Below are 56,228 nucleotides of genomic sequence, written 5' to 3'. Positions count from 1 at the left end.
ATTTCCGGAATCTGCGGCAGGCTTATGTGCTGCCTGAAATATGAGCAGAACAGCTATTCTGAGATGTTGCGCCTCGTGCCGCCGGTGAATTCCATCGTCATGACGCCCCGAGGAAAAGGAACGGTTACTGAGCAGGACGTGCTCAAGGGCCTTGTAAAGGTGAAGCTGGATACCCCATCTCTTGAGGGAGATTGCCAGTACCACTACAGTGAAATTAAAGTGCTCAAGAGCGGCAAGGCATCTGCTGTTAAGCAGGAGAGCGAGCTGCTCGAACAGCTGGAGAAAGTATAGAGCGGGAAATTATTTTGTTGCAATTTCACGGTTTTATGGTACAATGATTAGGAAATCTACGAGATGGAGGTGTCCCTGAATGGCTTACGCAATTAGCGATGATTGCATTTCCTGCGGTGCATGCGCAGGCGAGTGCCCGGTTGGAGCTATTTCCGAAGGAGACGGCAAATTCGAGATCGATCCTGATAAGTGCACAGAGTGCGGTTCATGTGCTGCTGTGTGCCCGGTTGGCGCACCTAAACAGGCTTGATGCAATCAATACATGCAGGCGGAGCGCAGAGGCGCCCCGCCTTTTCTCTTTCTCGCGATAAATTTCATGGAAGGATCGGTAAAACATGAACGAAACCTCGGCTGTCTCTCTGCGTGAAGGCGAGCGGCTGGAACCGCTTTCAAAACACACATCGGTCATTGTTGGCAACGGCTGCGCCTTCAATACGGATACGATTCTGCTGGCGGACTTTTCTATGCCGAAAAAAGGGGAACGGTGTGCGGATTTCGGCACGGGATGCGGAACGATTCCGCTGCTTTGGTGCACCAGGTCAAATCCCGGGCAGGTGTGGGCGGCCGAGATTCAGCCGGGCGCATGTGAAATGGCCCGGCGCTCCGTTCGGTTCAACGGCTTTCAGGACATCATCCACGTTTCCGAGGGGGATTTCCGCACCCTGCGCTCCCGGGAAAATATCCCCGCAGGTTCGCTCGACCTCATTGCCTGCAACCCGCCCTACAAGGAAGCAGGGACAGGCTGCCTAAGTGCGACCGAAGAAGAACGAATTGCCCGGCACGAGACGGTGTGCAGATTTTCGGATATCGCCAAAGCCGCGTCGGAGCTTCTGCGCTGGGGCGGCAGATTCTGCTGTTGCATGCGTCCGGAGCGCCTGTGCGGAACGCTTCTTACTCTGCGCGAAGCGGGCCTGGAACCGAAGCGGATACGCTTCGTGCAGCAAAGAACAACATCGGCGCCGTTCCTGTTTTTGCTGCAGGCAAACCGAGGGGGAAAACCCGGCATGACCGTCGCGCCGACCTTGCTAATCGAGGAAAACGGCGGCTTTTCGGAAGAGATGCTTCGGATATACGGGGATTACAAGGAGGGAAGAACATGAGCGGAAAACTGGTTCTCGTCGGAACGCCCATCGGCAACCTGTCTGATTTTTCTCCACGTGCAATCGAGGCACTGTCGCAGGCAGATTTCATTGCAGCGGAGGATACGCGGGTGACCATGAAGCTCCTGAATCATTTCGGCATCAAGAAGCCACTTGTGAGTTATTATGAGCACAACAAAACGGAACGCGGTCCGGTTCTTTGCAAGCGGATGGAAAACGGCGAAACCTGCGCACTGGTCACAGACGCGGGTATGCCTGCCATTTCGGACCCCGGAGAGCTGCTCGTGAAGCAATGCGCGGAGCGCGGCATCCCCGTGACCGTGGTACCCGGGCCGAGCGCCGTGGTTACGGCGCTGGCGGTATCTGGCCTGCCGACCGGCCGGTTCACGTTTGAAGGCTTTTTGAGCGTAAATAAAAAGAACCGCCGTAAACATCTCGAAGAAATTCGAGACGAACGGCGGACGATGGTGTTTTATGAAGCGCCGCATAAGCTGGCGGCAACGCTTGCCGACCTGCTGGCGGTACTGGGGAACCGCCGCATTGCACTGGTGCGCGAGCTGACGAAAATCCATGAGGAGGTCATTCGCACAACGCTGGCGGAAGCGGCGGAACGGTATGCGGACGGCAGCGCCCGTGGCGAATTCGTGCTTGTGGTGGAAGGCGCAGAGAAGAAGGACGAGCCAAAGTCGGAAGAAGACGCCGTGGCGCTCGCACGCAGCTACCTTGCAGAAGGCCTGTCCGCCTCCGAGGCGGCAAAGCGTGCAGCTTCGGAAACCGGCAGGAAAAAAGGAGAAATTTACCGCGAACTTATCCGCAGCGCAGAATAGTTTTCAGGTGATGCCGAGCTTTTCCGCTGCGCTGCGAACGGCGTTCCATTCCTCCGTAAGCTCACGGAGTGCGGCTCTGCCGCGTTCGGTGATTCGGTAATATTTCCGCTGCGGGCCGCCGGATTCGCCATCCCCTATTCGGACAGCGGTGCTGCCATCCGCGTTGAGGCGCCGCAGAACGGCATAAACGGTGCTGCGGTCCATACCGGGAAAAACGCTGCCGATGACATTCAGAATCTCGTAACCGTACGATTCTTTTTTTGCCACCTCATGCAGAATGCATAGCTCGAGAATACCCTTTTTCATTTGCCCGCTCATGATTTTGCCCTCCGCAATAAGACGATTTTTTCAATCGCCCACCACACTGCCGCTGCTGCGAGGTTCGGTAGAATTGCCCACAGGAAGCATGACGCGATACGTGCGGTCATGCTGCTGGCAGTAGCCTCAGCGTCAGTAAAACTAAGAACACGTATAAAATTCAAAATTAATGTCAGAAGCGCCGTGTCGCAGAATAAAAACCAGTATGCCTTTGTGTGGCCGTTAATTGCGTAGATGAAGAGAAGAACGATGGAGGCCAAAAGAATCAGTACGCCGATTCTGGCAGCCCATGCCGCTGCAATCGGGTAGTACCAAGCAATTTCGATTGGCGGTACCGTTTTGTAGCAATAGTAGATTAGCCAGGCAAGGGAAACCGCAAGTGGCACAGCAAGAATAAGGTGTACCCGCGGAACCCATTTCATTTTCTTCACTGAGGAATATCCCCGGCGAAGCCATAAGGCGAGAACTCCCTCCAGAATCAGAGGCGTCAGCATCACAACCCAGAAATTTACAGGCCCATCCTGCGAAATGAGCTGAGACCTGGAGACGGTGAGATACCCTCTGAACGGCCACAGAACCACCACGAAAACAAGCACGGCAAGAATCGTGCAGACCACTGCCACTGTGTTTTTTCGGCCGCTGGGGTTTTCTGCACATTCGTCTTTGAGTTCCCGGGCTGCCTGCTCCGGCGGACCGAATTCTGCACAGAGTTCTTCTTCGCTCTTGCCTTCTGCAATGCCTGTGGCGAAGAATTCCTCATAGTCCGCAAGAATATCTCGGACTTGCTGTTCTCGGTATTTTTTTCGGAGAGCGGTTTCCAGTTGACTGAGGTAGGTTACTCTGTCCATATCATTCACTCCGTTTCTGCAGCGGATTCCCGCAAGGCCCGGTTCCTATCGGCACCGCGGCCATAGGAAAGACCGCATGCACTATTGATTATAAATCACTTATCGACAGTATAGTACACTAGTGTGTAATAGTCAATAGTAAAATGACAAATTTTCCAAAAAATATTAAACTATTATGGCTGAAGTTGTGAAAAATCGGCACAAAAAACGAGCCGGCGCTAAAAGCGGCCGGCTCGGGAAAATTCAGGGATTCAGTTATTCAAAAAGGCTGCAGCGTGTTCTTTTAGTTTTTCAAAAGTTTCGTCACTTAAATCATGTTCCATTTTGCAGGCATCTGCAGCGGCAGTTTTTTCGTCAACACCGAGTTTAACAAGAAATTTCGTCAGCAGCTTGTGACGGTCATAGATGCGCTCCGCAACCGCCAATCCGCGTTCTGTCAACGTAATATAGCCGTCGCTGTCCATATTGATATATCCGCTTTCCCGCAGATGCTTCATGGCAATGCTGATGCTCGGCTTCGAGAAACCCGTCTCATTCACAATGTCAATGGAACGGACAGCTCCGTTTCTCTCTTTCAGCATCAGAATTGCTTCCAGGTAATCTTCGGCTGATTTGTGAATTTGCATAACAGCTCCCTCCTGTGGCGGGCTTTCCAATAAGATTATCACAAAACGGAACAATAGGCAAGTTTGTGCGGACCAGCTGCCTGTATCGCTTTTTGCAGGCTCCGGTTTTCGAGTGCTTTCTGTCGGTTCACCATGGTAGGGAATTTCTTGGGGAAATTTGAGCGAGAACTTGACAAAAAGAGCAAAATATTAGTATATATAAATATTAGTATATATTTATTTTATAATGATAATTATGAAAACACAAGAAAAGGATCTCAACGTACCTACATAGAAAGGACTGTGAACCTAACCATGGGCAGTTACCAGATCATCACCGATTCAACGAGCGATCTGACACAGGAGCTTGTAGACGAGCTCGGGGTCGATGTCATTCCGATGGATTTCACACTCGGAACGGATGCTTATCGGGATTACCCCGACAATCGTGATATATCGCCCGAAGAATTCTATCGCCGCCTTTCCGCAGGAGAGGATGCGACAACGGCGCAGATTTCCATGGCGGCGTTTATGGACGCTTTCGAGACTTACCTCAAAGCCGGCAAAGATGTAATTTATTTCGGCTTTTCTTCCGGAATGAGCGGAACCTACAACAATTCCGTTCTTGCCGCCAAAGAGCTTTCAGAAAAATATCCCGAGAGAAAAATTTTGACAGTCGATACCCTCGGCGCGGCATTCGGTGAAGGTCTGCTGGTGTGGTACGCTGTGCAGAAGCAGCGCGCGGGTGTAACGATGGAGGAACTCAAGGAATGGGCAGAGCAGTTCCGCCAGCACCTCCATTACTGGTTTACCGTGGACGACTTGAACCACCTCAAACGCGGCGGAAGGATTTCCAGCACAGCCGCATTGATGGGAACGATGCTCGGCATTAAGCCTGTGCTTCATATCAATAGGGAAGGCCGCTTGGCTATGATTGATAAGGTCCGCGGGCGAAGGCAGGCACTCGATGATCTTTTAAAGCACATGGAGCTTGCTGTGGAAAACCCGCAGGATCAGATGATTTTCATTAGCCACAGCGCATATCCGGAAGGCGCGGAGTACATAAAACAGAAGATTGCCGAAAAATTCGGAGTAACCAAGTTCACCATTGCGCCGATCGGTCCGGTCATCGGAGCGCATACGGGCGCAGGAGCCGTCCTTCTGTTCTTCGCCGGAAAGGACCGTGAATACGGCCTTAGCGATTGATTTTTCTACAAAAAACGCCGGAGCACAGGTTTGCTGCGCTCCGGTTCTTTTTTCAGACACAAAAAAAGCCGGTGCCCAAAGCATCGGCTTTTTGTACAGAACGAACCTCTAAGTATGTTATTTCTTTTCGCCGAAAAGATTAAAACGGAAGAGTTTGGTTTCGTCTTCCGGATTTTCGCAGACAATGGAAGCTTCTGTGATTTTTCCGCCTTCAATCAGGTGTGTCAAGCCAACAAGCTGGCTCAGCTTACTCTTGAGGTTCAGCCTGTCTCCTTCATCGGTTACGAGAAATACTTTGCCTTTGCAGTCGTCAAGGACTTTCAGAAAAGCCGGGACGTCAACATTATGCAGTTCGACTGGCGTTGGAACCATAAATAACCCCTCCTAATAGATTCATTGAATCCAATATGAATCGACGGAGATTTCCGTCAGCCCTTATTATAGCATATCGCCTTGTATTATCCATTGGGAGAATCTACAAAGTTTTTGGCATTATTTTTTCTTTTTTTTTGAAAATTATGCTTTGAATGGTCTACGACACCAGAATCCCGTCGCTCAGGCGTACGATGCGCTGTGCGCATTGTGCAATGCGGTTGTCGTGCGTAATCAGAATGATTGTGCGCCCAGAACGTCCAAGGGAATAAAGAATCTGCATGATTTCGTTGCCGGATTTGGAATCGAGGTTTCCGGTCGGCTCATCGGCAAGAATAATTTGGGGCTGCGTGGCAATCGCCCTCGCAATGGCGACCCGTTGCTGCTGACCGCCGCTCATTTGGGCGGGCCGGTGATCCATGCGGTTTTCAAGGCCCACAAGGCGCAGAGCCTCTTTCGCCAGCTTGCGGCGTTCTGCGTGGCCCATACCGCGGTAGAGCAGCGGAAGCTCCACATTCTCAATGGCGGAGAGGCTTCCGATCAGGTTGAAACTCTGGAAGATGAAGCCGATTTCCCGGTTGCGGATGCGTGTCAGACTTTTTTCATCCAGCCCCGAAACATCTTCGCCTTTCAGGAAGTAGGAACCTGAGGTAGGCGTGTCCAGACAGCCAACAATGTTCATCAGCGTAGATTTTCCGGAGCCGGACCGCCCGACGATGGCGACAAATTCCCCTTTCTCCACACTCAGCGAAACATTATTCAGGGCAACAACCTGGGTTTGCCCCATCTGATACACTTTTGTAATGCCGCGCAGCTCAATCAGACTTGCCAAGACAGTTGACCTCCTTGGAAAAACAGTTTTCAATCCTTCGGATATCAGGTATAATGAGTAAAAAGCGAAAATGCGAAAATCCGGCGGTATCACGCCGCCAAAAGTGGAAGGGGATACGGAATTGCTTACAAAAGAATGGCAGCAATATAAAAGCGGAACGGACATCCGCGGCGTTGCCTGTGAAGGCGTGCCCGGGGAAACCGTAAATCTCACGGACGAAGCTGTGACGAAAATGACGAAGGGGTTTGCCCTTTGGCTGGCGGACCATGAGAAGAAGGATGTTTGCAATCTGACGGTAGCCGTGGGACATGACCCGCGCCTTTCGGCAGAACGTCTGCGCGCCGATGTCGTGAATGCGCTGACTTCATGCGGCGTGCATGTTCTGGATTGCGGCCTTTCCTCAACGCCTGCCATGTTCATGATTACACAGGACATGGAATGCGATGGGACGGTGCAGCTCACCGCAAGCCATCACCCGTGGAACAGAAACGGCCTGAAATTCTTCACCCGCGAGGGCGGCCTCGACGGAAAAGACATTGAGGCCATTCTGCTGCACGCGCAGAACGGTGACGAACCGCCGGCGGGCAAAGGCACCGTGGAACCGGTCAACTACATGAAGCAATACTGCGCACGCCTTCGCGACTTGATTCGCAAGAGCGTCAATGCAGAAGACTACGACCATCCGCTCAAGGGCTTCCATATTGTTGTGGATGCCGGAAACGGCGCTGGCGGCTTCTATGCCAACGATGTTCTCGCACCGCTCGGCGCGGATATTTCCGGAAGCCAGTTCTTGGAGCCGGACGGCCGCTTCCCGAATCATATTCCGAATCCGGAGAATGAGACAGCAATGAAGTCGGTCTGCGAGGCTGTGGTCAAAGCAAAAGCCGACCTCGGCGTGATTTTCGATACCGACGTGGACCGCGGCGGCGCCGTGGACACCAAGGGCGAAGAAATCAACCGCAACCGCCTCGTTGCCATCGCCTCCGCCATCGCCCTCGAAAACTGCCCGGGCGGAACGATTGTAACGGATTCCATCACTTCCTCGGGACTGAAGGAATACATTGAAAAGACGCTCGGCGGAAAGCACCACCGTTTTAAGCGCGGTTACCGCAACGTCATCAACGAAGCGCTCCGCCTCAATGCGGAGGGCGTTGAGTGCCCGCTTGCCATCGAAACTTCCGGCCATGCCGCTATGAGAGAAAACTATTTCCTCGATGACGGCGCCTATCTCGTAACGAAAATCATCATCAAAGCCGCACAGCTCCGCGCGCAGGGCAAGACGCTCGAAGATTTGCTAGCTCCGCTTCGCGAGCCGGTTGAAGCAATCGAGCTTCGCTTCCCAATCAAGAAAGAAGATTTCCGCGCGGCAGGCGAGGCGGTCATTTCCGAGCTTACGAAATATGCCGCGGCGCAGGACGGCTGGACAATCGCACCGGACAACTACGAGGGGATCCGCGTGTCGTTCGACAAAGCACACGGCGACGGATGGTTCTTGCTCCGCCTGAGTGTCCACGACCCAATCATGCCTCTGAACGTGGAAAGTGATACCGTCGGCGGCGTGAAAACGATTCTGAAAGAGCTTTCCGGTTTCCTGAACGGCTGCAGCGATAGCCTCGACCTAGCTCCGCTGGAAAAAGCCCTCTAAACCTTTGACGGTAGCCTTTAAGGCCTTCCCCAAGACGGGGAAGGCCTTTTTGCTTGAAGGTTTAGCCTTAGGCTTGCAGATAGACAAGATGGGCAACGCCTGGGATGCTTTCTCCCTGCTGCGAGGAAGTGGGGGACATCAGGGCGCCGGTGCCGACAAAGAGAACCTTGTGCAGCTGGCCGACGCTCATCTGCTGGAAGATTGGCGCGCATAGGATTGCGGCGCTGCAGCCGCAGCCGGAACCGCCCGCGTGAACGTCCTGCTTTTCGCGGTCGTAAATCATCAGACCGCAGTCGTTGTGCAGCGGGCGGATATCCTTGCCCTCACGCTCCATCAGGTCGTCAAGCAGCTTGCTTCCCACAAGACCGAGGTCGCCGGTCAGAATCAAATCATAGTCCTGCGGGTTCGTGCCGGTGTCATTGAAATAATCCAGCAGGGTGCTTGCCGCAGCCGGTGCCATGGCCGCGCCCATGTTGGTCATGTCTTTGATGTCGTAGTCCACGATGCGCCCGAAGGTGATTGCCTGCAGGCCGATTGGCTGACCGGGGTAGAGATTCCTCGAGCCGAGAATGACCGCGCCGGCTGCCGTAGCTGTCCACTGTGCGGTCGGAGTGCGCTGCCCGCCGTATTCAAGCGGAAAGCGGAACTGCCGCTCCGCGGAACAGAAGTGGGAGGAGGTAACCGCCGCGGCGCGGTTGGCTGCACCGGATTCTACGAAAAGCGAGGCGATTGCAAGTGTCTGTGCCATGGTGGAGCAGGCGCCGTATTGACCGAGAAATGGAATGTTTAGACTGCGCAGGCCGAAGGTGGAGGAGATACACTGGTTCAACAAGTCTCCGGCAAAGATGCAGTCGATGTCGCTGTTTTTCAGGCTCGCCTTATTCAGTGCTAGATGAACCGCTTCGTTCTGCAGGCGGCTTTCCGCTTTCTCCCAACTGGCTTCTCCGAGCGTGGTGTCGGTGTGGCATTGGTCGAAGTATTGACCGTATGGCCCTTCGCCTTCTTTTTTGCCGACAACTGCCGCATAACTGAGGATGGCAGGGTTCGTCTCAAGCTGAATGGTATATTTTCCGATTCGTTTGGGCATGCCTTTCCTCCTTCGTTAATACAGATTGAAAAACCACAGGATTAAGCCGTATAGGATAGCAGTCGCAGTGCCGTAGACAAGAACGGGTCCAGCAATCATGAACATCTTTGCACCGATGCCCAGCACAAACCCTTCACTTTTGAACTCCATGGCAGGGGAAACAATGGAGTTGGCAAAGCCCGTAATCGGCACAAGGGTGCCCGCGCCTCCATATTTCGCGATGTTGTCGTAGATGCGCAGAGCGGTCAACAGGGCGCTCAGTCCAATCAGCGTGATGGAAACGAATGCGCTGGCGGTTTCCTTGTCCAGATCGAGCGCCATGTAAAGCTCCAGAAGACACTGACCGAGCGTGCAGATGGCTCCCCCGAACAGAAATGCCAGAAGCGAATCTTTCACGTATGTTGACGGCGGGGAGGCCTTTTTGGCCATTGTTTGGTATTCCTTTTTTGTAACGGTCAAAAAACAACCCTTCCTTTCTGTGTAATATCAAAACTATTCTGCCAAACATGGCCGCATTTATGCCGAAAAATGATTTTGCCGCAGAAAGAAAAGCACAAAAAAGGAGCTTCCCTTTTTGGGAAGCTCCTCCGGAAAACCGGCGCTGTGCAACATCAAAGAGAACCAGCCCGGTTTCGGGATTATTCTGCAATGATGCGTTTCAGCTTTTGATTTCGTTCGATCAGAACCGCCAGCGGCAGACCGAGCCCATAGCAGATGACAAGTTCGCCGAGACCGACGGAACCTGCGTTTGTCCAGTACAGAACCCAGTTAAAATTTGTAAAGCATTCCGGGCTGATCTTGGCGCCGTTGAGAATGGTAATCTCAAGACCGACGATGAAAGCGTTGAAAAGAATGGGGGGGAGCGGCGCAAGCACCGGAACACCCCGTATTTTCACGTTGCGCACAAGCCGCGTCACCAAAGTCGCGAGCAGGGTCGCAAGCGTGCCGAAAATCAAGTCGTAAATTCCGTAGCCGCTCAGAATGTTTGAGAGCAGGCACCCAATCGTAAGGCCGGGCACAGCGGCAGTTGTGAAAATCGGAAGAATGGTGAGCGCTTCCGAAAAGCGGAACTGAACCGGTCCGTATGCCAGATCGAGAAGGGCAGCAAGCCAGGTAAGTACCGTGTAAGCCGCCGCAATTACGGCACCCTGTGCGATATGTAGGGTGCGTTTTGACTGTTGATCCATATTCAGATTCCTCCGTAGTTTTGTTTTAGGTCAGGATGTTGCGACTGACCATAGGCCGGCTCATTTTTCGAGCTTGCCTATAAAAGAAGGGAGCGGAAGGTTTCCGCTCCCTTCACAAGTATTTATTTTAGCAAAGCGTGTACCGAAAAACAACCACTATTCATCCTTTTCGGAAGCCTGCGGCGTTTCCGGCAGCGGCTCTTTCTCGATGATAATCTTGGCAATTCTGCGGTCTTCCATTTCTGCGACGGTCAGGGTGAGGTTTTTGATGGTGATGTGCGGATGCTCGTTCGGCTTCGGAATCCGCCCGAGCTGTTCCATCATCAGACCTGCAATGGTCTCATAATCGCCCTCCGGCAGCTCCACGCCCGTAAGGTCGGAGATTTCTTCCACCGATGAGGTGCCGTCCACACGATAGCGGTTGTCGCCTTCGCGGTAGATTTCATCCTCTTCGGTGTCGTATTCGTCCTCCATATTTCCGACAATGGATTCCAGCAGGTCTTCCATGGTTACGATGCCTTCGGTGCCGCCGTATTCGTCGACGACAACGGCAATCTGAAGCCTGCGCGCCGTCATTTCCGAAAACAGGTCGGCGCAGAATTTGCTTTCCGGCACAAAGTAGGCCGGGCGCATCAGGTCCGTCAGTTTTTCATTGGGGTCGATGTCGGTTCCGACGAACTTCAGTAGGTCTTTCACATAGATAATTCCGAGAATGGTGTCAAGGTCATCGTGATAGACCGGAATGCGTGAGTGGCCGGTCTTAATGGAAAGCTCCACAGCGTCCTGAATGGTAGCGGTGTCCTCCACTGCGTCGACCTCTGTGCGGTGGGTCATGATTTCATTGACCGTGCTGTCGCTGAAATCGAAGATGTTGGAAATCATGTCTTTCGCATCTTCGTCGAGAACGCCCTTTTCCTCGCCCGCGTCAACCATCATGAGGATTTCTTCTTCGGTGATGGTCTGCTCCGTGTCGCGCGGGTCAATGCCCAGCAGCTTCACGACGGCGTTTGTGGAAGCCGTGAGAAGCGAAACAATCGGGCGAAAGACCGCCGCGATACCGGTAAGTACACCGGCGAACCGGAAGGAAAGTGCCTCAGCACGCTTCATGGCGATTTTCTTCGGAACAAGTTCGCCGAAGACCAGAGAGAAATACGAGAGAATCAGCGTGATGAGGAAGGTTGAAATTCCGTCAATTGTCTGCTGCGGAAGCGGAAGAAAGCTCAGTGCTCCGGCAAGCATGTCGGAAAAGCTTTGTGCCGCTGCTGCAGAAGAAAGAAAGCCGGCCAGCGTCACACCAATTTGAATGGTAGAAAAGAAGCGGCTTGAGTTTGAGGTGAGCTTCAACAGCTTGCGCGCGTTTTTGTCTCCGCTTTCGGCCATCTTTTCAACCTTTGCATCGTTGAGCGTGATGACTGCGATTTCGCAGGCTGCAAAGAAGGCGTTGATGAGAATCAACAGTATCAACAGAAATACGGAACCCCAAGTTCCGGTTTCTGTCTGTTGAGTGGCGAGAAGAATCGGCCGAAGTTGCCCACCAGGTTCGGGAGGCATATGTTTTCCCCTTTCGGATTAAAATAATATTCACGCTTGTCGTGTGCGAACGCAGCGGATTTTTCACGTCCTAGTTTTATTCCGTATTCATATTTCGATACGTAATAAAATAATATATTAAATTAATTGTATGATTTCTGAAGCGTCCTGTCAAATGCTACATTTCCGGGGAAATTTGGGGAAAACGAAGGTGGGAACCAGCCCAGACGAAAGAATTAGGCTAAATTTGGAAAAATCAATGCCAAGCACTTTCTGTCTCACTTTTTAACCGCTTTTACTCCGCAGAATTTCATGGTTTTACCTTTACATGGTTCACAAAAAATGATAATATCTAAGTGTGCGCGTTATCGCGCCTCCCATGCTTAATCATCCCGATAAGGAGGAAATAGTTTAATGGATTCACGGAAAATGAAAACCATGGATGGTAACAACGCCGCCGCATACGTTGCGTATGCGTTTACCGATGTCGCCGCCATCTACCCCATCACGCCTTCATCCGTCATGGCGGATGAAACCGACAAAATGGCTGCTGCCAACCGCAAGAACCTGTTTGGCCGCCCGGTGAGGATTACCGAGATGCAGTCGGAAGGCGGCGCTGCAGGTGCTGTTCACGGCTCCCTCGCAGCCGGTGCTCTCACCACCACCTTCACCGCTTCTCAGGGCCTGCTCCTGATGATCCCGAATATGTACAAGATTGCCGGCGAATTCCTGCCCGCAGTCATGCACGTTTCTGCCCGTGCTCTTTCCACACAGGCACTCTGCATTTTCGGCGATCACTCCGACGTTTATGCATGCCGTCAGACCGGTTGGGCAATGATCTGCTCGAACAGCCCGCAGGAATGCATGGACCTCGGCGCAGTTGCTCACCTCTCTGCTATTAAGGGCAGAATGCCGGTTATGCACTTCTTTGACGGCTTCCGCACCTCTCACGAGATTCAGAAGATCCACATTTGGGACGACAAGGACCTTGCCGATATGCTCGACTGGAAGGCTGTCGACGACTTCCGCCGCAGAGCTATGAACCCGGAGCACCCGGTAACCAGAGGTACTTCTGAGAACGATGACCTGTTCTTCCAGGTAAGCGAAGCAAGCAACACGCATTACAATGAGTTCCCGGAAATCGTTGTTGACTACATGAACAAAGTCAACGCGAAGATCGGCACCGACTACAAGCCGTTCAACTACTACGGCGCACCGGATGCGGAAGAAGTCATCATTGCTATGGGCTCCGTCTGCGAATGCGCAGAAGAAGTTGTTGACTACCTGACCGCGAAGGGCGAAAAGGTCGGCCTCGTGAAGGTTCACCTGTATCGTCCGTTCGTTGCAAAATACCTGACGGATGTTCTTCCGAAGACCGTAAAGAAGATCAGCGTTCTTGACCGTACAAAGGAACGCGGCTCCCTCGGCGAACCGCTTTACCTCGACGTCGTCGCTGCTCTGAAAGATTCTGAGTTCGCTTCTGTTCCGGTTTACACTGGCCGCTATGGTCTCGGCTCCAAAGACACCAACCCGGGCCAGATCATCGCTGTGTACCGCAACATGGAATCCGCTACACCGAAGAAGCGCTTCACCATCGGCATCACCGATGACGTGACCAACCTGTCCCTCGAAGTTAAGGAAAATCCGGACACAACCGCTCCCGGAACACATTCCTGCAAATTCTGGGGCATTGGCTCAGACGGTACTGTCGGTGCGAACAAGAACTCCATTAAGATTATCGGCGACCACACCGATATGTATGCGCAGGGCTATTTCGCCTACGACTCCAAGAAGTCCGGAGGCCTGACGATTTCCCACCTGCGTTTCGGCAAAAAACCGATTAAGTCCACATATTACGTCACAAAGGCTGACTTCGTAGCCTGCCACAAGCCCTCCTATGTCTATGAATACGACATGGTTCAGGACCTGAAGCCCGGCGGAAGTTTCCTGCTCAACTGCGAATGGGACGAAAAGGAGCTGGACGAGCACCTGCCCGCAAAGATGAAGAAGTATATTGCTGAGAACAATATCAACTTCTACACCATCAACGGCGTAAAGCTCGGCAAAGAGATCGGCCTCGGCGGCCGCATTAACACCATTCTGCAGGCTGCGTTCTTCACCATTGCCAACATCATCCCGAAGGATGAGGCAATCAAATATATGAAGGATGCTGCTACGAAGTCCTACAGCAAAAAGGGCGAGAAGATTGTTCAGATGAACCACGAAGCCATTGAGCGCGGTGCTAACGAGTTCGTCAAGGTCAATGTTCCGGAGTCCTGGAAAAATGCTGTTGAAGAAGAGAAGAAGACGACGGTCGATTGCGGCGATCCGGATCTGACCGAGTACGTCAACAATGTTATGATTCCGGCAAACCATCACCAAGGCGACCAGCTGCCGGTATCCGCTGTTCTCAAGATGGCAGACGGTACGGTTCCGTCCGGTTCTGCTGCTTATGAGAAGCGCGGCATTGCAATTGATGTTCCGGAATGGATTCCGGAAAACTGCATCCAGTGCAACCAGTGCTCTTATGTCTGCCCGCACGCTGTTATCCGTCCGGCTGTTATGAATGCAGAAGAGGCGGCTAAGGCTCCTGCCGGCATGAAGATGAAAGACATGACACTGATGCCTGGACTGAAGTTCGCTGTTACCATTTCCACCATGGACTGCACCGGCTGCGGTTCTTGCGCAACCGTCTGCCCGGGCATGAAGGGTGCAAAGGCTCTCGTTATGAAGCCAATGGCTACACAGATGGAGAGCCAGAAAGGCTTCGATTACGGCATTACGCTGTCTGAGAAACCGGAAGTTACTGCGAAATTTAAGCCGACTTCTGTTAAGGGCAGCCAGTTCCGTAAGCCTCTGCTTGAGTTCTCCGGAGCTTGCGCAGGCTGCGGCGAGACTCCTTACGCGAAGCTCGTTACACAGCTCTTCGGCGACAGAATGTATATCGCCAACGCAACGGGATGCTCCTCCATTTGGGGCGGTTCCGCACCGGCAACTCCGTACACCCGCAACTCTAAGGGTCACGGCCCGGCATGGAACAACTCCCTGTTTGAAGACAACGCCGAGTTCGGTTACGGTATGGCTCTGGCCAACGATGCAATCCGTGCTCGCCTTGCCGACTATGTCAGGGCAATTGAAGCTTCCTCTGAGGCAGATGAGGCTCTGAAGGCAGCTTGCAAGGAATACTTCGCAACCTTCGACAGCAGCGTTGAAAACCGCGAGCCTACCGACAAGCTGATTGCTGAACTCGAGAAGGTAGCAAACGGCTCCGGCGAAATTGCAGAGCTTGCAAAGAAGACTCTTGCAGATAAGGATTACCTCGCAAAGAAATCCATCTGGATCTTCGGCGGCGATGGTTGGGCTTATGATATCGGCTTCGGCGGCCTCGACCATGTCCTCGCTTCCGGCGAAAACGTCAACGTTCTCGTCTTCGACACCGAGGTATATTCCAACACCGGTGGCCAGGCTTCCAAGGCTACCCCGATCGGCTCCGTGGCACAGTTTGCGGCAACCGGTAAGGCAACCAAGAAGAAAGACTTGGCCGGCATGTTCATGACCTACGGCTACGTCTATGTTGCACATGTTGCTATGGGCGCTGACTATAACCAGACCATCAAGGCAATTCAGGAAGCCGAAAGCTACAACGGACCTTCCATCATCGTCGCTTATGCTCCTTGCATTAACCAGGGCATCAAGGGCGGCATGGGTATTTCCCAGCTCGAAGAGAAGAAGGCTGTTGCAGCAGGTTACTGGGTGAATTACCGTTACGATCCTCGCCGTGCTGCTGAGGGCAAGAACCCGCTTCAGCTCGACAGCAAGGCTCCGACGGAGTCCTACCGTGACTTCATCATGGGCGAAGTCCGTTACAATTCTCTGACCCGCACATTCCCGGAGCGTGCTGAAGAACTCTTCGCAAAAGCGGAGCAGTATGCGAAGGAAAATTATGAGCACCTCGAGAAGCTCGCAAAAATATAATTAATTTCTCGGTTTATGCGGCTACGCTGCATAACAGAGAATAACGCAAAAGTCCTCGGCCTTGCAGGTTTCGGCCTGCAGACCGGGGACTTTTTGTTATCCTTAGGCTATCCGCAAAAAATGAGAAGTTTGCAGCAAAATTTGATTAGACGGTACCGTGGGAAATCAGTACAATAAAAATACTGATACAGGCCAAAATACATGAGAAATAGAACGGAAGGTGAGTGTAAAAATGGAAAAGATACCGGCTTACAAAGACGAATCCCTAAGCTTTGAAGAGCGAGCGAAGGACTTGGTTTCCCGCATGACGCTGGAAGAGAAAATCAGTCAGATGCAGCACTCCGCACCTGCAATCGAGCGTCTCGGAATCCCGAGCTATAACTGGTGGAGCGAAGCTCTGCACGGCGTTGCACGTGCAGGCGTTGCGACCGTGTTTCCGCAGGCCATCGGAATGGCTGCAACGTTCGACGAAGAACTCCTGCAGAAAATCGGCGACGTTGTTTCCACGGAGGGCCGTGCGAAATACCATGAGTTCCAGCGCAAGGGCGACCACGATATTTACAAGGGTCTGACATTCTGGGCACCGAACGTGAACATCGACCGTGACCCCCGCTGGGGACGCGGGCAGGAAACATACGGCGAGGACCCCTACCTGACGTCAAGGCTCGGCGTTGCCTACATTAAAGGAATACAGGGCGACGACCCGAAATACCTCAAGGCGGCAGCCTGCGCAAAACACTTTGCCGTGCACAGCGGCCCTGAGGCGGAACGCCACAGCTTCAATGCCGTGGTTTCGCAGAAAGACCTGTGGGAGACCTACCTCCCTGCGTTTGAAGCAGCAGTCTTAGAAGGCGACGTCGCCGGCGTGATGGGCGCCTACAACCGCACCAATGGCGAACCTTGCTGCGGCAGCAAAACCCTTCTGCTCGACATTCTGCGCAAAGAATGGGGCTTTAAGGGCTACACAACGTCTGACTGCTGGGCAATCAAGGACTTTAATGAGAACCACAAGGTAACAGGAAGCATTGAAGAATCCGCGGCCCTTGCTGTGAAAAACGGCTGCGACCTCAACTGCGGCTGCGCCTATGCCAGCCTGATGAAGGCTTACAATCAGGGCCTGATTGAAGAAAAAGACATCGACCTTGCGGTGTATCATCTGATGCTGATCCGCATGCGCCTCGGAATGTTCGACGACCCGAAGCACGTTCCGTTCGCTTCGATTCCGTATGAGGCAAACGACTGCGAGGAACATAAGAAATTCTCTCTGGAAGTTTCCAAGAAATCTCTCGTGCTGCTCAAGAACCGCGACAACTTCCTGCCGCTTGACCGTAAAAAGATTCACTCCATTGCGGTCATCGGCCCGAATGCGGACAGCCACGCAGCGCTCGAAGGCAACTACAACGGAACCGCTTCCGAATACGTTACGGTTCTCGAAGGCATCCGTGAGGCAGTAGAACCGGGTACGCGCGTTTACTTTGCCGAAGGCTGCCATCTCTACAAGAACAGCGTTTCCGGCCTCGGAGAAAAGTACGACCGCTTTGCAGAAGCAATTTCGGCAGCGGAACACGCCGATGTTGCCGTTGTCTGCCTTGGCCTTGATGCAAGCATCGAAGGCGAGGAGGGCGATACCAGTAACGAATTCGCTTCGGGCGACAAGCTGAACCTGAAACTGCCCGGTACACAGGAAGCACTTTTAGAGGAAATTACCAAGACTGGCACACCGGTTATCCTCGTGCTGATGACCGGAAGCGCGATGGCAATCACATGGGCTGATGAGCACGTCGATGCCATTGTGCAGGCATGGTACCCGGGTGCACAGGGCGGAAGAGCCATTGCGTCGCTGATTTTCGGCGATTATTCCCCGAGCGGACGCCTGCCGGTAACCTTCTACCGTACCGACGAAGACCTGCCGGATTTCAAGGATTACGCCATGGAAAACCGCACTTACCGTTTCTTCAAGGGAGTGCCGCTGTATCCGTTCGGCTACGGCCTGAGCTATACGCGCTTTGAGTACTCTAAGCCGGTTCTTGCGAAGGATACCATTACAGCCGGCAGCGACCTCGAAGTCCGCGCAACCGTGAAGAACGTCGGCAAAATGGAGTCCGACGAAATTGTTCAGATGTACCTCAAAGATGTGGAAGCCAGCGTCCGCGTGCCGAACTGGCAGCTTGCCGGATTCCGCAGAGTGCACCTGAAGCCGGGTGAATCGGTGGAAGTCGCCTTCACGTTGAAGGCTCGTCAGATGGCCCTCATCGACGACAACGGAAACTGCGTGCTGGAGCCGGGTCTTTTCCGCGTAGCAGTCGGCGGAAGCCAACCCGATGCCCGCAGTGCCGAACTGCTCGGAACCGAAGTGCCCGTTGCGGAATTTACCGTCACCGGTGACCCCCTTCCGATGAAACGCTGATACCGCGATACGAAAAAAAGAAGCTCCGCATCGGCTAAATGCCGACGCGGAGCTTTCTGAATTCTTGGGGCGAACAGCCTTTCATGCTGCGGAAAAGCCGGTCAAAAGTAGAAATGCTGCTGAAACCGACTCCGTAAGCGACTTCGGAAACCGTGTAGTTTGAGTTGGTCAGCAGGTATTCAGCCTTCCTGACGCGGTATTCATTTAAATACTGGTGAAAATTTACTTCCATCGTTTCCTTGAAAAGCCGCGAGAAATAGTATTCGCTGAAACCGGCATCGCGTGCGATGTCTTTCAGACGGATATTTTCGTTGTAATGGGCTTCAATATAATCAAACGATTTCCGAATTTTGGCAAGACCGGCACTTCGGTCTCTGTTCTTTTTCTGGTCACACAGATTGACCTGTACCGGCGCTGTGCGGCAAAGAAGCCCGAGAATGTCGATGATACGTGCCGTGTTGAACAGCTCCGCCGCAGGTTCCTCGGAATCGCATTGCTCCAAAATCTGTTCGATTTGAGCGCGGACTTGGCTGTGAAGTTCCCTGTCGCTGCAATCAATGACACGGGGGGCGCGGAGCAGGGCATAAATGCGTTCCGAGCCGCCGAACGGGCTGAGACCGGAAAGCTCAAAATTGATGAACACTCTTTCACCGGGTGAAAATTGGGCAGAGAATTCATGAATGTCGCCGCCCGGAATGTAGAGAATATCCTTTTCGTGCAGCTCATATTTTCGGGAATTTACGATAACGGTAAATCCGCTTTTGAGGACGTACACCAGCTCTGCGGCATTGTGCCAGTGAGGGGGATAATTGAAATTCTGCTCACGGTTGACAATCACGCGGAAAGGAAACTTCCGGTCAAAAATCTCTTTTTCATGAAGGCCGTCGAGCTTCATGCAGTTTTCCCTCCTTTTCGCGCGGATTCCGCATTTGTTGCCCATATTATATCATCTCAAATCCTCCCTGTGAATCGGAACTTGAGACAAACGCAATTTTAAGCTGTGGGATAAATCGACAGATAGCACCAAAATCGGTAGTTTTTGAGTGATATAATGTTAAAAAAACACGGAGATGATGAGAATGCCGAGAGGAAAGAAGAAGACTGCACTACAGACCATTGAGGAACAGATTCAGAAAATCGACGCCGACATTGCAAAGTATCAGGGGAAGATTAAGGACCTTCAGATAAAGAAAAACAGCCTTTTAGATACAAAAAAGAAAGAGGAGATGGAATCCCTTTACCAAAAAATTCAAGCGAGCGGGAAATCAATCGGCGATATCATTCGTTTCTTGGATAAGAAATAATCCGTGTGGGCACGCAACTGATTGTTCTGAAAAGTAAATATGCTGAAGCAAGAAATACCGGAGCGGATAAAGTCCTTCTGCTTTGGTATTTTTTGTTGCTTTTGCCATTCTTCACAAAAACAGCGTGCGTACTCTGTTCCGCTTATCCGGCTACACCCGTCGTCGGCATAGCTGGAGGGGCTTATATCCTTATCAGCACAGTCATGGGTGACCCGATTCGTTCCCTCATCGGCATCGGCATTACGCTTGTGGACCTTCCGATTTATTCCAACATGATTCGTGCTAAAAAAGCAGAATAATAAAAAATTTTTAAAAACGGGTTATATTCCTGAATTTCTGCACAACCTATTCCACGGGCACGGTAGAAGTGCCTGAAAAGCCGAATTTTAATGGACAGAGGAACAAGCGTTGGCCATCGTTTCCGGTTGCAGAATTGCAGGGGATGATTCCATTGGAAGCTTTGTTTTCTCGGTTGATGTGAAAAATTAAATATTCAGCTTTTGGCGGGCAGGGATTCCGATTGGAATTTCTGTCCGCATTTTCATATCTCCGCTTCGTCCTTCTTTGTAGGAAATGAGCGTGCAATAGTTTTTTTTCCGCGAAAAAGATGATAAGATAGAAGAAATATAAGACGCTCTGATTTCGGGAGGATTGTTCATGAAGAAACTCCTGCTGATTGTGAATCCTGCGGCGGGGATGTCCGGGAAAAAACCGCGCGTGTTCCGCATTGCAGACTGGTTTCGCAGTAAGAATTTTGACATTACGGTCATGACTACGACAAAAAAAGGCGATGCCGAAGAATTTGTGGAGCGTTACGCAGGGCAGAACGATATTGTTGCCTGCTGCGGCGGAGACGGAACCTTAAACGAAGTCATTTCCGGACTGGTTCGTTCCGGAATCAGGCGACCGATTGGCTATCTCCCTGCGGGGACAACCAATGATATGGCGCGCACGCTGAATCTCCCGTCGAACATTAAAAAGGCGGCGAGGATTATTGCTACGGAAAAACCGGTTCCGCAGGACATAGGTGCCTTCAACGGTAGCCAGCATTTTTCGTACATCGCTTCCTTCGGCGCGTTTACGCAGGTGTCTTACGACACACCGCAGCGTCTGAAAAACATCTTCGGCCATTTTGCCTACGTGCTCGGCAGCATCCGGTATGTGGGCGAGATCAGGCCGCACCACGTAAAAATTACATGGGACGGCGGTGAGCTTGAAGGTGACTTCATTTTCGGCAGCGTGTCCAATTCCTCCTCCATCGGCGGCGTGCTGAAACTGGCAGGCTCACAGGTTTCGCTGAACGACGGCGCTTTTGAAGTCCTGTTAGTCCGCAACCCTCCGAACATCCTTGAGTTTCAGAAGATTCTGCACGACCTTCGCCACCGGAATTTCCGCAACAGCTATTTGGCCTTTTTCCATACCAGCAACATCCGCTTTGAGTTTGATGCCGAAACGGACTGGACGGTTGATGGGGAATATGCCGGAAAACCGCGAGTGGTCGAAATAAAAAACCTTCACAGCGCCGTTTCCATCATCCGAAAAGAAAAACGTCCTTCTGCAAGCGGGGAATCGAAATGAACTGGGACAGAGCTAAAGAGAAGATGCTTGCCGACGCCGCGGCTGAGGCCAGAAAACGTGCCTATGCGCCGTATTCCGGTTTCAGCGTGGGCGCGGCGCTGCTGACCGAGCAGGGGAAAATCTACACGGGCTGCAATGTGGAAAACGCCGCGTTCACACCCGGATGCTGCGCCGAGCGCACGGCGTTTTTCAAAGCTGTGAGCGAGGGTGAACACGATTTTGCCGGCATCGCCATTGTCGGGGGAAAAACAGGAGAGGAGCCGTCGGCTATCTGCCCGCCCTGTGGAGTCTGCCGCCAGGTGATGCAGGAGTTTTGCGACCCGCAGACCTTCCGAATCATTCTGCCGAGTGGCTCGGAGAAATGGGAGGTTTATACACTGGCGGAACTGCTACCGCTCGGATTCGGCGGGCAAGGCAAAATTTGACCTAGAAAACGCGAACAGGGGAATTTGCCATGAGAATGTACGATATCATTGCAAAAAAGCGCGACGGCGGAGAACTCACGCCGGAGGAGATTTCCTTTTTTGTCCGTGGCTGCACGTCCGGTGACATTCCGGATTACCAGACGTCCGCGCTCTTGATGGCAATTGTGCTGAAAGGCATGACAAACGCCGAGACCGCGGCGCTCACGGAAAATATGGCGGCGTCGGGGGAAATGGCTGACCTTTCGTCCATTCCCGGCGTAAAGGCCGACAAGCACAGCACCGGCGGTGTCGGCGACAAAACAACGCTTGTTGTCGCGCCGATTGTCGCTTCCCTCGGCGTGAAAGTGGCCAAAATGAGCGGACGTGGGCTTGGCTATACGGGAGGTACGGCCGATAAGCTGGAGTCCATTCCCGGAATGAGGCTAACCATCGGCCGAGACGAATTTTTTGATATTGTCCGCCGTGTGGGGGTCAGCCTCATCACCCAGTCGGGCAATCTGGTGCCGGCGGACAAAAAGCTGTATGCTCTGCGCGACGTCACCGCTACGGTGGAAAGCATCCCGCTGATTGCCTCCAGCGTGATGAGCAAAAAAATTGCAGCCGGTGCAGACTGCATTTTGCTGGACGTAAAGGCCGGCAGCGGGGCGTTTATGAAAACAACGGACGATGCCGTGCGCCTTGCGGAGACCATGGTGGCAATCGGCGAACACGCGGGCCGCCGCACGGCAGCCCTGATTACCGATATGAGCTGCCCGCTCGGCAACGCCGTCGGAAACTCCCTCGAGGTTCGCGAAGCGTGCGATACGCTGCGTGGACGCGGCCCGGCAGACTTGACCGAGCTTTGTGTGGAGCTGTCAGCCGGTATGCTGCACCTTGCCGGCAAAGGAGATTTGCAGACCTGCCGTGATATGGCGGCGGCGCAAATCAAGAACGGGGCGGGCTTTGCCAAGCTGAAAGAAATGGTCTCTGCGCAGGGAGGTGATACTTCCGTCTTGGAAGACGGAGAGAAATTCCCGAAGGCAAAGATCTGCCGCGAAATCACGGCCGATGCGGACGGGTACCTTTACTCGATGAATACCGAGAAAATCGGAATTTCTTCCATGCTGCTCGGCGCGGGCCGCAGAACAAAGGACGACCCCATTGATTACAGTGCTGGAATCCTCCTGCGCAAAAAGACGGGAGATCGAGTGCACAAAGGGGAACCGCTCGCGGTATTTCATACCTCCAGCGAGGAGAAATTTGCCGAGGCGGAACAGGTCTTTCGGCAAGCGCTGGAAATCCGGCCGGAGGCACCCCAAAAAACTCGCTTGATTCAGGCTCGTGTTACAAAAGACGGTGTGGAGCGCTTTTGATGAACCACGGATATAGTGGAAACACGTGCAAAGCGTGTTTATGCCCAGATGCGGGCGCCTAGGATGTGTAGGCAGCGGAGTGCGGAAAAGGAATACGTATAGAGAGGCCGAAAACATGCGTCGAACGAATGAGCGGCTACGAGAATGTTTCCGTTCTCGACGGAAAGCACGACCGGCGTGTGGTAAAAATGACCGTCGGCGTCCCCAAGATGAATGACGTCGCCCGGCTCCAGCATATCGGTTCCGGTTTCTGCCGCATAAGGCCCCACGGACTTGTTCGTAATCAGAAACTTATAAAGAAATTCCACGCCGCTCCAAGCGGGAGAACGGTCCTCGAGACTGTTGCAGTACCATCCGGTTACGGGTGTTGGATTCATAACACCGCAGCCTGCGTAAATACACTGGGAAGCAAAGTTTGTGCAGTCGCCGCCCATCTGGTCAAAATTCGGAAATTTCGGGTTCCTGCGCATGGCCCAGGTTTCCGCATATCGAACTGCTTCTGCGCGGTTATAAGCGATTTCCTTAAGCATCATTTCTGCCTTCCTTCCTGTGCGAATTCTGTGCCGCTATTCTAATGTTATGTTGCAGGGAGTAGGGATATTTCCTCTTTCCTTCGCGTTGACAATCCTGCTGGAAGGCGTTATTCTAAACATAATAAATGAAGTTGCTCAGAACCCGACGGAAGCTGAGATATTTGAAGTAAAACATAAGGGAGAAGCATTCACATGAATCGCGTGACGATGAAAATAACAGCGGGCGTTGTAAGCGCCGCAATGTTGACTGCTATACTCGTGTTTTCCAATGCTTCCGCGGGTGGGAACAGGCAAAACGTAGTTTCATCTGCGAGAGTGAATACCTCGAGCACTATATCTTCCACCGTTCGTTCTTCGGTTCATTCGGTTGTCAGTTCTTCCGCTTCTTCTGTGGCTTCCGTACAACCCGTTCAGGCGCAACCCGTTTCTTCTGCGGTTGTTCTCACCAATGGTACCGACTCTGCTGTCAAGAATCCGGAGGCTTTGAAGAAGGAAATCTGCAGCCCCAATGCCATTTTGATTCGCGCAGATGACGGAACAATCCTGCTGGACAAAAATGCTTCTCAGAGAATCTACCCGGCTTCCATGACGAAAATCATGACGGCGCTTCTCGCCATCGAGGAAGCTCCCGATATGGAGAAAAAAGTTACCATCAAAAAATCGGTCATTGATGAATTAATAAGACAAGACGCATCTATGGCCGGATTCCAAGGCGGCGAGCAGGTGAGCATCCATGACTTGCTTTACGGCGTGATTCTTCCCAGCGGAGCGGAGTGCTGCATCAGCATCGCCGAACAGCTGGAGGGGACCGAGACCAACTTTGTGCGCTCGATGAATATGCGTGCAGAGCAGCTTGGCCTTTCGGGTACGCATTTTATGAACACCACCGGTCTGCATGATCCGGACCATTACTCAACGGTAAAGGATATTGCCGCTCTGTTGAGCTTTGCGGTAAAAAATCCAACATTCCGAGAAGTATTCACAACCATGAAATACAGAACGTCACCCACCAATATGAGTAGCAAAGGAGTTTTCTTCAGCAGCACCATGTGGCGCAGCCTGAACAGTCTAAAAGCGGGCAAAGCGGAAATCCTCGGCGGAAAAGTCGGCTTTACCGACCAGGCCGGTCTCTGCCTTGCCAGTATGGCTTCTTATAATGGGAAAGAATATATTTTAGTGACGGCGGGTGCCAGGAATGTTTACCGCGGGCATATCAAAGACGCGGTGACCGTTTATAGCAGCCTCGGAAAATAGCCTCCGGGGGATTTTGCATTTTCATTGGAGAATAGGAGTAATTTTATGTATCAATCACCCGGAGCACCGTATCAGAACGACTATTATCGCCGGCTGTTGGCACAAAGACAGGAACGCACGGAAATTCGGAAAGCTACGAACCGAACAGCTTGGACCGTGTTCATTGGAATTTTGTTGATGGTAAGAATACTGCCCGCAATCGGTTTGAATTATTTGCAGGTCTCGGGCGTTACGATAACGGGGCAGGGGGATTTCAAAGGAATCCCGCCGGTGCTGTATTATTTGCTCATCTGCGTTGATTACGTTCTCGGCCTCGCGATTCCGGCTTTGCTGTATTTTTTGATTCAGGGCATTCCGCTTACGCAGGGCCTTCCGTTCCCGAAACTATCGGTTTCCGACACCGCAATCTATGTTGCATTCGGCTGTATGGTTTGCCTGTTGGCAAACTATCCGGCAGACTTCGTTGCCGTACAGCTGGAAAAGCATGGGTTCAACGGCGATGTGCCAGATATGCCGCTGAACAATGATCCGCGTGTTTTGGTTCTTTACGGGTTAGCCGTTATTGTGATTCCACCCATTGTAGAAGAAATGCTGTTTCGCGGCGTTGTGCTGCAAAGCTTGAAACGCTTCGGAGACGGCTTTGCCATTGTTGTTTCGGCGCTTTTTTTCGGCCTTTACCACGGAAATCTCATTCAAATTGTCTTTGCGTTCCTCAGCGGCCTTGCCCTCGGCTTCGTGGTTGTACGCACCGGCTCGCTGCTCCCTTCGATTTTGATTCACTGCATCAACAACGGGGTTTCCTTTGCGGTGGAAATGGTAGAACGTTTTTACGGAACTGCCACCGCAAACGGCGTTTACCTGATTCTGATTGTTACTGTTATTGCATTGGGACTTATTTCCCTCTACATCCTCGGGCAGCGGCGTCTGCTGTTCACGGGGAAAAAGAGCGGTACGCTTCTTTCGCCGTCGGGCAGAATCGGTGCAGCGGTTACCAATCCGGGTTTTTGGCTTCTGACTGCTTACGCCGCGTATGCGTCTGTACAGGTGATGCTGAATGGCTGAACCCGAGCAACGCGACGAAAAATTCATGCGCCGTGCGCTGGAGCTTGCCCGTGAAGCTGCGGCGGAAGGCGAGGTGCCCGTCGGCGCTGTCGTGGTAAAGGGCGATGAAGTGATTGCCTGCGGCCGCAACCGGCGTGAGAAAGGAAAAAACGCTTTGTGTCATGCGGAGCTGGAGGCAATTGACGCGGCATGTCGTGCGCTTGGAGGCTGGCGGCTTTGGGAGTGTGAGCTGTACGTCACTTTGGAGCCTTGCCCCATGTGTGCCGGCGCCATTATCAACGCCCGCATCCCACGCGTCGTTTACGGCGCGAAGGACCCGAAAGCGGGCTCGTGCGAATCGGTCGTCAATCTGTTTGAACTTCCGTATAATCACAAGCCGCAGGTGGTAAGCGGTGTCCTCGAAGCAGAGTGCTCCGCGCTTCTTACCGAGTTTTTTCGTAACCTCAGAAAAAAAAGACGCCCGGCTTCCGAATCTGCCGGGCAAGAGAATCCATAACGAACGGAGGGGGAATTTCCCCCTCCGTTTTGTTATCCGCGCCTTATGTATTTGCTTTGGTTTAGGAAAAGACTGTCTCCGTCAACCTTTATGGTGTAAGTATCCTTAACCTCCTGTGTGAGTATGTGGTAGCGCAGGGTGATTTTGTTTCCTTCTACATGGTAAGTACCTTTGAACGAACCGAGAGTGAGGGCTTTCAGCCTCATTTCACCGTCGGGTTCAAACTGATATTCCGTCAGGCCGCTCTGGTCTTTCCAGATGCCGACGAGACCATCGGATGACACCGCTTTACTTCCGCAGCCTGATAGCGCCAAAAGGAGCGCTGCGGCAAGCGGAAGAACTGCCCACTTCTTTTTCATCGGAATCCTCCTCTCGTGCAGCAGAATGATATTGTACCATGTTTTCCTGCCGCTGCAGCCGGAATTTCAGCGGTTCGCAACCCAAAGCTGCGCCACTTTCAGCGGAAGGCCGGAAAGACAGGCAATCTGATTTACGGTTAGTGTTTCGTAGCATTCGTTCCATTCGGCAAGGTGCGGCTCAATCAGCAGACAGGCAGCAAAATAGTCAGCCTCTTTTTCAAACCGCGGAACGCACAAAAATGTGTGCTCGGCAATGCTCAGTGCGTTCAGATTCGGGTGCAGCATAACATGGCCCAGTTCATGCGCACAGCAGTAGCACCTTTCCATTTTGCCGAGATTCCGGTTCAGCAAAATGACAGAGTTGTTTTCCTCTGTCTGGAAGGAAACACCGCCCATTTGAGCCGGGAGCTCACATTGAAAGACATTGACTGCAAGCAAGTCGCACAGCTCAAAAGGTGAAGTTGCTGCATACTGCTGAACCAAGCGACAGGCAAGCTCCCGTATTTCTTTCACGGAGAATCCGCCTCTATTTCTTGCCAGCCGCAATTGCAGCCGCCACACGGATGGCATTCACAAGCTTTTCCCGGTCGGCGTCGCTCATCGGTGTGCCATGGAACATCAGCCCCGGCTGCTTTTCAAGCGTGCGAGTGAAATTGTCAATCACTTCATTCACTTCATGAGGAGGTTCCACGCCGAGCAATTCATCTGTGGTGCAATGCAGAATAGAAGCCATGCGAGCCAGAAGATCGCCGTCCGGTTCGCGCCGTCCCTGTTCATACATTCCAACTGCAGAGGCTGAAACCCCAAGAAGCCTGGCAAACTGCGCCTGTGTCAGCCCGCGTTCGATTCGGTATTGTTTTAGCTTATCTGTTCTCATCGCTTTACAACTCCTTACCAAACTATTATTGATTATACGACACGGTTCGTGTTATTGCAATACCGAAAATAAATAAAAATAAAAAGAATATTCACAGTCCAAAATTCCGAACAGTACATTAAAACCTCCTTGAATTTACCAAATCAGGGTGATAAGATAAACTTCGCTGCAGCGATGAAAACGGAAAAGGAAGTGCACTAGACTTGTTTACTACACGTTTTGTGTATATAGGAGGGTAAAATGAATTATCTTTCTTGGGGTTCGGAGTATCTTGCGGAAGCGGCAGCGCTAAAAAAGAAGGTGGACAAGCTTCGCAAGCAATTTACTGGTCTGCACGACGAAGAGTCCATCCTTCTTTACAGGCGGATTGCGCTTCTGTATCAAATGTACTTGGATTGTCTTCAAATAGGGAAATACCTGACGGAGAAAGGAGAATTCTATGAAAAACGGCAGAATTCTAAGTCTGGATCTGTTGGAGAACTATATAGCCGCGAACGAGCGGGAAGAGGAGGATGTGAGACGAAAGCTGTTGCTTCGCGCGTTGAAAGGGGCGGTGAACAAGGAACTTACACCCCGGCAGCGGGAATGTGTGGAGCTGCTTTACGGTAAGGGAATGAGCCAGCGGCAGATTGCCGCCCAGCTTGGCCTTAGCCCCGCCACGGTGAGCAGGCATCTTGCAAAAGCGCGCCGCCGGCTGCTGCGTGTTCTGCAGTATTATGTATGAGATTTCGGAGGATTGAGGGAATCGGAGACAGCTTTTTCGACGCGCTTGCGGTATTGTGTGGGCGTGATTCCGAATGTGTTTTTGAAACTGCGGTAAAAGGTCCGCAGGCTGTCAAAGCCGGAATTCATGCAAATTTCGATGAGCGGCAGGTCGGTTTCGCGCAGTAGGTTTGCGGCATGCCGTGCACGGAGCGCACCCACATATTGTGTTAAGGAACAGCCGACGCTTTGGTTGAATGTCCGCGAAAAACGGTATTTGCTGTAACCGAAGCGTCGGGAAAGATCTTCGAGTGTAATTTTGGAGAGGCAGTTGTTCTGCAAGTAAAGAAGCACGCTTTGCGAAAGCGCTTTTTCGTCGGAAGCGTCAACAAGCCCAACCTCGCGGATGAGCAGGCCGAGAATGACATAGATGTAGCTGCGTACAAGGTTTTCGCTGCTTTCGTCGCATTGTCCGATTGCGAGAAGACGCCGTAAACAGTGTAGCACCTCATCGGTCACGGATTTCTTAGAGGTTTTTACGCTGGCAAAAACCTTGCGGGAAAACATCGGCGCGTAAAGCGGAATGAATTCCATCGGGACAATGAGCATAATGACATGCGAACGGTTGCCCCGCTTGTAGCCGTGAGCGGTAAGACCGGAAACGAGAAAAAGGTCCCCCGGCTGCAACAGCACAGATTTTCCGCAAAACATGGCCTCTGTGCACCCTTCCAGCGTGAGGGTGAATTCAAGGCTGTTGTGAAAGTGAGGCAGACACTGAGGTCCGTCAAATTCCCAGTAAACGGGGTAGCGCCCGCTGTCCCGGTACAGTTCATACATGCTTGGAACCATAATGAACACGCTTTCAGGCAATATTTGTCACTTAATTTGCTATCATTGGCACGACTTATTTCGTCATATTTCTATAATATCTAATTATAATGCTCTCAACAACTCAAATCAATTCTATCTTCCTAGTTTGAAGCATAAGCCGAATGTTTTAGCGAATGCAGCATCCTTTGCGAGGTGGAACCATGTTTGAACTGAAGTGGCTTTGGAAGTACATGGGCAAGAAACGGCATCTTTTCATCATCGGCCTGATTCTTTCGGCCTTGACGTCTGCCATGCAGGTAATTAACCCCATGTTGTCCCAAAAATTAATTGACGAAGTCATTACACCCCGCAAAACAGATTTGCTGCTGCCGATTCTTGGAGCTATGTTAGTTGTTCAGGTGGTTCGCCTCGGTTTGCGCTATGTCATGATTATCTGCCTGGAGCACAACAGTCAGCAAATGCTCGACGATGTCCGCAAGCGGATGTACCGCGTCATTGAAGAACAGGACTACCGCTTTTACGGGAGAATCCGCACCGGCGACCTGATGACGCGAATCACCAGCGACCTTGACCTTGTGCGCCATTTCTGCGCATGGATTTCCTACAATATTGTCGACTCCGTCGTGCTGTTCAGTGTGACGATTGCTTACCTGTGCACGGTAAACGTTCCGCTGACTCTGTGCATGGCGGCCATCACGCCTTTTATTGCGGTTATCACCTATTTTTTCTCGAAAAAGATCAGGCCGATGTTCGTTGAGCTGCGTGCGAAACTTTCCAACCTCAACACCGTAGCGCAGGAGAATATCGCGGGCAACCGCGTGGTGAAGGCGTTCGCGCGCGAGCCGGAGGAAGAAGAAAAGTTCCGCCGTTGCAACGAGGAGTTCCGCAAGAAGAACCTGGAGGCTACCTACGTCGGCGTAAAATTCACGCCGCTGATTGAGCTGCTTTCCCAGTCCCTTACGGTTACTTCGCTGCTCGTGGGCGGCATCTTTATGATGAACGGCTCGCTGACGGCCGGCGGTTTGATGGCATTTTCTTCGCTCACTTGGGCACTTGCAAACCCGCTGAGAAACCTCGGCATGCTGATTAACGATGTGGAGCGTTTCTTCGCTTCCTGCAGAATGGTCATTGAGATTTTTTACGCGCAGCCCTCGATTGTTGACCACAAGCTTGCAACCGAACCGAAAGAGCGCGTTAAGGGCGACGTGGAATTCAAAAATGTTTCTTGCCGCATTGGCGGCACTACCTTGCTTGACCATGTGAGTTTCCATATTCCCGCCGGTTCTACGCTCGGAATTATGGGGACGACAGGCTCCGGAAAGACAACGCTCGTCAACCTGATTGACCGGATTTACGATGTTTCGGAGGGGGAGGTCCTGCTCGACGGAAAGAACGTGCAGGACTACACGCTTCACTCGCTGCGCTCCGCCGTAGGGATGGCAACGCAGGAGGTGTTCCTGTTCTCCGAGACGGTGCTTAAGAATGTCTGTTACGGAAACCCGAACTTGTCGCAGGAGGAAGCGGTCAAGTATATGAAGATGGCGGCGGCGGACGAGTTTTCCGCAAAGCTGCCGGACGGCTACGAGACGCTGATCGGCGAGCGCGGCGTCGGCCTTTCCGGCGGCCAGAGACAGCGCCTTGCCTTGGCGCGCGCCATCGCCATGCGCCCCTCAGTGCTGATTCTTGACGACACCACTTCGGCGCTGGACACGGAAACGGAGAAGTATATCCAGGAGCAGCTGCGCCATCTGGACTTCCCGTGCACCAAGATTATCGTGGCGCAGAAGATTTCATCCGTTATGAATGCGGACTGCATCCTTGTGCTTGACCGCGGCCGCATCATTGAAAAGGGAACCCATGAACAGCTGCTGAAGCACCGGGGCTATTACAGCAGCATTTGGGCACTGCAGAACGGCATGGAACAGGAGGCGGTGCACCTTGGCGCGTAATCGCTATGACGTCGATGAAGAACTCAAGGAGTCCTTTAACGTCAACTCGCTAAAAATGTGCGCTAAATATATCGGGCGTTACAAGTGGCCGATGGCAGGGGCGCTGCTTCTGAGCGGCATCGGCAGCGTGGTTGGCCTTGCCGGCCCCTTGTTGATACAGAAGGCCATTGATGAGGCCATTCCTCAAAAGGATATGCACTATCTGCTTGTGCTTTGCGCCCTACTGGCCGGCACGATTCTGCTGAATGTCGGATTCAATGCGCTGAGAACCGTTATTGTTGCAAAAGTCGGGCAGAACATCATTTTCGACATCCGCACAGACCTGTTCCATCATCTTCAGGAACTGCCATTTTCCTATTATGATGACCGACCGCAGGGCAAAATCCTCGTGCGTGTCGTGCAGTACGTCAACAATGTTTCCGACGTCATGTCGAACGGCCTGCTCAACTTCATCATTGAGATTATCAATATCATCTTCATCGTTTTCTATATGTTCCGCGTGAGCACGCCACTTGCAAGTGTTACCGTCGCGGGTCTGCCGGTGGTGGCGGCGTTCATCTGGATTCTGAAGCCGCACCAGCACCGCGCGTGGCAGGATGTTTCCAACACGAACTCCAACATGAACGCCTACATTCAGGAGTCTATCGACGGCGCAAGGGTTACGCAGTTGTTTAACCGCCAAGAGGACAACATGCAAAAGCTGAATGTTCTGCTTGACCGCCGCTACCACAAATGGATGCATGCCATTTACATTTCCAACACGGTGGGCGTTTCGGTCGAAACGATTTCGCAGATTATTTTCTCCTTAGTCTACATAGCCGGTGCCTACTGGATGAACCCGATGGCGTCGTTCGGCGTGCTGCTTTCCATGGGAACCTATGCCTCGAAATTCTGGCAGCCGATTATCAACCTCGGCAACATTTACAACAACTTTATCAATGCGGTGGCTTACCTCGAACGCATCTTTGAAACGATGAACGAACCCGTGGCGGTCTGTGATCGCCCGAATGCGACAGAACTTCCGCCGGTAAAGGGAAATGTGGAGTTTCGCCATGTCAATTTCGCTTACGAAGAGGGCAGGCCGGTTCTGCGCGACATTTGCCTCTCCGCGGCGCCGGGCGAAAGCATTGCGCTTGTCGGCCCAACCGGCGCGGGCAAAACCACCATCGTAAACCTCCTGAGCCGATTCTACAATATCGAAGACGGCGAAGTGCTGATTGACGGCCACAATGTGATGGACGTCACCTTGCGTTCTCTGCGCAGCCAAATGGGAATCATGCTGCAGGACAGTTTCATCTTTTCGGGGACGATCGCCGATAATATCCGTTACGGCAAACCCGATGCTACCGATGAAGAAGTTCGTCGGGCAGCCGCGGCTTTGCATGCCGACGAATTCATCCTGCGCATGAAGGACGGCTTTGAAACGGTGGTGCAGGAACGCGGCGGCGGGCTGTCGCAGGGGCAGAAGCAGCTCATTGCTTTTGCGCGTACCCTGCTTGCAGACCCGAAAATCCTTGTTCTCGACGAAGCAACTTCGTCCATCGACTCGGCAACGGAAAAGCTGGTGCAGCAGGGCATCGAGACGCTGCTCAAAGGGCGAACCTCCTTCATCGTGGCGCACCGGCTTTCCACCATCCGCAGCTGTACGCGCATCCTCTATATTGACGGAGGACGCATTGTGGAAAGCGGAAGCCATGAGGAGCTCATGGCAAAACGCGGATATTACTACCAGCTATACATGTCGCAGTATGCGGGCCTTTCGGAACAAACTGCATAATTATAATGAAAAGATCTCCTCACTTTTCGGGGAGATCTTTTTTCTTTTGGTATAAAATAAAACCTGCCCTTTACTTTTCTGCCGGGTAAGGCTAAAATAGACAAGAGTGATAACAATATCTCGTGTGTTAACTTCAGGAGGTTTCAAATATGCACTGCGTTCGCAAAATAACAGAAGATCTTTATTGGATCGGTGTCAATGACAGGCGCTTGGCGCTTTTTGAAAATATCCATCCAATTCCGCGCGGCGTTTCCTATAACTCTTACGTGCTTCTCGATGAAAAAACGGTGTTGTTCGACACGGTGGATTGGTCTGCCTGCCGCCAATTTCTTGACAACCTTGAGTTCGTTCTGAACGGAAGAAAGCTCGATTATCTCGTCATGCATCATGTTGAGCCGGATCATGCCGCCTCGCTGCAGGAGATTCTTCTGCGCTGGCCGGAGGTGAAAATCATCGCAACATCCAAGGCATTTGACCTGCTCAAGCAATTCGGCATAAACACGGATCACTTCGAGGAACCGGTCAAAGAGGGGGATACCCGCTGCTTCGGCCGCCATACGGTAACATTCTTTGTCGCGCCGATGGTGCATTGGCCCGAGGTCATGGTCACGTTTGACAAGACCAACGGAGTGCTCTTCTCGGCAGACGCATTCGGTTCTTTCTCCGCCCTGAACGGCAAGCTGTTTAATGATGAGGTCGATTTTGACCGCGACTGGATTGACGAAACCCGCCGCTATTACACGAACATCGTTGGAAAATACGGGATGCAGGTGCAGACTTTGCTGAAAAAGGCAAAGAAGCTCGACATCAAGATGATTTGCCCGCTGCACGGCCTCGTGTGGCGTTCCAACCTCGAATACATTCTGGATAAGCACGATAAATGGAGCCGCTATGAGCCGGAGCAGAAAGGCGTTCTGATTGTTTTTGGCTCCATGTACGGCAACACAGAACGCGCCGCGGATGCGCTTGCCGTGAAGCTGACCGAAAAAGGCGTGAAAGATATGGCAGTCTACGATGTCTCTTCCACGCACGTTTCCACCCTCATTGCGGAAAGCTTCCGCTTCAGCCACATTGTCCTTGCCTGCGTAACTTACAACCTCGGCATTTACCCGCCGATGCAGACATATCTGCACGACCTGAAAGCCCTCAACGTGCAGAACCGTACATTTGCCATCATGGAAAACGGGTCCTGGGCATGCACATCCGGCAAGCTCATGACGGAATTTGTCCAGAAGGAACTGAAAAACTGCAGCGTACTCGAAAACAAGGTTTCCATTCGTTCCTCTCTCGGCGACGCCGGCGAGCCTGCGCTTGACAGTTTCGCTTCTGCAATTGCAAAGTCTGTCAACGGCTGATATCGTTTCAGAACATGAAAATCCCCCGAAGCGCTTATGATGCGCTCGGGGGATTTTTTACTCTCAGGCTTTGCCGGAATCAATGAATCGACATACTTCTTCGCTGATTTTGCGGATGCACCCGCGCTGGAACGGGAGTTGCAGCCCGGCGTCGTTTACAAGCTCCACATACGTCTTTGTCCCGCCTGCTTTTACAAAGTCGAGGTAGCGGGTGAACGCTTCTTTCCAGTCCTTTTCGGAGGCGGACCAGAATTCGAGTGCCGTTGTCTGCGCAAGGCAGTAATCAATATAATACAGCGGGAAGGAGTAAATGTGGTGCTGGCGCTGGTATCCGCCGCCCTCGCAGAAATAGGGGATGCCCTCGAAATCAATCCACGGGCGGTAGGTGTGTTCGAGCTTCAGCCATGTCTGCTTACGCTCGTCGGGCGTCATTTCCGGATGTTCGTAGACAGCGGTCTGGAAATGGTCCACAAGACATCCGTAGGGAATGAAATCGAGCGCAACCTCGAGCTGGTAGCGGTGGAACTTTTCCGTGTCGTCACCGAAAAACAGCGGATCCCACGGGCGTGAGAACAGCTCCATGGACATGGAGTGCGTTTCCGCAGCGTCCATAGTCGGGGTGCGCGTTTCCGCAATTACCATGTCGCGTGACACATAGTCGGCAAGCGCATGGCCCGCTTCGTGCGTCAGTACTTCAACGTCGCCGGCCGTACCGTTGAAGTTGGAAAAGATAAACGGCGCCTTGTAGCCGGGAATGCTGGTGCAGTACCCGCCGCCGGCTTTCCCTTTTTTGCTTTCAAGGTCGAACAGCTCGTTTTCTCGCATAAACCGGAAGAATTCACCGGTCAGCGGGCTCATTTCGTTGTACATTCTCTCCGCTGCGTCCACAAGTTCCTTGGTGCTGCCCTGCGGCTTTGGATTGCCGTCCGGGAAGATGCAGTCGTTGTCCCAGAACTTGAGAGCAGAAAGCCCCAGACGCTGCGCCTGTTTCTTCTTGATGTCCGTAATAATCGGCACAAGCTCGTGCACAATCTGTTCGCGGTATTCCGCCACTTCTCTCGGCCCGTAGCAGTTGCGCCCAAGGCGGTCGTAGCCCAGCTGAACGTAGTTCTCATAGCCGAGGCGATGGGCCTGTTCCGTGCGGTTTTTCACGAGTTCGTCAAAAATCTCGTCGAGCCGCTTGGAGTTTTCCGAGAAAAACTCGGCGGCTTTCGTCCAAGCCTCGCGGCGTACCTCGCGGTCAGGCGAAATGGTATATTTCTGAATCTCCGAGAGGTTCAGCGTTTCGCCGTGGAAGTCGATTTTTGCGGAAGCGAGGAGTTTCTCGTACTCCGTCACAAGCGCATTTTCCCGTTTTTGCAGTTCCGTGGTTTTGTCGGAAAAAGATTTCAGAGAAAGGGCGATGTTGGTAAAGAAAAGTTGGCCGGTGCGTTCCGCAAGTTTCTCTTTGAAAGCGGAACGGTTCACAGCTTCATAGAATTTTTGTCTCCAACTGTTCATCACAGGGTTGTTCGCATCAAAAAAGGCCATTTCTTTTTCGTAAAACGGGTCGGTTGTGTTGATGCTGTTATGGATGTACGCGATGGTAGACATGGTGTCGAAGTCGCAGGTCAGCTTTTCGTGCTCGAGAATCAGCTCATATTGCTTCTCAGCGGAATCGGCTTTCTCGAATTCTTCCGTAATGCGGGCATATTCCCGTTCGATGGCGTCTAAATCGGGGCGTTTGTACGGCATTTCTGAAAATTTCATTCAGGTTCCTCCTTGCAGGAAGCTTTTTCTAAAGCTATTATACTATATCTTTTCGCGGTTAAACCGGAAAATCAAAAATCAAGGCTTGTATCGCCATTGCTTTACAAACAAGCCCCAAAATGCTATTCTGAAACTAACAAACAAGTCAGAGATTACGGAGGCAGCGGTATGCGGTATAAGTACAAAAAGAAGAAAACTGCACAGCACAAGCGCCTGATTACCGTATTAATAATTTTTTTTACCGTTGTTTTTTTGGACAGCGCGGGAGTCTTGATTTACCAGATGGTAATTCTCCCCGTACAGTCCGACCATACGGTAAACGAGGCGCGTGCGATTTACCGGAAGGACAATGCCGCTTCCAGTGCCGCAGCCACGTCGGAGAAAAATACTTCTCTTGCGGAGCTGCAAAAAATCAATCCCGATGTGCAGGGTTGGATTACAATTCCCAACACGGTCATTGATTACCCCGTGCTCTGCCCTCCGAAAAACGATGAGGACTATTACTTGACCCATGACTGGAAGAAGCAAAGCTCAAAATACGGCAGCATTTATACTTTGAATGAAAAAACCGCACCCGGAACCAATAAGATTTTGTTCGGCCACAGCATGAGGGACGGCCGAATGTTTGCGGCTGTGCTGAAATACGCAGACCTCAACTTTTACCGCTCCGCTCCTGTTTTTACATATCAGGAGGGAACCGAAGTATCCAAATGGAAGGTGTTTGCGGTCATTAAAACCAACACAAAGGCGTCGCAGGGAGAAGTGTTCGACTACCTGAAAACAACGTTTGCTACTTCCGATGATTTTCTGGAGTTTCTTTACGAAGTGCGGCTTCGCTCTATGCTGACGCTTCCGGTAAACATCAGCCCCTCGGACGAAATTCTGACGCTTTCAACCTGTTCCTATGAATTTGACGGCTTCCGCACGGCGGTGTTTGCCCGTAAGGTACGCGCGGGTGAATCGGATTCGGTAGATACAGCCGCAGCAAGCGTCAACAACAGCGCGCTTTACCCGGACTGCTGGTACCGCAAATACGGCGGGACGAAACCCACCTTTCCGTCGTTTGCCGAAGCGCGCAAGCAGGGAACGATTTCGTGGCTGATATCCTGACACATACCATAGTCACAATTTTCTGATTGCGTTTTGGCGAATTTCTGTAAGTACAGCGTGGCTCTTGTTTGCGGGCCGCGTTTTGATTTTTGGGAGGAGTGTTCCATGAGCAGAATTCAGATTCATACAAAGGAAAAACGATTTCCCGTAGCGCCTGATTTATACGGTCTGTTCTTTGAGGATATCAACCGCGCGGGAGACGGCGGACTTTACCCGGAGATGCTTCGCAACCGCTCCTTTGAAGATTCCCTTCTTCCGGAAGGCTGCATAACGAAGGACGGAGGAAAAACTTTTGTGTCGCCCACCGGGTGGATCGAGGAATTCAACGGCGGCGAAGGGATGAACGACTGGGTGAAGAATCATCCCGTGGCTCCTACACCGATTCCCGCATGGTATTCGGAAAACGCTGAAATCACGCTCAATGGGGAGGATACACTGAATAAAAACCGCAGGGTTTCTTTACAGACGTCGTTTCGCCCCGGCGGAGTGATCCGGAACATCGGTTTCTGCGGAGTGCCGCAGGAAAAGGGAAGACGGTATCACCTCTATGCTTTTATAAAAGCGGACAGGCCCGTAACCCTCGAGGTTTCGATTGCAGAGGGCAAAAATATTTCCGCATGCGGGAAAATAAAAGTTTGCCCTGGAGATTATACAAGGCACGACCTTGAGCTCACCGCTTCCATAACAACCAGAAATGCAGAACTCCGTATTATGTGCGGAGAGGAAGCTGTTGTGAACTTCGGCTTCATTTCTCTGATGCCGTGTGACACCTTCATGGGCCACGGCCTGCGGGTTGACCTTGTGGAAAAACTTCGCGACCTTCATCCTTCGTTTCTGCGTTTCCCCGGCGGCTGCATTGTGGAGGGTTTCACAAAGCAGACAGCCATGTATTTCAAAAACACCGTCGGTCCTGTGTGGGAACGCCCCAGCCACTGGCTTCTGTGGCATTACCGCACGACGAACGGGCTCGGCTTCCACGAATACCTGCAGCTGTGTGAAGACCTCGGTATTTCGCCGCTGTATGTCTGCAACTGCGGAATGAGCTGCCAGGGTAGGCAACCATACTATTTCACCGAAGACGAAACGAAGGAGATGCTGGAGGATACCCTCGCGGCGCTGGAGTACGCGCGCGGCCCCGTAAGCTCCAAATGGGGCGCTCTTCGGGCGAAAATGGGCCATGCGGAGCCGTTTCCGCTTCGCTACCTTGAAATTGGCAACGAAAACGGCGGTCCGGAATACGAGCGGCGCTACAAACTTGTGCGGAAGGCTGTGCTGGAGCGTTACCCGGATATAACAATCATTGCAAACGACAGAGGACGCGGCGAGATTCTTGAAGCAGACATGGTGGATGACCATTATTACAACATGCCGGAATTCTTTGCGGAAAACGTCGGCATTTATGATTCTTACGACCGCACGAAGCCAAATGTATTCGTCGGCGAATTCGCTGTCAACCAGACTTATGAGGGTCAGCTTCGCGCCGCCATCTCCGAGGCTATGTTCATGGTGGGCCTTGAACGCAATCAGGATACCGTGAAGCTTGCCTCTTACGCGCCGCTGTTGGAAAATGTGAATTTCTCCTCTTGGTACCCCAACCTGATTATTTTTGACAACCGCAGGAGCTATGCCATCCCAACCTATTACGTCTGGCGTATGTTCGGAAGAAACCGGGGTGATTACGTCGTCAAGTCCGAGGAGGAAACCGGCAAAATTTACCGCGACTTTCACGGACTGCCGATGGTCTGCGGCGATTTCGGCATGCGTTTCCGCAATGCGGTCTACAACGGGAAGCCAGTTGCTCCTACCCGCGAGCTTCTCGGGAAAATAGTGCCGGAGGGCGATGAATACATTCTTGCAGAGGACCCGGAGAGCGTGTTCGCAAAACATCCGGCGCCGTTCCATGTGCCCGGCTTTGCCGCACTCGGGGAAGACCTTGAAAGCCGTGAAGGCGTGTTTGAAGCGGAAGTCTTTGCGGAAGAGGGCAAAGAAATCGGGGTAGGTGTTCTCTGCGCCCCGAAACCGCTGAGCTTTTACGACAGGATGAATCCAAACCCGCACGGGGAGTGGATGCTCACAAATCTGGAGCCGCTTCGCTTCGTCATCCGGGACAGGAAAGCGCAGATTGTGCGCGGCACCATTATGCCGAAACCGGTGAGCGAACAAAAACCGGTTGAACTTGCTGCCGGCCGGTTCCATAAGCTTCGCTGCGAGGTGGCGGAAGGTTTTCTCCGCTGCTACATTAACGGCAAGTTTGTGGTAAGCACCGAGCTTCCGCATTACCCCACCATGGCTTCTGTTACAACAGTTACCGACCGTGAAGTCATTATTAAGGCGGTCAATTTTGCAAACACCGCGGATGAAATTGCCATTTCTCTCGACTGCGAAGTCGAAAGCGACTACACACTCTCCATCCTCAGCGGCGCCGCTGACGCGGAGAACAGCTTTGAAAACCCAGATAACGTGCACGACGAGGTTGTTCCAAGAAGCGGTGCAGCGAAAGAATTCCGCTACACTGCACCTCCGCTTTCCGTAAGCGTTCTGCGCCTGCGCAAAAAATAGAAGTGCCTACACAAGGCCGAGGTTTTGGTATAGATCTAAAAAGCAGTTAAAAAGGGGCGGCATCGGTGAACGCCGGTGCCGCCTTTTTGCCGGCAAAATCAGGTGTAACTTTACATTTTTCCGGTAATCCTCTATACTGAATTTAATTTGCGAGCAAAGGAGGTGTCCTCTTGACAAAACAGGCTGCTTTTTTCGATATCGACGGCACCATTTCCCGTGAAGGGTTAATCAGCGAGATGTTTAAGAAAATGATTAAGTATGAGCTGATTGACGCCAGCCAATGGTACAATGTTGTGGAACCGGCCTTTACAAGATGGGATAAGCGCGTCGGAGACTACGACGATTACTTGCAGAAAATGGTGGATATCTACACCGAGACCGTGAAGAACACGAACTCCTTTCACATCTGCTACATTGCAAAGAAAGTCATTGAGCAGAAGGGGGAGCGCGTTTACACCTACACGCGCGAACGAATCCGCTGGCACAAGGAAAACGGGCACAAGGTGATTGCCATTTCGGGTTCGCCGGTGGAACTGGTGCGGGAGATGTCCCTGAAATACGGAATGGATGACTACCGCGGCACAATTTATAAAGTGGGTGAAAACGGCGTTTACAGCGGCGAGATTGTTCCCATGTGGGATTCCGAAAGCAAGCGGCTTGCGGTTCTGGGCATGGCGCAGGATTATGGCATTGACCTTTCGCAGAGCTATGCCTACGGGGACACAAACGGAGACTTTGCCATGTTCAAGCTCGTAGGGCACCCGGTGGCAATCAACCCAACGCGCGAGCTTCTTGCCAACATTCAGGCAGACAAAGATTTGCGCGAAAAAATCAGCATCATAGTGGAGCGCAAGGACGTGGTTTACCGCCTCCATGCGGATAGCCTCGAATTGTTGGACTGAAAGCCCGTATACCAGCTCCCGCCTGCCGGTGAAGCTGGCGTATCAAGAACGGTTTGAAACAAAAAGCGACGCTTTGAAGCGGAAGGCCGCACTTAAAAGCTGACACATGCGGAAAGCATGCGCTGATTTGCGGCTTCCGCAGCGAGCAAACGATGAAAATTCAGGAAAGGGTGATGGAAAATGTTGTTTCATTACAGCCTAAGGACAGAACCGGAAGGATTCATCAATATCACAAGAACGGTCGAAGAGTCGCTTGCCAAAAGCGGGGTAAAGGACGGGATTTGCGTCGTCTTCTGCCCGCACACCACCGCGGGAATCACCATTAATGAAAACGCGGACCCCGATGTAAGGCATGACCTTTTGCTCGGATTATCCCGCGCATTTCCCGACCGTCCGGAATTTTTGCATGCGGAGGGAAACTCCGCCGCGCATCTGAAGGCAAGCTGCGTCGGTTCCAGCGTCACAGTACCGATTGAAGATGGCCGGCTGGTGCTCGGCATCTGGCAGGGCATTTATTTCTGCGAGTTTGACGGCCCCCGCAATCGTAACTACTACGTTAAGATTCTGAACGGATAACGCTGTGAAATCCCAGCACGCCGTGGCTGTGTTTCTCGGCAATATAAAATCCCCCTGATGCAGTCTGCATCAGGGGGATTATTTTTTGCGAAAAGTCGCTAGGAATGAACAGGCGCTTTTAGTGTTCTCGTGGCATTGAGAACGGCCAGAATCATGACGCCGACGTCGGCAAAAACCGCAAACCACATGGAAACGGCGCCAAAACCGGCCAGAATCAGAATAAGAAGTTTCACCGCCAAGGCGAAAACAATGTTCTCACGGGCAATTTGGATGGTACGCTTTGCGATGCCGACTGCCAGCGCAATTTTGGAAGGTTTGTCATCCATCAGTACAACATCGGCGGCTTCAATAGCGGCGTCGGAACCCATGGCGCCCATGGCAATGCCCACGTCCGCCCTTGCAAGAACCGGCGCGTCGTTAATCCCGTCGCCGACGAATACAAGCGACTGTTTTGCCTGCTTTTCGGCGAGAAGACTTTCCACACGGCTTACTTTGTCCGCAGGGAGCAGCTCGGCGTGGTATTCATCAATTTCAAGTTCCTCTGCCACCCGTTTCGCGACTTCGCTGTGGTCGCCGGTGAGCATGACGGTTTTCGCTATGCCGGCTGCCTTGAGCGTATGCACGGCTTCCTTTGCATCTTCCTTCACCGCATCGGAAATGACTATGTGGCCGGCGTATTCGTTGTCAATCGCGACGTGAATGAGGGTTCCGGCGTGATGGCACGGCCGCCATTTGGCGCCGATTGACCCCATCATTTTGGAATTGCCGACGCAGACGACTTTTCCGTTGACAACTGCGCGGACGCCTTGCCCGGAGATTTCCTCCACATCGGTTACGGAGCAGTCGTCCGCTTCGTTCGGATAAGCCTGCCGAAGCGACACTGCGATTGGGTGCGTGGAATAGCGTTCCACGTGCGCGGCAAGGTGCAGAAGCTTTGTTTCATCGCAGGTATCCGGGTGTACGGCGGTGACAGCAAAGACGCCCTTTGTCAGGGTGCCGGTCTTGTCGAACACGACAATTCCTGCCCTAGAAAGGGCCTCCATGTAGTTAGAGCCCTTCACAAGAATTCCGTTTTTCGAGGCACCGCCGATTCCGCCGAAAAAGGTGAGCGGAACGGAAATGACAAGCGCGCATGGGCACGAGACAACAAGGAACATGAGCGCGCGGTACATCCAAGAAGCAATGTTTCCGCTGAAATTACCGGAGAAGAGGGGAGGGAGGAACGCCAGAATGACTGCGGCGCCGACGACAATCGGGGTGTAGTACCTTGCAAATTTTGCGATGAAGGTTTCGCTTCTCGATTTGTTTTCGCTCGCGTTTTCCACGAGGTTGAGAATTTTTGCGGCCGTCGATTCCCCAAAAGGCTTAGTTACCTTTACCCGAAGGACACCGGAGAGGTTGACGCAGCCGGAGAGAACAGAGTCGCCCGCGCGGATGGTGCGGGGAGCGCTTTCGCCGGTCAGCACTACGGTATTCAGGCTGCTCGTTCCTTCCAAAACAATGCCGTCCATCGGTACCTTTTCGCCCGGCTTGATGACAATGATTTCCCCGACCGACACATCTTCTGGTTTAGCGGTGATGACTTCGCTGCCCCGTTCGACGTTCGCACTGTCTGGGCGAAGGTCCATCAGTTGCGTAATCGACCTTCTGCTTTTTCCTTCCGCGAGTTCTTGGAAGAGTTCGCCTACTTGAAAGAACAGCATGACGAATACCGCTTCCGGAAATTCCGGTTCCGCATCCGGCAAAAAACCGATACAGAGCGCGCCGATGGTAGCAATGCTCATTAGAAAGTCCTCATTGAATACTTCTCCGTGGAGGATACTTTCACCGGCCTCAAGGAGGATGTCATAGCCCGCCGTCAGGTACGGTACCAAGTAAAGCAACAGGCTGCCCCACAGCGGCAGTACTGTGTTTCTGTCAATGATGTATACTGCAACAAGCAGAACAGCAGTTGCGATGATTCGGTACAGCTTCTTTTTGTTCTCTTTTTCCATGTGAATCACCTCAAGCGGATTTTTCGAGTGTATGCTTTGTACGGCTAGCACTGCAGCGAGGGCTTAGAGCCAATATTCCAAATCGTATCACAGTTTCAAAATACCGCATCAAAATGAACAATTGAACAACTATTCAATTGATACTACCATTATATTGAAATTCGGGTGCGATGTCAACAAAAATCGAAATTCATTTTTGGAACTGTTTCGAGGATAAAAGACCGCGCTCGACTGAACCTGCAACTTTGCATGAAAAAAATCCCCCGAAAATCGGGGGATTAACGGCAATACACATGTACAATTAATAACCGAATTTGCCGGATAAAGATTCGTCGTCGGTGACCCATTCGCCGACATCCGTCACCGAGAATGTACCCTCACCGGTCCTTGCAACAACGCGGATGATGCCGGCATTGATAATCAGCCGCTTGCACAAGGAGCAGGGAGCAGGGTTTTTCACGTATTCTCCGGTTTTTGCCTCACGCCCAACGAGATACAGAGTTGCACCGATCATTTCATCGCGTGCTGCGCTGATGATGGCGTTCATCTCTGCATGAACCGAGCGGCAGAGCTCATACCGTTCCCCGCGGGGAACCCCAAGTGATTCGCGGACGCAATAACCAAGGTCGATGCAGTTTTTGCGGCCGCGCGGCGCACCGGTGTAGCCGGACGAAATGATTTCATCGTGGTTGACGATGATGGCGCCGAAATTTCGGCGCAGGCATGTCCCGCGCTCCAAAACGGTTTCCGCAATGTCGAGATAATAATTGGTTTTGTCCGTTCTTCCCATTTTCTTCTTTCCCTCCGATGCTTGTGGAGTGTTTTCGTGGAAATTCCGCCTATGCTGTGTTATAATAACAGGCAGAAATGCGGAGGTTTTCTTACTTATGAATTTATCGGATATCCGCACCGTGAAGGCGGTTCTTGCCCGCTACGGTTTCCACTTTTCTCATTCACTCGGCCAAAATTTTATCATTAACGCAGATATCTGCCCAAAGATGGCCCAGCTTTGCGGAGCATCGCCGAATACAGGCGTCCTCGAAATCGGCCCGGGGTTCGGCGTGCTCACCCGCGAGCTTTCGGCGCGGTCGGCAAAGGTCGTCGCCATTGAACTGGACCGCAGCCTTGAGCCGGTGCTGAAGGAAACGCTGGGTGACTGCAAAAACGTGAGCATCGTCTGGGGCGATGCCATGAAGCTCGATCTTTCGACTCTCATTCGCGAGGAATTCGAGGGAATGGAAGTCGCAGTCTGCGCTAATTTGCCTTATTATATCACTTCGCCGGTCATTATGCGAGTCCTTGAAGAAAAACTTCCGATTACCGCGATGACGGTCATGGTTCAGAAGGAAGCTGCCGAACGCCTCTGTGCCGCGCCGGGAACGCGCGCCGCGGGAGCAGTCAGCGTATCCGTTCAGTATTATTCAGAACCGAAAATACTATTTGGCGTACCACGTTCCTGTTTTTACCCGCAGCCGAACGTGGATTCCTGTGTTATCCGCCTAGAAGTGCGCAAAAAACCGCCGGTAAGCGTACGCGATGAAAAGCAGTTCTTCACCGTTGTGCAGGCGGCGTTCAGCCAGAGAAGAAAAACGGCTGTCAATTCGGTTGCCGCAGGTCTTTCGATTCCAAAAGAAAAAGCGGCTGCCGCTTTTGCAGCAGCCGGAGTCGCACCGGATTTGCGCGCCGAAAGGCTCACAATGGAACAGTTTGCCGCGCTTGCGGACGCGCTCTATGAATTAAATTCCGAGAAAGGGGACGGCACCGATGGATGACGAGAAACTTGCGGTAATTTTGTTCGATATCGGCTTTGTGATGACGCTTGCATCAATGGTCATCGGCCCATTTGGCATCACCAACTGGGCTATTATGCTCGCAGGAATTGCCTGCTGCTTGGCGCTCGGTGCAATGGCAATCGCCTTTGAAGGCTGGGACGTTCCGCCGGAAGATGTGCAGGTTCCCGAACCAACCGAAGAACAGGATACCAATAACAGGCAGGACGTCAGTAGACAATAGCGCCGTATTTTGCGGCGATCGGTTCCAAAACATCGCGTTCGATGGAGGAACCCGAGTCAACAATCAATCGCCCCTGAACATAGCGCAGGGCAGCGTCGAGCACAACAGGACTGTCCGCCCGCACCGCAATGGGAAGGCGAGACATGGAGACACATTTGCCCAGAAGCTCGGCGTCGCTGACGCTCTCCACATAGACGAGCGCCGCATTGACCTGTTCGTCGTCAAGGTCAATCAGCTTATCGACCAGTGAGGCGGAGCAGGGAAGAGGCTCGCTCCATCGTATATCGTCGCCGAGAAAGAACGTTTCACGGTCGGACGCTGCAGCTAAGCAGTCAGGCTCTTCGGAGATATCCGGAGGGCCGAATTTTTTTGCAAGTTCCCCAATCTTACGGTAATGCTCCGGGGTGGTTCCATGGCCGCACCCAAGCAGTCTGACACCGGCCTCCAGAAGCGGGCGAACCGCTTCTGCATATTCTTCGGGGGACTGATTGGGTTTTGCGTCGGCAATCACGATAAGCGGAACCGTCGTGTGTGCTGAGGCCCGGCGAATGCTTTCCAACATGGCCTCGTCGGGAATACCGCAAAGGCCGAAAGCCTGAATTCCCATCGCCTGCAGGGTGATGAGGGAAGAAAGAAAACTGCAGTTCCTGCTTCTGCGGTCAGCCGTCAGGCAGGCGGCCACCGGCAGGTCTTTGTCTCTTGCCGCCAGAAGCGCCGCGCGCATATCCGCAAGCGACGTCTGCCGATTCAGCAGCAGAAAACGCACCTTGCTTTCGTTAAGGTCGCATATCTTCTGGCGGTAGTAAGAATAAACAGCGTCAAAGTCGAATTCCTTTTCGGAATCGTACAGAATCCCCGAGGGGCCGAACACGGCTCCGCAAACGCAAGTCTCCGCGCCGGAGGAACCCATTCCGCCGCTGATGACGGAATAGTTGGATAATCGAACGGGAGCGTCGCCGTTTTCCGGCGTATCTTCTTTTTTCAATACCGCAGGCAGGCCAAACGGAATCTCCATGTTAATACACCGTAATCCTTTCGGTTACATACTTTCCGGTGCCGTGATTTTGAACATCGACAGCACGTTTTTCAGCACGGTCGCAGTTGCAAGGCAAAGGTTGAGTCTGGCAGCCGCCAAGCTTTCTTCTTCACCTTTTACGCGGCAGTTCGTGTAAAACTTGTGGAAGAGCGTCGCCAGCGTGATGACATAGCGCATCATGCGGGCCGGGTCATAGTCGCGAGCAGAGGCGATAATCTCTTCCGTGCAGGAGGCAAGGTGACGAATCAGTTCGGTTTCTTCCGGAGCCGTCAGCAGGGCGAGTTCTTCATCGGTGCAGGGCCGCGGATGTACGCCTTCGGCGGCAAGATTTTTCAAAATGCTGCAGATGCGCGCATGAGCGTACTGCACATAGTACACGGGGTTCTGCGAATCCTGCTGAACCGCGAGGTCAAGGTCGAAATCCATCTGAGAATTGGCTTCACGCAGATTGAAATAAAAGCGCGCCGCATCGACGGGTACTTCCTCCAGAAGGTCAGCTAGCTGAATTGCCTTGCCGGTGCGCTTGCTCATTCTCACGACTTCGCCGCCGCGCACAAGGCGCACCAGCTGAATCAGAACGATGTCGAGCTTGCTTCCGTCGAGGCCGATGGCGTCCAAGGCCCCCTTTAGGCGGGCAACGTGGCCGTGGTGGTCGGCGCCCCATACGTCAATGACGCGGTCAAAGCCGCGCTTTGCGAATTTGTTGCGGTGGTAGGCGATGTCCGCCGCAAAATAGGTCGGCGTGCCGTTCTGGCGAATCAGAACTTCGTCCTTTTCCGCACCGTTTGCGGTCGCGCGGTACCACAGAGCGCCGTCCTTTTCATAAGTCATGCCGCGCTGTTTTAGAATCTCTATGGTTTCCTGAAGTTCTCCGTCATTGTGCAGAGTGCTTTCCAAGAACCAGTTGTCGTAAACAATGCGATATTTTTCAAGGTCGGCCTTCATCTTCTCGATATTCTTCGGCAGAGCAAAGTCGACAAGCGCCTTTTCACGGGTTTCCGCGTCGGCGTTGACGTATTTGTCGCCGTACACCTCGGCGAATTCCTTGGCGCGCTCAATAATATCTTCTCCGTGGTAGCCGTCCTCCGGGAACTCAACGGCATCTTCGCCCTTGAAAAGCTGCAGATAGCGCGCACCCAGCGAATGGCCGAACTTCAGAATCTGGTTGCCGGCGTCGTTTACATAGAATTCGCGCGTTACGTCAAATCCCGCTGCATCGAGCACGGCTGCGAGGCAGTCGCCGAGGGCACCGCCGCGCGCGTTGCCCATGTGCATCGGGCCGGTCGGGTTAGCGGAAACGTACTCGACCATGACTTTGCGCTTTTTACCCCAGTCGCTGCGGCCGAATTCCGAACCCTGCTCCAAAATCTCCTTAATGATGTCGCCGTAAAAGCGGCGGGCAAGGAAAAAATTCAGAAAGCCGGGGCCGGCGATTTCGCAGCGCTCAAAGTAAGTTTTGCTCAGGTCGATTTTGTCGGCAATCACCTGCGCGATTTTGCGCGGCGGCATGCGAAAAGCCTTTGCGCTGACCATCGCCACGTTGGCGGCGCGGTCGCCGTGGGTACGGTCAGCGGGAATTTCGATTGTAAATTCGGGAATCTCGGCCTGCGGAAGAGCGCCGGACTCCATTCCGCAGCGGATTGCCGCAAGTATTGCATTCCTTAAATCTTCAATTGCTTGGAGCTCAATTTTTAACATCGTTGTTTTTTGCCTCCTTGACGGTGATGGAAAGTTCGTTCATGCTGGAAAGAACGGAATTGATGTCCAACGTGTAGCGGACTTTCAAGCTTCCGCCCTTGTCGTCGAGATTGGAGTCGAGCTGACTGGTAAAAATGCCGACCGTCAGGCATCCGTAGCCTGTGTCATACTGGCAGAGATGGCGCTTGCCGTTTTCCAGAATCAGCCGTGTGCTGTCTCCGCCTTTTCGCATCAGGGTCAGACGGTTATTGCCGTCGATTTTCAGTATGGAAGTGCGTGTCACAGGCACTGTGTCGGAGGCGTATTCCTTATATACAATGTAACGGCTTAAGCCGCGCTTTACATAGGAGCCGAATGTAGTAAGTTCTACACTGCCCTCTTCGCCGTCCACTCTCTGCGAGCCTTTTATGGAAATAAGATAATTTTCCTGCATTTCATTCTCCCTCAAAGGAAATTGAGAAAATAGATCCGTGTCGTCCGGACGCTGAGTCTTACGGACGGCTGTATGCAGCCCGGTTATTCCTTCCTTTTGCACAGTTTGTACAGTCCGGTGCGAGGCCGTCGCATTGGCGGCCTCGCCGCTGATGTGCTGTACCTTTTTACTTCTTGAAGTCTTGCGCATCGTCTTGAAAGGACAGCTGAATCAGTCGGTCAAGGAGTTCGCTGTAAGAAACGCCGGACGCATCCCACAGTTTCGGATACATGCTGATGGGTGTGAAACCCGGAATTGTGTTCAGCTCATTGAGAAGAATCTCTTTCCCGTTCCGCACGAAGAAGTCGACCCGTGCAAAGCCCCGGCAGCCGAGAAGGCGGAACGCACGCTGAGCGGTGGTGCGGATTTGCGCCGCAACATCATCGTCAAGATGCGCCGGAATATTCAGCTTGGAAGTGCCGTTCTTATATTTGTCGTCGTAGTCGTAAAATTCCGCGGAGGCGACAATTTCACCCACGATGGGTGCTGCTTTCGGGTCGGTGTTGCCGAGAACAGCACATTCGACTTCTTGGCCGCAGACGGCTTCTTCCACGAGAATCTTGTCACTTTCGGCTGCTGCCGCTGCTACCGCGGCGTCTAGTTCCGCTTCGCTGTTGACCTTGGTAACGCCTACCGAGGAGCCGGAATTTGCGGGTTTTACGAAAACAGGATAACCGAGGCGTGCCTCGATTTTTGTCTTGATTTTCCGGATGCCGTCGCCCGTGTAGCTGGTGCGGAAAAACCAGAGGTAGTTCGCACAGTGGATGCCGGCGTTGGAAAGCAGCGCATGGGTGATGGCTTTATCCATGCATACAGCGGAAGACAGGGTGCCGCACCCCACAAACGGAAGGCCGCTCAGCTCCAGCAGGCCCTGAATGGTTCCGTCTTCGCCGTTTCTGCCGTGCAGAACGGGGAAAACACAGTCTACCGGAAGTGTGGTGAAACCTTCGGAAGATTCCACAACAAATCCGCCGATGCCGCGGTCGGGAGAAAGGAAGGCGCGCTTCTTTTCGTCACTCTGTTCCCATTCTCCGGTCGGGATTTTTTCATCCGGGCCGGTGTAAAGGAACCAGCGCCCGTCTTTCGTAATGCCGACGCGCACAATCTCGTATTTATCCCGCGGCAGATTCTGAATGACGGAAAATGCAGAAACACGGGAAACTTCATGCTCCGAAGAGCAGCCGCCAAAAAGAACGGCTATTTTTTTCTTTTGCATCAAGAAAATTCCTCCAGCCTCTGTTTCGTGCTCTGTTCGGCACGCAGAGGGAAAATCCTAAGAAGATTCCGGCCAAAAAGCATTGGCCAGCCAGCGGACAGCACCGCGCTTTGGCAGTTCCGCCCGCGTATTGTCCGAATCCTACAAGTACATATCATAGCACAACGCCACATGCGGTGCAAACATATTTTGGAGCCGTATGCCGGCAAATTCGCTGATGACAAAAGGTTTGCCGTGTAGTATAATCATGTAGTATAATAATATATCCTTACAAAGCAAATCATGCAGGAAGACAAGACAGCGGATGAAATTCCGTTACAGGAGTGAACGATAATTGGAGCAGAACGCATTTGATTATGTAACGCAAAAAGTAGGCGAAGTGCTTCAGGAGCGGGGCTTCAGCCAGGTTAAGAATACCGCCGCGGAAAAGGACAAGCAAAGCGTGGTGTTTGCAGGGGACGACCTCGCTTACGGCATTGTTTACCAGGTGGACAAAAAGCGCTTTGAGCTGAAAAAATGCGGCATGACGGACGAAGGCCCGGATAAAAAGTGGAAGTCGGTTTCCGTGTGGCTTTTTGACCCGGAAACCGATTCTAAGGACCAGTTGCAAGACATCGTAAACGACTTTACGGATTCTGTCGCGGGGCAGATCCAGAAAGCGGTTGGTCAGGCGCAGAAAAAGAAACGCCGCAAAGATGACGACAACAACGTAGACACCATCTTTTTCTTCAACCGCTTTGTCGGCATTTTCCCGGAGCTGAAAGATGAGCTGAACGACGAACGCAGCCTTTACGGTCAGGTTCGCTCCGTGACATTCACCAGAGAGAAACTCTTGCCGAAAATCGAAGAGCTGTGCACATCCGGCGGAAACACATCTGCCGTGAACCGCTGCGCCACTCTGCTGAGTGAAATGTATGTTTCCGGCGACCTCGATGTGCGTTCCATTATCACGATTGTACTTCTGAACGGATTGAGCGAACGCGCCGTGGAAGCCTTGAAGCCGAACTTCTCTCAGGAGCTTGCAAAAGCTCATAAATCTGCCCTTAAGATGAAGGGCAAGAAGGTAAAGCCGGAAAAGAAGAAAAAGCGCAGCCAAATCATGGCGGCAACCCTTAACGAAATGGATCGAAGGTAATTCTTTTACCGCCTCGGTTCCAAAAACCGAGGCGGTATTTATTGGACATTCACATTTCTGAAAATATAGCTTGACACTAGTAAAGCGGTGTGTTACAATAATTTTACCTCGGTAAATGGGGTTATTTTTTTTGCATCCGTTTACCCTGAGGGAGGCCGCAGCTCCGCAAATTAGGAGCTAAAAATTTTTCCGTATTACGGGAGGTGCCGTTATGAGAGTGAAAGTAACTTTGGCCTGCACTGAGTGCAAACAGCGCAATTATGACACGATGAAGAATAAAAAGAATGACCCGGACAGGCTTGAGATGAACAAGTACTGCAGATTCTGTAAGAAACACACGCTTCACCGTGAGACCAAGTAATGGGGACGGAGGCAAAATGTATGGCTGAAAAGACAGAGTCGGTGAAGAAGAAAGAACACTTCTTTACAAAAGCCAGCAAAGGAATTTCAAAATTTTTCCGCGACACAAAAGGTGAGGTCAAAAAAATGGTTTGGCCCACGCCAGATACCGTTTTTCGCAACACCGGTGTCGTACTCGTTACCATCTTGATTATTGGCCTCTTTGTGGTGGGGCTGGATTTTGTGTTTGTCAATCTGCTCAGTTTGATCATGAGCGTCGCAAAATAACGATTGATTCGATCGGAGGGGCTATCTTTGCCAGAAGAAGCAAAATGGTATGTTATACATACCTATTCCGGGTATGAAAACAAGGTTGCCTCAAATCTTGCGAAGACGGTGGAGAACCGGCAGCTTCACGATCTGATTCAGCAGGTGCTTGTTCCAACCGAAACCGTCAAGGAGATTAAGGATGACAAAGAACGTGAAGTAGAACGTAAAATCTTCCCGGGCTATGTCCTGGTCAAGATGGTTCTTACTGACGAATCCTGGTATATTGTCCGCAACATCCGCGGCTGCACAGGCTTTGTAGGCCCGTCATCCAAACCCATTCCGCTTACCCCGAATGAGGTTGCGCGCCTGGGTGTTGAAAAGAAAGAGGTTAAAGTTTCTTATGGAGTCGGAGACTCCGTAAAGATTATCGCCGGCCCGCTGGAAGGGTTTGTAGGCGTCGTCAGTGAAGTGGACAAAGAGAAAAACCGCGTCCGCGTCACCGTTTCTATGTTCGGTCGCGAAACGCCGGTAGAGCTGGAGCTCAATCAGGCGGAAAGCATCGAATAAGTTTTCTTTCAGAATAATCGGCGGGGCAGCCCGCCCTTTATGAGGGGATTTCCCCTGTGGGAGGAGCGAAAAATTTCCCGCTCCGCCATCAACCACGAATTTTGGAGGTGCAGTAAAAATGGCACAAAAGGTAACAGGCTTCATTAAGCTTCAGATACCTGCCGGCAAAGCAACCCCGGCACCGCCGGTCGGACCTGCGCTCGGCCAGCACGGTGTCAACATCATGGCATTTACGAAGGAATTCAATGAACGCACAAAGAATCAAGCTGGAATGATTATCCCGGTCATCATCACCGTTTATGCGGACCGTTCTTTTACGTTCATTACCAAGACTCCGCCGGCTGCTGTTCTGATTAAGAAGGCATGCGGAATCGAAAAAGCTTCCGGCCAGCCGAACAAGACAAAGGTTGCGAAGATTACCCGCGAGCAGATTAAGAAAATCGCGGAAACAAAGATGCCGGATTTGAATGCCGCTTCTCTTGAAGCAGCAATGAGCATGGTCGCCGGAACAGCCCGCAGCATGGGCGTTGAAGTCGTCGACTGATATAGAACGCCAGCGCTAAGACGAGCGTTCTTCTGTTCTCTTATTCCCGGTGGGAGGAACTTGAAATCCGATTTTACCACTTGACAGGGAGGAAAACCTATGAAACACGGTAAAAAATACGTCGACGGCGCAAAGCTGATCGACCGCACGAAACTCTATGATCCCGAAGAAGCTCTTGATCTCTGTGTCAAGACAGGGACCAAGAAATTCGACGAAAGTGTCGAAGTTCACGTAAAGCTCGGCGTTGATAGCCGCCACGCTGACCAGCAGGTTCGCGGTGCTATCGTCCTGCCGAACGGCACGGGCAAAACCGTGCGCGTCCTCGCCATCTGCAAGGGCGACGCTGCTAAAGAAGCAGAAGCAGCCGGAGCAGATTTTGTTGGTGCAGAGGAAATGATTCAGAAAATCCAGAATGAAAACTGGATGGACTTCGATGTGCTGATTACAACACCCGACATGATGGGTCTTGTCGGCCGTCTCGGTAAGATCCTCGGCCCCCGCGGCTTGATGCCGAACCCGAAGGCCGGCACTGTTACTCGTGAAATCGGCAAAGCCATTAAAGAGGCAAAGGCCGGTAAGATTGAGTACCGTCTCGACAAGTCCAACATCATTCACTGCGTCATTGGCAAGGTGTCCTTTGGCAAGGAAAAGCTCGTCGAAAACTTCGATGCCCTTCTCAGCGCCATTGTGAAAGCAAAGCCGGCAGCTGCGAAAGGCCAGTATATCCGTTCTTGCGTCGTGGCTTCCACCATGGGCCCCGGCGTGCGCATCAACCCGAACAAATTCAGCGCCTGATTTGACAGACGGCCGAATTTGTGGTATAGTGCTCTAAGTTAATAGAACTTATTCAAAGACAGCAGGTGCTTTTAGCATAATGTTTTTTCCAGCCTGCCGAGAATAAGGATCAATGCACGATTTTGTGTTTTGAAGCCTTTTCTGCGGCAAGCGGAAAAGGCTTTTCTGTTGTTCTGATTCTGTTACTGGAGGTGAATAGATTTGCCAAGTCAAAAGATTTTGGAAGAAAAGAAGAAGCAGGTTGCTGATCTTTCTGAAAAACTGAAGGCGGCTCACACGGGTGTTATTGTTAACTACAAAGGCATCACGGTGGCTGACGACACAAAGCTCCGTAAGGAACTCAGAGAATCCGGCAGCAACTACAAAGTGGTTAAGAACTCGATTTTGCGCCTTGCTTTGAAAGAAGCGGGAATTGAAGGCCTCGATTCCATTCTGGAAGGCACAACGGCAATTGCCGTGAACACAGAGGACTATGTTGCCCCGGCTAAGGTTTTGAATAACTATGCCAAGAAAAACAAGAACTTTGAAATCAAAGGCGGCTTCATCGACGGAAAATCCGCCACTGTAGCTGAAATCCAGACTCTGGCAGAGCTGCCCTCGAAAGAGGAACTCGTGGCCCGGACTCTCCGCGGCTTGAATGCCCCGATTTCCGGCTTCGTTACGGTGCTCAACGGCACTCTCAGAGGCCTGGTTATTGCATTGAATGCAATTGCCGAAAAACAACAACAGTCCGCTTAATCCCTATTACAAAAATAAAAATTTATATGGAGGTTCTCTACTATGTCCGATAAAGTTGCAAAGCTGATTGAAGACGTTAAATCCCTTACCGTTCTTGAGCTCTCCGAGCTTGTAAAGGCTCTCGAAGATGAGTTCGGTGTTTCCGCTGCTGCTCCTGTCGCTGTTGCTGCTGCTCCGGCTGCTGCTGCTCCGGCTGCTGAAGAGAAGACTTCTTTCGACGTCGTTCTGAAGAGTGTTGGCGATCAGAAGATTCAGGTCATCAAGGCTGTTCGTGAAATCACCGGCCTGGGCCTGAAGGAAGCTAAGGACCTTGTTGATTCTGCTCCGAAGACAATCAAAGAGGGCGTTTCCAAGGACGATGCAGAAGCTATGAAGGAAAAACTCACAAAGGTCGGCGCAGAAGTCGAGTTGAAGTAAGTTTCCCTTGCAATCAGCAAAGCCGCCGCTTCGGTGAAAACCGGGGAGGCGGCTTTTTTGCGCATAAAAATACCACCTGTTTTTGGCAGGTGGCATTTCGGTTCTTATCCCCTTGAAGTGCTTCATTACATATTTTTATAATGTTTTACCTTGCGCAGCGTTTTGCGCTTGCGGTTGTAAATAATCGCAAGAACAATATAAACAACCAGCAGGAAAATGACAATGCCTGCAATAATCAAGAACCAAGTGGAAGTTACAATTGATTTTGCAATATCGGTCGTGTGGAGCACTTCGCTTCGCTCCACAGAATCGGCCGCAACAAGTTTGATGGTCGCGAGCTTTTGGTTGGCGTAGCTGACGGTTGCGGTTCCGATGACCTGCCCTTTCTTGATGGGGGCTTCCACCGATTCCGGAAGGTTTGGAGTGACAATAATGCTGCTCGTTTGCACATTTTTCGGGAGAATACAGGAGAAGCTCTTTTCTGCCGTAACCTGCAAGGTGTCTTTGTTCCAAGCGTATTTCAGCGGAACTTCACCGAGGATAGTGGTCGAGTCCACGGCCTGTTTCAGCTCCAGATTCCTCAGCGCCCAGCGGTAGAGGGCGGCTGAATCAAGCATTTCGCCGTGCGTCGTGATTGCATTGCCCTTGCTGTCAACAGAAGGAGCGCCGAGCGCAACACAAAGGTAACTGTAACCGTCGGCAGAGGCTGTGGATACAAGGCAGTAGCCGGATTCATCGGTATGGCCGGTCTTGATGCCTTTGGCATAGGTGTAATAATACTTCGGGTCGCTGCTCATCAGCATCCGGTTCGTCGTGGAAAGAACGGTTTGCTTTCCTGTGTTCGGCCCGCCGATCGGTTTATAGGTATAGCTGAGCTGGTTGCAGATTTGCATGAAGTACGGAAGGGACATGGCATATCGGGTAATTTTGACAAGGTCCGCTGCGGTGGTGTAGTGGTTCGGGTCATGCAGACCGTGCGGGTTCATAAAATGGGTGTTCGTGCAGCCGAGCTCTTTGGCTTTTTCGTTCATCATATCAACGAATTTCTGAACATCCCCGCCGCCGACATAATCGGCAAGGGTCAAGGCGGCATCGTTGCCCGACGGAACCATCATACAGTTCAGCAGCTGGTAGGCGGTAGCTACATCGCCGACTTGAATACCGGACATGGAACTGCCCGTACCGGAGAGTTCATCTAGGATTTTCTGCTTGACGGTGATTTTTGTCCCCTGCAGGTCCTTGATGTGCTCGACGGCTACGATATATGTCATGATTTTTGTAATGGAAGCCGGCTCGCATTTTTCGTTGGGGTTCTTTTCGTAGACAGGTACCCCGGTGTCGAGATTTACCAGTTCAATTGCTTTCGAGTATGTGTCAAAATCAATGTGAAACACCGACGCTTGCGCTTTTATCGGAAAAAGCACAGTGCAGAAAATCAAAAATGAGGAGAAAAGGGCGGCAGCCTTTTTTATCATGGAAATTTTGCCTCCGATGTGATATGATAACAATGCATTGCTACATATTTTCAGTATAACAGTTTTAGAAGCAAATGAAAAGAAGATTCGACCGCAACAATATTTTCCGCGCGGAAATTATCCGCGCGCAGCATGGAGGAAAGAAACGTGATTTATGTTACGGGAGATACCCACGGGGAAATGCAGCGCTTTCACTCGAAGGAAATGCGAAAACTGAAAAAGGGTGATACGCTGATTATCTGTGGGGACTTCGGCTTTCTGTGGGACGGCGGTGCGAAGGAGGAAAAGTGCCTCCGCAAGCTCGGGAAAAAGAAATATCAGATTTTGTTTCTGGACGGCACCCACGAGAACTTCGACCTTCTTGCGAAATATCCGGTGGAGGAATGGAACGGCGGTAGGGTTCAGCATATCAGCGGCAACCTCTATCATTTAATGCGTGGAGAGGTCTATACCATTGAAGGCCATAAGATCTTTACGTTCGGCGGGGGAGAAAGCGCTGAGAAGCAAATCCGCATGGAAATGAAGCGGTGGTGGCCGTG

General features: G+C 52.1%; 58 protein-coding genes and 1 other annotated feature (2 of these 59 only partly in view). Of the genes, 35 read left to right on the top strand and 23 right to left on the bottom strand.

Going from position 1 to position 56,228, the window contains the following annotated elements; all coding sequences use genetic code 11:
- The 4 genes from NOG13_RS06420 to rsmI all read left to right on the top strand — a co-directional run.
- Positions 1-291, top strand: partial view of a PSP1 domain-containing protein gene (locus NOG13_RS06420; protein ID WP_283109751.1) — the 3' portion only. It extends 579 nt beyond the left edge of the window; the window shows 291 of its 870 coding nt (coding positions 580-870); its start codon lies beyond the left edge, outside the window; it ends in the stop codon at positions 289-291.
- 79 nt (positions 292-370) lie between these two features.
- Positions 371-541: a DUF362 domain-containing protein gene (locus tag NOG13_RS06415; protein ID WP_283109750.1), complete on the top strand. Its 171-nt coding sequence runs from the start codon at positions 371-373 to the stop codon at positions 539-541.
- An 85-nt stretch (positions 542-626) separates the two neighbouring features.
- Positions 627-1,391: a tRNA1(Val) (adenine(37)-N6)-methyltransferase gene (locus NOG13_RS06410; protein ID WP_283109749.1), complete on the top strand. Its 765-nt coding sequence runs from the start codon at positions 627-629 to the stop codon at positions 1,389-1,391.
- Positions 1,388-2,218 (top strand): 16S rRNA (cytidine(1402)-2'-O)-methyltransferase, encoded by an 831-nt coding sequence (rsmI, locus tag NOG13_RS06405; RefSeq protein ID WP_283109748.1) that lies wholly within the window; start codon positions 1,388-1,390, stop codon positions 2,216-2,218. The genes NOG13_RS06410 and rsmI overlap by 4 nt, the downstream gene beginning before the upstream one ends.
- 3 nt (positions 2,219-2,221) lie before the next feature.
- Here rsmI and NOG13_RS06400 read toward each other — a convergent pair whose 3' ends face one another.
- The 3 genes from NOG13_RS06400 to NOG13_RS06390 form a co-directional block, all read right to left on the bottom strand.
- Positions 2,222-2,536, bottom strand: coding sequence for a PadR family transcriptional regulator (locus tag NOG13_RS06400; protein ID WP_283109747.1), 315 nt, complete (start codon positions 2,534-2,536; stop codon positions 2,222-2,224).
- Complete coding sequence (locus tag NOG13_RS06395) at positions 2,533-3,384, bottom strand: DUF1700 domain-containing protein (protein WP_283109746.1); 852 nt, start codon at positions 3,382-3,384, stop codon at positions 2,533-2,535. The genes NOG13_RS06400 and NOG13_RS06395 overlap by 4 nt, the downstream gene beginning before the upstream one ends.
- Positions 3,385-3,635: 251 nt before the next feature.
- Positions 3,636-4,010 (bottom strand): metal-dependent transcriptional regulator, encoded by a 375-nt coding sequence (locus tag NOG13_RS06390; protein WP_283109745.1) that lies wholly within the window; start codon positions 4,008-4,010, stop codon positions 3,636-3,638.
- A 294-nt stretch (positions 4,011-4,304) separates the two neighbouring features.
- Between NOG13_RS06390 and NOG13_RS06385 the strand changes: the two genes are divergently transcribed.
- Positions 4,305-5,195 (top strand): DegV family protein, encoded by an 891-nt coding sequence (locus tag NOG13_RS06385; RefSeq protein ID WP_283109744.1) that lies wholly within the window; start codon positions 4,305-4,307, stop codon positions 5,193-5,195.
- Between the two features lie 117 nt (positions 5,196-5,312).
- Here the strand turns inward: NOG13_RS06385 and NOG13_RS06380 are convergent, their stop codons facing one another.
- Both NOG13_RS06380 and NOG13_RS06375 read right to left on the bottom strand, forming a co-directional pair.
- Entirely contained in the window at positions 5,313-5,567 is a 255-nt protein-coding gene (locus tag NOG13_RS06380; protein ID WP_283109743.1) for a hypothetical protein, read from the bottom strand.
- Positions 5,568-5,727: 160 nt separating this feature from the next.
- A complete protein-coding gene (locus NOG13_RS06375; protein WP_346347675.1) occupies positions 5,728-6,390 on the bottom strand; it encodes an ABC transporter ATP-binding protein in 663 nt (220 codons plus the stop codon).
- A gap of 130 nt (positions 6,391-6,520) precedes the next feature.
- Between NOG13_RS06375 and NOG13_RS06370 the strand changes: the two genes are divergently transcribed.
- Positions 6,521-8,044, top strand: a complete 1,524-nt coding sequence (locus NOG13_RS06370; protein ID WP_283109742.1) for a phosphohexomutase domain-containing protein — start codon at positions 6,521-6,523, stop codon at positions 8,042-8,044.
- A gap of 67 nt (positions 8,045-8,111) precedes the next feature.
- Here the strand turns inward: NOG13_RS06370 and spoVAD are convergent, their stop codons facing one another.
- The 4 genes from spoVAD to NOG13_RS06350 all read right to left on the bottom strand — a co-directional run bounded on the left by spoVAD (position 8,112) and on the right by NOG13_RS06350 (position 11,869).
- The gene (gene spoVAD / locus NOG13_RS06365) at positions 8,112-9,131 is read right to left on the bottom strand and encodes a stage V sporulation protein AD (protein ID WP_283109741.1); all 1,020 of its coding nucleotides are present in this window, start codon (positions 9,129-9,131) and stop codon (positions 8,112-8,114) included.
- Between the two features lie 15 nt (positions 9,132-9,146).
- Positions 9,147-9,590 (bottom strand): stage V sporulation protein AC, encoded by a 444-nt coding sequence (gene spoVAC / locus NOG13_RS06360; protein WP_283109740.1) that lies wholly within the window; start codon positions 9,588-9,590, stop codon positions 9,147-9,149.
- Between the two features lie 179 nt (positions 9,591-9,769).
- Positions 9,770-10,318, bottom strand: a complete 549-nt coding sequence (locus NOG13_RS06355) for a QueT transporter family protein (protein WP_283109739.1) — start codon at positions 10,316-10,318, stop codon at positions 9,770-9,772.
- Between the two features lie 156 nt (positions 10,319-10,474).
- Complete coding sequence (locus NOG13_RS06350) at positions 10,475-11,869, bottom strand: hemolysin family protein (protein WP_283109738.1); 1,395 nt, start codon at positions 11,867-11,869, stop codon at positions 10,475-10,477.
- A 393-nt stretch (positions 11,870-12,262) separates the two neighbouring features.
- On the opposite strand from NOG13_RS06350, the gene nifJ reads away from it, so the two are divergent.
- Both nifJ and NOG13_RS06340 read left to right on the top strand, forming a co-directional pair.
- Positions 12,263-15,823, top strand: a complete 3,561-nt coding sequence (gene nifJ / locus NOG13_RS06345; RefSeq protein WP_283109737.1) for a pyruvate:ferredoxin (flavodoxin) oxidoreductase — start codon at positions 12,263-12,265, stop codon at positions 15,821-15,823.
- Between the two features lie 232 nt (positions 15,824-16,055).
- A complete protein-coding gene (locus tag NOG13_RS06340) occupies positions 16,056-18,230 on the top strand; it encodes a glycoside hydrolase family 3 C-terminal domain-containing protein (protein ID WP_283109736.1) in 2,175 nt (724 codons plus the stop codon).
- Positions 18,231-18,264: 34 nt separating this feature from the next.
- On the opposite strand, the gene NOG13_RS06335 is transcribed toward NOG13_RS06340, so the two are convergent.
- A complete protein-coding gene (locus NOG13_RS06335; RefSeq protein WP_283109735.1) occupies positions 18,265-19,125 on the bottom strand; it encodes a helix-turn-helix domain-containing protein in 861 nt (286 codons plus the stop codon).
- 184 nt (positions 19,126-19,309) lie between these two features.
- Between NOG13_RS06335 and NOG13_RS06330 the strand changes: the two genes are divergently transcribed.
- The 5 genes from NOG13_RS06330 to NOG13_RS06310 all read left to right on the top strand — a co-directional run bounded on the left by NOG13_RS06330 (position 19,310) and on the right by NOG13_RS06310 (position 22,889).
- Positions 19,310-19,534 (top strand): hypothetical protein, encoded by a 225-nt coding sequence (locus NOG13_RS06330; protein ID WP_283109734.1) that lies wholly within the window; start codon positions 19,310-19,312, stop codon positions 19,532-19,534.
- 5 nt (positions 19,535-19,539) lie between these two features.
- Positions 19,540-19,833 (top strand): hypothetical protein, encoded by a 294-nt coding sequence (locus NOG13_RS06325; protein WP_283109733.1) that lies wholly within the window; start codon positions 19,540-19,542, stop codon positions 19,831-19,833.
- Between the two features lie 358 nt (positions 19,834-20,191).
- Positions 20,192-21,112 (top strand): diacylglycerol/lipid kinase family protein, encoded by a 921-nt coding sequence (locus NOG13_RS06320; protein ID WP_283109732.1) that lies wholly within the window; start codon positions 20,192-20,194, stop codon positions 21,110-21,112.
- Positions 21,109-21,537, top strand: coding sequence for a cytidine deaminase (gene cdd, locus NOG13_RS06315; protein ID WP_283109731.1), 429 nt, complete (start codon positions 21,109-21,111; stop codon positions 21,535-21,537). The genes NOG13_RS06320 and cdd overlap by 4 nt, the downstream gene beginning before the upstream one ends.
- Positions 21,538-21,566: 29 nt before the next feature.
- Complete coding sequence (locus tag NOG13_RS06310) at positions 21,567-22,889, top strand: pyrimidine-nucleoside phosphorylase (RefSeq protein ID WP_283109730.1); 1,323 nt, start codon at positions 21,567-21,569, stop codon at positions 22,887-22,889.
- 38 nt (positions 22,890-22,927) lie between these two features.
- Here NOG13_RS06310 and NOG13_RS06305 read toward each other — a convergent pair whose 3' ends face one another.
- Positions 22,928-23,422, bottom strand: coding sequence for an amidase domain-containing protein (locus tag NOG13_RS06305; protein WP_346347647.1), 495 nt, complete (start codon positions 23,420-23,422; stop codon positions 22,928-22,930).
- A 192-nt stretch (positions 23,423-23,614) separates the two neighbouring features.
- Between NOG13_RS06305 and NOG13_RS06300 the strand changes: the two genes are divergently transcribed.
- Genes NOG13_RS06300 through tadA form a run of 3 tightly spaced genes read left to right on the top strand, consistent with a single transcriptional unit; the run spans position 23,615 to position 26,234 of the window.
- On the top strand, positions 23,615-24,676 hold the full coding sequence (locus tag NOG13_RS06300) for a D-alanyl-D-alanine carboxypeptidase family protein (RefSeq protein ID WP_283109729.1): 1,062 nt from the start codon (positions 23,615-23,617) through the stop codon (positions 24,674-24,676).
- Between the two features lie 45 nt (positions 24,677-24,721).
- Positions 24,722-25,738: a CPBP family intramembrane glutamic endopeptidase gene (locus tag NOG13_RS06295; RefSeq protein ID WP_283109728.1), complete on the top strand. Its 1,017-nt coding sequence runs from the start codon at positions 24,722-24,724 to the stop codon at positions 25,736-25,738.
- Positions 25,731-26,234: a tRNA adenosine(34) deaminase TadA gene (gene tadA / locus NOG13_RS06290; protein ID WP_283109727.1), complete on the top strand. Its 504-nt coding sequence runs from the start codon at positions 25,731-25,733 to the stop codon at positions 26,232-26,234. Before NOG13_RS06295 ends, tadA begins: the two co-directional genes overlap by 8 nt.
- Positions 26,235-26,266: 32 nt before the next feature.
- Here tadA and NOG13_RS06285 read toward each other — a convergent pair whose 3' ends face one another.
- The 3 genes from NOG13_RS06285 to NOG13_RS06275 all read right to left on the bottom strand — a co-directional run bounded on the left by NOG13_RS06285 (position 26,267) and on the right by NOG13_RS06275 (position 27,470).
- Positions 26,267-26,593: a DUF5640 domain-containing protein gene (locus NOG13_RS06285; RefSeq protein WP_283109726.1), complete on the bottom strand. Its 327-nt coding sequence runs from the start codon at positions 26,591-26,593 to the stop codon at positions 26,267-26,269.
- Positions 26,594-26,659: 66 nt separating this feature from the next.
- Positions 26,660-27,106: an ImmA/IrrE family metallo-endopeptidase gene (locus NOG13_RS06280; RefSeq protein ID WP_283109725.1), complete on the bottom strand. Its 447-nt coding sequence runs from the start codon at positions 27,104-27,106 to the stop codon at positions 26,660-26,662.
- A gap of 13 nt (positions 27,107-27,119) precedes the next feature.
- The gene (locus tag NOG13_RS06275; RefSeq protein ID WP_283109724.1) at positions 27,120-27,470 is read right to left on the bottom strand and encodes a helix-turn-helix domain-containing protein; all 351 of its coding nucleotides are present in this window, start codon (positions 27,468-27,470) and stop codon (positions 27,120-27,122) included.
- A gap of 439 nt (positions 27,471-27,909) precedes the next feature.
- Here NOG13_RS06275 and NOG13_RS06270 point away from each other — a divergent pair, with 439 nt between their 5' ends.
- Complete coding sequence (locus NOG13_RS06270) at positions 27,910-28,194, top strand: RNA polymerase sigma factor (RefSeq protein WP_283109723.1); 285 nt, start codon at positions 27,910-27,912, stop codon at positions 28,192-28,194.
- On the opposite strand, the gene NOG13_RS06265 is transcribed toward NOG13_RS06270, so the two are convergent.
- Complete coding sequence (locus NOG13_RS06265) at positions 28,185-29,021, bottom strand: AraC family transcriptional regulator (protein ID WP_283109722.1); 837 nt, start codon at positions 29,019-29,021, stop codon at positions 28,185-28,187. The two genes, NOG13_RS06270 and NOG13_RS06265, sit on opposite strands and share 10 nt — an antisense overlap.
- 182 nt (positions 29,022-29,203) lie before the next feature.
- On the opposite strand from NOG13_RS06265, the gene NOG13_RS06260 reads away from it, so the two are divergent.
- From NOG13_RS06260 to NOG13_RS06250, 3 genes are all read left to right on the top strand, one after another.
- On the top strand, positions 29,204-30,952 hold the full coding sequence (locus NOG13_RS06260; RefSeq protein WP_283109721.1) for an ABC transporter ATP-binding protein: 1,749 nt from the start codon (positions 29,204-29,206) through the stop codon (positions 30,950-30,952).
- Positions 30,942-32,729, top strand: a complete 1,788-nt coding sequence (locus NOG13_RS06255) for an ABC transporter ATP-binding protein (protein WP_283109720.1) — start codon at positions 30,942-30,944, stop codon at positions 32,727-32,729. Before NOG13_RS06260 ends, NOG13_RS06255 begins: the two co-directional genes overlap by 11 nt.
- 149 nt (positions 32,730-32,878) lie before the next feature.
- Positions 32,879-34,084: an FprA family A-type flavoprotein gene (locus tag NOG13_RS06250; protein WP_283109719.1), complete on the top strand. Its 1,206-nt coding sequence runs from the start codon at positions 32,879-32,881 to the stop codon at positions 34,082-34,084.
- Between the two features lie 63 nt (positions 34,085-34,147).
- Here NOG13_RS06250 and NOG13_RS06245 read toward each other — a convergent pair whose 3' ends face one another.
- The gene (locus tag NOG13_RS06245) at positions 34,148-35,833 is read right to left on the bottom strand and encodes a M3 family oligoendopeptidase (RefSeq protein WP_283109718.1); all 1,686 of its coding nucleotides are present in this window, start codon (positions 35,831-35,833) and stop codon (positions 34,148-34,150) included.
- A gap of 168 nt (positions 35,834-36,001) precedes the next feature.
- On the opposite strand from NOG13_RS06245, the gene srtB reads away from it, so the two are divergent.
- The 4 genes from srtB to NOG13_RS06225 all read left to right on the top strand — a co-directional run bounded on the left by srtB (position 36,002) and on the right by NOG13_RS06225 (position 40,980).
- Entirely contained in the window at positions 36,002-36,943 is a 942-nt protein-coding gene (gene srtB / locus NOG13_RS06240; RefSeq protein WP_283109717.1) for a class B sortase, read from the top strand.
- 105 nt (positions 36,944-37,048) lie between these two features.
- Complete coding sequence (locus NOG13_RS06235) at positions 37,049-39,502, top strand: alpha-L-arabinofuranosidase C-terminal domain-containing protein (protein ID WP_283109716.1); 2,454 nt, start codon at positions 37,049-37,051, stop codon at positions 39,500-39,502.
- A gap of 170 nt (positions 39,503-39,672) precedes the next feature.
- The gene (locus tag NOG13_RS06230) at positions 39,673-40,404 is read left to right on the top strand and encodes an HAD family hydrolase (RefSeq protein ID WP_283109715.1); all 732 of its coding nucleotides are present in this window, start codon (positions 39,673-39,675) and stop codon (positions 40,402-40,404) included.
- A gap of 180 nt (positions 40,405-40,584) precedes the next feature.
- On the top strand, positions 40,585-40,980 hold the full coding sequence (locus tag NOG13_RS06225; RefSeq protein ID WP_283109714.1) for a secondary thiamine-phosphate synthase enzyme YjbQ: 396 nt from the start codon (positions 40,585-40,587) through the stop codon (positions 40,978-40,980).
- A 98-nt stretch (positions 40,981-41,078) separates the two neighbouring features.
- Here NOG13_RS06225 and NOG13_RS06220 read toward each other — a convergent pair whose 3' ends face one another.
- Positions 41,079-42,974, bottom strand: a complete 1,896-nt coding sequence (locus NOG13_RS06220) for a heavy metal translocating P-type ATPase (RefSeq protein ID WP_283109713.1) — start codon at positions 42,972-42,974, stop codon at positions 41,079-41,081.
- A gap of 301 nt (positions 42,975-43,275) precedes the next feature.
- On the bottom strand, positions 43,276-43,764 hold the full coding sequence (locus tag NOG13_RS06215; RefSeq protein WP_283109712.1) for a deoxycytidylate deaminase: 489 nt from the start codon (positions 43,762-43,764) through the stop codon (positions 43,276-43,278).
- 97 nt (positions 43,765-43,861) lie between these two features.
- On the opposite strand from NOG13_RS06215, the gene rsmA reads away from it, so the two are divergent.
- On the top strand, positions 43,862-44,746 hold the full coding sequence (gene rsmA, locus NOG13_RS06210; protein ID WP_283109711.1) for a 16S rRNA (adenine(1518)-N(6)/adenine(1519)-N(6))-dimethyltransferase RsmA: 885 nt from the start codon (positions 43,862-43,864) through the stop codon (positions 44,744-44,746).
- Positions 44,739-44,987 carry a hypothetical protein gene (locus tag NOG13_RS06205; protein WP_283109710.1) on the top strand — a complete coding sequence of 83 codons (249 nt, stop codon included), beginning with the start codon at positions 44,739-44,741 and terminating at the stop codon, positions 44,985-44,987. Before rsmA ends, NOG13_RS06205 begins: the two co-directional genes overlap by 8 nt.
- Here the strand turns inward: NOG13_RS06205 and NOG13_RS06200 are convergent.
- From NOG13_RS06200 to NOG13_RS06185, 4 genes are all read right to left on the bottom strand, one after another.
- Entirely contained in the window at positions 44,974-46,002 is a 1,029-nt protein-coding gene (locus tag NOG13_RS06200; protein WP_283109709.1) for a homocysteine S-methyltransferase family protein, read from the bottom strand. The genes NOG13_RS06205 and NOG13_RS06200 overlap by 14 nt on opposite strands.
- Positions 46,003-46,026: 24 nt before the next feature.
- Entirely contained in the window at positions 46,027-47,721 is a 1,695-nt protein-coding gene (gene argS, locus NOG13_RS06195) for an arginine--tRNA ligase (RefSeq protein ID WP_283109708.1), read from the bottom strand.
- Positions 47,708-48,154 (bottom strand): YwiB family protein, encoded by a 447-nt coding sequence (locus NOG13_RS06190; RefSeq protein ID WP_283109707.1) that lies wholly within the window; start codon positions 48,152-48,154, stop codon positions 47,708-47,710. The genes argS and NOG13_RS06190 overlap by 14 nt, the downstream gene beginning before the upstream one ends.
- Before the next feature lie 166 nt (positions 48,155-48,320).
- Positions 48,321-49,409, bottom strand: coding sequence for a D-alanine--D-alanine ligase family protein (locus tag NOG13_RS06185; protein WP_283109706.1), 1,089 nt, complete (start codon positions 49,407-49,409; stop codon positions 48,321-48,323).
- A gap of 334 nt (positions 49,410-49,743) precedes the next feature.
- Here NOG13_RS06185 and NOG13_RS06180 point away from each other — a divergent pair, with 334 nt between their 5' ends.
- The 8 genes from NOG13_RS06180 to rplL all read left to right on the top strand — a co-directional run bounded on the left by NOG13_RS06180 (position 49,744) and on the right by rplL (position 54,214).
- Positions 49,744-50,544, top strand: coding sequence for a DUF7674 family protein (locus tag NOG13_RS06180; protein WP_283109705.1), 801 nt, complete (start codon positions 49,744-49,746; stop codon positions 50,542-50,544).
- Between the two features lie 211 nt (positions 50,545-50,755).
- A complete protein-coding gene (gene rpmG, locus NOG13_RS06175) occupies positions 50,756-50,905 on the top strand; it encodes a 50S ribosomal protein L33 (protein ID WP_016148174.1) in 150 nt (49 codons plus the stop codon).
- Positions 50,906-50,925: 20 nt separating this feature from the next.
- The gene (gene secE, locus NOG13_RS06170; protein WP_283109704.1) at positions 50,926-51,171 is read left to right on the top strand and encodes a preprotein translocase subunit SecE; all 246 of its coding nucleotides are present in this window, start codon (positions 50,926-50,928) and stop codon (positions 51,169-51,171) included.
- A gap of 27 nt (positions 51,172-51,198) precedes the next feature.
- Positions 51,199-51,720 carry a transcription termination/antitermination protein NusG gene (nusG, locus tag NOG13_RS06165; protein ID WP_283109703.1) on the top strand — a complete coding sequence of 174 codons (522 nt, stop codon included), beginning with the start codon at positions 51,199-51,201 and terminating at the stop codon, positions 51,718-51,720.
- A gap of 118 nt (positions 51,721-51,838) precedes the next feature.
- Entirely contained in the window at positions 51,839-52,264 is a 426-nt protein-coding gene (gene rplK, locus NOG13_RS06160) for a 50S ribosomal protein L11 (protein WP_283109702.1), read from the top strand.
- Positions 52,265-52,363: 99 nt separating this feature from the next.
- Complete coding sequence (gene rplA, locus NOG13_RS06155) at positions 52,364-53,059, top strand: 50S ribosomal protein L1 (protein WP_283109701.1); 696 nt, start codon at positions 52,364-52,366, stop codon at positions 53,057-53,059.
- Positions 53,060-53,093: 34 nt separating this feature from the next.
- Positions 53,094-53,235 (top strand) — a sequence feature (ribosomal protein L10 leader region).
- 25 nt (positions 53,236-53,260) lie between these two features.
- The gene (gene rplJ, locus NOG13_RS06150; RefSeq protein WP_283109700.1) at positions 53,261-53,797 is read left to right on the top strand and encodes a 50S ribosomal protein L10; all 537 of its coding nucleotides are present in this window, start codon (positions 53,261-53,263) and stop codon (positions 53,795-53,797) included.
- A 42-nt stretch (positions 53,798-53,839) separates the two neighbouring features.
- Entirely contained in the window at positions 53,840-54,214 is a 375-nt protein-coding gene (gene rplL, locus NOG13_RS06145; protein ID WP_283109699.1) for a 50S ribosomal protein L7/L12, read from the top strand.
- A gap of 125 nt (positions 54,215-54,339) precedes the next feature.
- Here rplL and NOG13_RS06140 read toward each other — a convergent pair whose 3' ends face one another.
- Positions 54,340-55,689, bottom strand: a complete 1,350-nt coding sequence (locus tag NOG13_RS06140) for a D-alanyl-D-alanine carboxypeptidase family protein (RefSeq protein ID WP_283109698.1) — start codon at positions 55,687-55,689, stop codon at positions 54,340-54,342.
- A gap of 147 nt (positions 55,690-55,836) precedes the next feature.
- Between NOG13_RS06140 and NOG13_RS06135 the strand changes: the two genes are divergently transcribed.
- A protein-coding gene (locus tag NOG13_RS06135) for a metallophosphoesterase family protein (RefSeq protein WP_283109697.1) crosses the window boundary here: on the top strand, positions 55,837-56,228 show its 5' portion. Its footprint extends 259 nt past the window's final position; only the first 392 of its 651 coding nucleotides appear in the window; its start codon is at positions 55,837-55,839; its stop codon lies beyond the right edge, outside the window.

Origin of the sequence: Thermocaproicibacter melissae (genome assembly GCF_024498295.1) — a bacterium.
GTDB lineage: Bacteria > Bacillota > Clostridia > Oscillospirales > Acutalibacteraceae > Thermocaproicibacter > Thermocaproicibacter melissae.
This window is presented reverse-complemented; position numbering and strand designations above follow the sequence as displayed.

Excerpts from the sequence above, each read along its gene's own strand:
- NOG13_RS06245 (WP_283109718.1), bottom strand. The coding sequence starts at position 35,833 with ATGAAATTTTCAGAAATGCCGTACAAACGCCCCGATTTAGACGCCATC.
- NOG13_RS06295 (WP_283109728.1), top strand. The coding sequence starts at position 24,722 with ATGTATCAATCACCCGGAGCACCGTATCAGAACGACTATTATCGCCGG.
- NOG13_RS06300 (WP_283109729.1), top strand. The coding sequence starts at position 23,615 with ATGAATCGCGTGACGATGAAAATAACAGCGGGCGTTGTAAGCGCCGCA.
- NOG13_RS06395 (WP_283109746.1), bottom strand. The coding sequence starts at position 3,384 with ATGGACAGAGTAACCTACCTCAGTCAACTGGAAACCGCTCTCCGAAAA.
- NOG13_RS06340 (WP_283109736.1), top strand. The coding sequence starts at position 16,056 with ATGGAAAAGATACCGGCTTACAAAGACGAATCCCTAAGCTTTGAAGAG.
- NOG13_RS06415 (WP_283109750.1), top strand. The coding sequence starts at position 371 with ATGGCTTACGCAATTAGCGATGATTGCATTTCCTGCGGTGCATGCGCA.
- NOG13_RS06275 (WP_283109724.1), bottom strand. The coding sequence starts at position 27,470 with ATGAGAACAGATAAGCTAAAACAATACCGAATCGAACGCGGGCTGACA.
- NOG13_RS06185 (WP_283109706.1), bottom strand. The coding sequence starts at position 49,409 with ATGCAAAAGAAAAAAATAGCCGTTCTTTTTGGCGGCTGCTCTTCGGAG.
- NOG13_RS06265 (WP_283109722.1), bottom strand. The coding sequence starts at position 29,021 with ATGGTTCCAAGCATGTATGAACTGTACCGGGACAGCGGGCGCTACCCC.
- NOG13_RS06235 (WP_283109716.1), top strand. The coding sequence starts at position 37,049 with ATGAGCAGAATTCAGATTCATACAAAGGAAAAACGATTTCCCGTAGCG.
- NOG13_RS06310 (WP_283109730.1), top strand. The coding sequence starts at position 21,567 with ATGAGAATGTACGATATCATTGCAAAAAAGCGCGACGGCGGAGAACTC.
- srtB (WP_283109717.1), top strand. The coding sequence starts at position 36,002 with ATGCGGTATAAGTACAAAAAGAAGAAAACTGCACAGCACAAGCGCCTG.
- secE (WP_283109704.1), top strand. The coding sequence starts at position 50,926 with ATGGCTGAAAAGACAGAGTCGGTGAAGAAGAAAGAACACTTCTTTACA.
- rplL (WP_283109699.1), top strand. The coding sequence starts at position 53,840 with ATGTCCGATAAAGTTGCAAAGCTGATTGAAGACGTTAAATCCCTTACC.
- nifJ (WP_283109737.1), top strand. The coding sequence starts at position 12,263 with ATGGATTCACGGAAAATGAAAACCATGGATGGTAACAACGCCGCCGCA.
- NOG13_RS06200 (WP_283109709.1), bottom strand. The coding sequence starts at position 46,002 with ATGGAGATTCCGTTTGGCCTGCCTGCGGTATTGAAAAAAGAAGATACG.
- tadA (WP_283109727.1), top strand. The coding sequence starts at position 25,731 with ATGGCTGAACCCGAGCAACGCGACGAAAAATTCATGCGCCGTGCGCTG.
- rsmI (WP_283109748.1), top strand. The coding sequence starts at position 1,388 with ATGAGCGGAAAACTGGTTCTCGTCGGAACGCCCATCGGCAACCTGTCT.
- NOG13_RS06305 (WP_346347647.1), bottom strand. The coding sequence starts at position 23,422 with ATGATGCTTAAGGAAATCGCTTATAACCGCGCAGAAGCAGTTCGATAT.
- NOG13_RS06260 (WP_283109721.1), top strand. The coding sequence starts at position 29,204 with ATGTTTGAACTGAAGTGGCTTTGGAAGTACATGGGCAAGAAACGGCAT.
- cdd (WP_283109731.1), top strand. The coding sequence starts at position 21,109 with ATGAACTGGGACAGAGCTAAAGAGAAGATGCTTGCCGACGCCGCGGCT.
- NOG13_RS06225 (WP_283109714.1), top strand. The coding sequence starts at position 40,585 with ATGTTGTTTCATTACAGCCTAAGGACAGAACCGGAAGGATTCATCAAT.
- NOG13_RS06390 (WP_283109745.1), bottom strand. The coding sequence starts at position 4,010 with ATGCAAATTCACAAATCAGCCGAAGATTACCTGGAAGCAATTCTGATG.
- NOG13_RS06320 (WP_283109732.1), top strand. The coding sequence starts at position 20,192 with ATGAAGAAACTCCTGCTGATTGTGAATCCTGCGGCGGGGATGTCCGGG.
- rpmG (WP_016148174.1), top strand. The coding sequence starts at position 50,756 with ATGAGAGTGAAAGTAACTTTGGCCTGCACTGAGTGCAAACAGCGCAAT.
- NOG13_RS06250 (WP_283109719.1), top strand. The coding sequence starts at position 32,879 with ATGCACTGCGTTCGCAAAATAACAGAAGATCTTTATTGGATCGGTGTC.
- NOG13_RS06270 (WP_283109723.1), top strand. The coding sequence starts at position 27,910 with ATGAAAAACGGCAGAATTCTAAGTCTGGATCTGTTGGAGAACTATATA.
- NOG13_RS06355 (WP_283109739.1), bottom strand. The coding sequence starts at position 10,318 with ATGGATCAACAGTCAAAACGCACCCTACATATCGCACAGGGTGCCGTA.
- NOG13_RS06380 (WP_283109743.1), bottom strand. The coding sequence starts at position 5,567 with ATGGTTCCAACGCCAGTCGAACTGCATAATGTTGACGTCCCGGCTTTT.
- NOG13_RS06215 (WP_283109712.1), bottom strand. The coding sequence starts at position 43,764 with ATGGGAAGAACGGACAAAACCAATTATTATCTCGACATTGCGGAAACC.
- spoVAD (WP_283109741.1), bottom strand. The coding sequence starts at position 9,131 with ATGCCCAAACGAATCGGAAAATATACCATTCAGCTTGAGACGAACCCT.
- NOG13_RS06285 (WP_283109726.1), bottom strand. The coding sequence starts at position 26,593 with ATGAAAAAGAAGTGGGCAGTTCTTCCGCTTGCCGCAGCGCTCCTTTTG.
- NOG13_RS06385 (WP_283109744.1), top strand. The coding sequence starts at position 4,305 with ATGGGCAGTTACCAGATCATCACCGATTCAACGAGCGATCTGACACAG.
- argS (WP_283109708.1), bottom strand. The coding sequence starts at position 47,721 with ATGTTAAAAATTGAGCTCCAAGCAATTGAAGATTTAAGGAATGCAATA.
- rplA (WP_283109701.1), top strand. The coding sequence starts at position 52,364 with ATGAAACACGGTAAAAAATACGTCGACGGCGCAAAGCTGATCGACCGC.
- NOG13_RS06220 (WP_283109713.1), bottom strand. The coding sequence starts at position 42,974 with ATGGAAAAAGAGAACAAAAAGAAGCTGTACCGAATCATCGCAACTGCT.
- rsmA (WP_283109711.1), top strand. The coding sequence starts at position 43,862 with ATGAATTTATCGGATATCCGCACCGTGAAGGCGGTTCTTGCCCGCTAC.
- rplK (WP_283109702.1), top strand. The coding sequence starts at position 51,839 with ATGGCACAAAAGGTAACAGGCTTCATTAAGCTTCAGATACCTGCCGGC.
- NOG13_RS06205 (WP_283109710.1), top strand. The coding sequence starts at position 44,739 with ATGGATGACGAGAAACTTGCGGTAATTTTGTTCGATATCGGCTTTGTG.
- NOG13_RS06400 (WP_283109747.1), bottom strand. The coding sequence starts at position 2,536 with ATGAGCGGGCAAATGAAAAAGGGTATTCTCGAGCTATGCATTCTGCAT.
- NOG13_RS06140 (WP_283109698.1), bottom strand. The coding sequence starts at position 55,689 with ATGATAAAAAAGGCTGCCGCCCTTTTCTCCTCATTTTTGATTTTCTGC.
- NOG13_RS06330 (WP_283109734.1), top strand. The coding sequence starts at position 19,310 with ATGCCGAGAGGAAAGAAGAAGACTGCACTACAGACCATTGAGGAACAG.
- NOG13_RS06335 (WP_283109735.1), bottom strand. The coding sequence starts at position 19,125 with ATGAAGCTCGACGGCCTTCATGAAAAAGAGATTTTTGACCGGAAGTTT.
- NOG13_RS06410 (WP_283109749.1), top strand. The coding sequence starts at position 627 with ATGAACGAAACCTCGGCTGTCTCTCTGCGTGAAGGCGAGCGGCTGGAA.
- NOG13_RS06350 (WP_283109738.1), bottom strand. The coding sequence starts at position 11,869 with ATGCCTCCCGAACCTGGTGGGCAACTTCGGCCGATTCTTCTCGCCACT.
- NOG13_RS06190 (WP_283109707.1), bottom strand. The coding sequence starts at position 48,154 with ATGCAGGAAAATTATCTTATTTCCATAAAAGGCTCGCAGAGAGTGGAC.